Annotated in this window: 51 protein-coding genes and 1 tRNA gene (2 of these 52 cut by a window edge); 30 read left to right on the top strand and 22 right to left on the bottom strand. The window is 71.4% G+C overall.

Going from position 1 to position 56,265, the window contains the following annotated elements; all coding sequences use genetic code 11:
* Window positions 1-40, bottom strand: partial view of a cell division protein CrgA gene (gene crgA / locus ACLJWH_RS19835; RefSeq protein WP_052857306.1) — the beginning only. The gene continues 215 nt to the left of window position 1, outside the view; only the first 40 of its 255 coding nucleotides appear in the window; it begins with the start codon at window positions 38-40; the stop codon falls past the left edge of the window.
* A 144-nt stretch (window positions 41-184) separates the two neighbouring features.
* On the opposite strand from crgA, the gene ACLJWH_RS19830 reads away from it, so the two are divergent.
* The 6 genes from ACLJWH_RS19830 to ACLJWH_RS19805 all read left to right on the top strand — a co-directional run bounded on the left by ACLJWH_RS19830 (window position 185) and on the right by ACLJWH_RS19805 (window position 5,009).
* A complete protein-coding gene (locus tag ACLJWH_RS19830) occupies window positions 185-955 on the top strand; it encodes a DUF881 domain-containing protein (RefSeq protein WP_411143058.1) in 771 nt (256 codons plus the stop codon).
* A gap of 38 nt (window positions 956-993) precedes the next feature.
* Window positions 994-1,734 (top strand): class E sortase, encoded by a 741-nt coding sequence (locus tag ACLJWH_RS19825; RefSeq protein ID WP_411143057.1) that lies wholly within the window; start codon window positions 994-996, stop codon window positions 1,732-1,734.
* A gap of 80 nt (window positions 1,735-1,814) precedes the next feature.
* Window positions 1,815-1,991, top strand: a complete 177-nt coding sequence (locus ACLJWH_RS19820) for a hypothetical protein (protein WP_411143056.1) — start codon at window positions 1,815-1,817, stop codon at window positions 1,989-1,991.
* A complete protein-coding gene (locus ACLJWH_RS19815) occupies window positions 1,988-2,653 on the top strand; it encodes an aminodeoxychorismate/anthranilate synthase component II (protein ID WP_411143055.1) in 666 nt (221 codons plus the stop codon). The genes ACLJWH_RS19820 and ACLJWH_RS19815 overlap by 4 nt, the downstream gene beginning before the upstream one ends.
* Window positions 2,650-4,245 (top strand): class E sortase, encoded by a 1,596-nt coding sequence (locus tag ACLJWH_RS19810; RefSeq protein WP_411143054.1) that lies wholly within the window; start codon window positions 2,650-2,652, stop codon window positions 4,243-4,245. The genes ACLJWH_RS19815 and ACLJWH_RS19810 overlap by 4 nt, the downstream gene beginning before the upstream one ends.
* A 26-nt stretch (window positions 4,246-4,271) precedes the next feature.
* On the top strand, window positions 4,272-5,009 hold the full coding sequence (locus ACLJWH_RS19805) for a class E sortase (protein ID WP_411143053.1): 738 nt from the start codon (window positions 4,272-4,274) through the stop codon (window positions 5,007-5,009).
* 99 nt (window positions 5,010-5,108) lie between these two features.
* Here the strand turns inward: ACLJWH_RS19805 and pknB are convergent, their stop codons facing one another.
* The 6 genes from pknB to ACLJWH_RS19775 form a co-directional block, all read right to left on the bottom strand.
* Window positions 5,109-7,112: a Stk1 family PASTA domain-containing Ser/Thr kinase gene (gene pknB, locus ACLJWH_RS19800; protein ID WP_411143052.1), complete on the bottom strand. Its 2,004-nt coding sequence runs from the start codon at window positions 7,110-7,112 to the stop codon at window positions 5,109-5,111.
* Between the two features lie 146 nt (window positions 7,113-7,258).
* Window positions 7,259-8,728, bottom strand: coding sequence for a peptidoglycan D,D-transpeptidase FtsI family protein (locus tag ACLJWH_RS19795; protein ID WP_411143051.1), 1,470 nt, complete (start codon window positions 8,726-8,728; stop codon window positions 7,259-7,261).
* Complete coding sequence (locus ACLJWH_RS19790) at window positions 8,725-10,113, bottom strand: FtsW/RodA/SpoVE family cell cycle protein (protein WP_411143050.1); 1,389 nt, start codon at window positions 10,111-10,113, stop codon at window positions 8,725-8,727. The genes ACLJWH_RS19795 and ACLJWH_RS19790 overlap by 4 nt, the downstream gene beginning before the upstream one ends.
* Window positions 10,114-10,136: 23 nt before the next feature.
* Window positions 10,137-11,684: a PP2C family protein-serine/threonine phosphatase gene (locus ACLJWH_RS19785; RefSeq protein ID WP_411143049.1), complete on the bottom strand. Its 1,548-nt coding sequence runs from the start codon at window positions 11,682-11,684 to the stop codon at window positions 10,137-10,139.
* Window positions 11,685-11,804: 120 nt separating this feature from the next.
* Window positions 11,805-12,332 (bottom strand): FHA domain-containing protein, encoded by a 528-nt coding sequence (locus ACLJWH_RS19780; RefSeq protein ID WP_411143048.1) that lies wholly within the window; start codon window positions 12,330-12,332, stop codon window positions 11,805-11,807.
* A 10-nt stretch (window positions 12,333-12,342) separates the two neighbouring features.
* Complete coding sequence (locus ACLJWH_RS19775; protein WP_411143047.1) at window positions 12,343-13,179, bottom strand: FhaA domain-containing protein; 837 nt, start codon at window positions 13,177-13,179, stop codon at window positions 12,343-12,345.
* A gap of 504 nt (window positions 13,180-13,683) precedes the next feature.
* On the opposite strand from ACLJWH_RS19775, the gene ACLJWH_RS19770 reads away from it, so the two are divergent.
* Window positions 13,684-13,767: transfer RNA gene (locus ACLJWH_RS19770), tRNA-Leu, on the top strand.
* Between the two features lie 265 nt (window positions 13,768-14,032).
* Here the strand turns inward: ACLJWH_RS19770 and ACLJWH_RS19765 are convergent.
* Window positions 14,033-15,001, bottom strand: a complete 969-nt coding sequence (locus ACLJWH_RS19765; protein ID WP_411143046.1) for a LysR family transcriptional regulator — start codon at window positions 14,999-15,001, stop codon at window positions 14,033-14,035.
* A gap of 242 nt (window positions 15,002-15,243) precedes the next feature.
* Here ACLJWH_RS19765 and ACLJWH_RS19760 point away from each other — a divergent pair, with 242 nt between their 5' ends.
* Window positions 15,244-16,383, top strand: coding sequence for an MFS transporter (locus ACLJWH_RS19760; protein WP_411143045.1), 1,140 nt, complete (start codon window positions 15,244-15,246; stop codon window positions 16,381-16,383).
* 278 nt (window positions 16,384-16,661) lie between these two features.
* Here the strand turns inward: ACLJWH_RS19760 and ACLJWH_RS19755 are convergent, their stop codons facing one another.
* Window positions 16,662-17,312: an FMN-dependent NADH-azoreductase gene (locus tag ACLJWH_RS19755; RefSeq protein ID WP_411143044.1), complete on the bottom strand. Its 651-nt coding sequence runs from the start codon at window positions 17,310-17,312 to the stop codon at window positions 16,662-16,664.
* A gap of 125 nt (window positions 17,313-17,437) precedes the next feature.
* Between ACLJWH_RS19755 and ACLJWH_RS19750 the strand changes: the two genes are divergently transcribed.
* On the top strand, window positions 17,438-17,800 hold the full coding sequence (locus ACLJWH_RS19750) for a winged helix-turn-helix transcriptional regulator (protein WP_052857320.1): 363 nt from the start codon (window positions 17,438-17,440) through the stop codon (window positions 17,798-17,800).
* A 211-nt stretch (window positions 17,801-18,011) separates the two neighbouring features.
* Here ACLJWH_RS19750 and ACLJWH_RS19745 read toward each other — a convergent pair whose 3' ends face one another.
* A complete protein-coding gene (locus ACLJWH_RS19745) occupies window positions 18,012-18,446 on the bottom strand; it encodes a MarR family winged helix-turn-helix transcriptional regulator (protein ID WP_052857321.1) in 435 nt (144 codons plus the stop codon).
* 100 nt (window positions 18,447-18,546) lie between these two features.
* Here ACLJWH_RS19745 and ACLJWH_RS19740 point away from each other — a divergent pair, with 100 nt between their 5' ends.
* From ACLJWH_RS19740 to ACLJWH_RS19725, 4 genes are all read left to right on the top strand, one after another.
* Window positions 18,547-19,893, top strand: coding sequence for an ABC transporter permease (locus ACLJWH_RS19740; protein ID WP_411143043.1), 1,347 nt, complete (start codon window positions 18,547-18,549; stop codon window positions 19,891-19,893).
* Window positions 19,894-20,219: 326 nt separating this feature from the next.
* The gene (locus ACLJWH_RS19735; protein WP_411143042.1) at window positions 20,220-21,662 is read left to right on the top strand and encodes a DUF2252 domain-containing protein; all 1,443 of its coding nucleotides are present in this window, start codon (window positions 20,220-20,222) and stop codon (window positions 21,660-21,662) included.
* A gap of 114 nt (window positions 21,663-21,776) precedes the next feature.
* A complete protein-coding gene (locus ACLJWH_RS19730) occupies window positions 21,777-22,724 on the top strand; it encodes a hypothetical protein (RefSeq protein WP_411143041.1) in 948 nt (315 codons plus the stop codon).
* A 10-nt stretch (window positions 22,725-22,734) separates the two neighbouring features.
* Window positions 22,735-23,079 (top strand): rhodanese-like domain-containing protein, encoded by a 345-nt coding sequence (locus ACLJWH_RS19725; RefSeq protein WP_411143040.1) that lies wholly within the window; start codon window positions 22,735-22,737, stop codon window positions 23,077-23,079.
* Between the two features lie 367 nt (window positions 23,080-23,446).
* Here the strand turns inward: ACLJWH_RS19725 and ACLJWH_RS19720 are convergent, their stop codons facing one another.
* From ACLJWH_RS19720 to paaA, 6 genes are all read right to left on the bottom strand, one after another.
* Entirely contained in the window at window positions 23,447-24,580 is a 1,134-nt protein-coding gene (locus ACLJWH_RS19720) for an acyl-CoA dehydrogenase family protein (RefSeq protein ID WP_411143039.1), read from the bottom strand.
* Window positions 24,581-24,758: 178 nt separating this feature from the next.
* On the bottom strand, window positions 24,759-25,802 hold the full coding sequence (gene paaE, locus ACLJWH_RS19715) for a 1,2-phenylacetyl-CoA epoxidase subunit PaaE (RefSeq protein WP_411143038.1): 1,044 nt from the start codon (window positions 25,800-25,802) through the stop codon (window positions 24,759-24,761).
* Window positions 25,802-26,299, bottom strand: coding sequence for a 1,2-phenylacetyl-CoA epoxidase subunit PaaD (gene paaD, locus ACLJWH_RS19710; RefSeq protein WP_411143037.1), 498 nt, complete (start codon window positions 26,297-26,299; stop codon window positions 25,802-25,804). Before paaD ends, paaE begins: the two co-directional genes overlap by 1 nt.
* Window positions 26,293-27,006, bottom strand: coding sequence for a 1,2-phenylacetyl-CoA epoxidase subunit PaaC (gene paaC, locus ACLJWH_RS19705; RefSeq protein WP_411143036.1), 714 nt, complete (start codon window positions 27,004-27,006; stop codon window positions 26,293-26,295). The genes paaD and paaC overlap by 7 nt, the downstream gene beginning before the upstream one ends.
* Window positions 27,006-27,323, bottom strand: coding sequence for a 1,2-phenylacetyl-CoA epoxidase subunit PaaB (paaB, locus tag ACLJWH_RS19700; RefSeq protein WP_381676203.1), 318 nt, complete (start codon window positions 27,321-27,323; stop codon window positions 27,006-27,008). The genes paaC and paaB overlap by 1 nt, the downstream gene beginning before the upstream one ends.
* The gene (paaA, locus tag ACLJWH_RS19695) at window positions 27,320-28,270 is read right to left on the bottom strand and encodes a 1,2-phenylacetyl-CoA epoxidase subunit PaaA (RefSeq protein ID WP_411143035.1); all 951 of its coding nucleotides are present in this window, start codon (window positions 28,268-28,270) and stop codon (window positions 27,320-27,322) included. The genes paaB and paaA overlap by 4 nt, the downstream gene beginning before the upstream one ends.
* Window positions 28,271-28,438: 168 nt before the next feature.
* Between paaA and ACLJWH_RS19690 the strand changes: the two genes are divergently transcribed.
* The 3 genes from ACLJWH_RS19690 to ACLJWH_RS19680 all read left to right on the top strand — a co-directional run bounded on the left by ACLJWH_RS19690 (window position 28,439) and on the right by ACLJWH_RS19680 (window position 31,310).
* On the top strand, window positions 28,439-29,107 hold the full coding sequence (locus tag ACLJWH_RS19690; RefSeq protein WP_411143034.1) for a DUF5819 family protein: 669 nt from the start codon (window positions 28,439-28,441) through the stop codon (window positions 29,105-29,107).
* 143 nt (window positions 29,108-29,250) lie between these two features.
* The gene (locus ACLJWH_RS19685; protein ID WP_411143264.1) at window positions 29,251-30,576 is read left to right on the top strand and encodes an HTTM domain-containing protein; all 1,326 of its coding nucleotides are present in this window, start codon (window positions 29,251-29,253) and stop codon (window positions 30,574-30,576) included.
* Between the two features lie 50 nt (window positions 30,577-30,626).
* A complete protein-coding gene (locus tag ACLJWH_RS19680; protein ID WP_411143263.1) occupies window positions 30,627-31,310 on the top strand; it encodes a TrmH family RNA methyltransferase in 684 nt (227 codons plus the stop codon).
* 43 nt (window positions 31,311-31,353) lie between these two features.
* Here the strand turns inward: ACLJWH_RS19680 and paaN are convergent, their stop codons facing one another.
* Window positions 31,354-33,036, bottom strand: a complete 1,683-nt coding sequence (gene paaN / locus ACLJWH_RS19675; protein ID WP_411143033.1) for a phenylacetic acid degradation protein PaaN — start codon at window positions 33,034-33,036, stop codon at window positions 31,354-31,356.
* Window positions 33,037-33,235: 199 nt separating this feature from the next.
* On the opposite strand from paaN, the gene ACLJWH_RS19670 reads away from it, so the two are divergent.
* Both ACLJWH_RS19670 and ACLJWH_RS19665 read left to right on the top strand, forming a co-directional pair.
* Window positions 33,236-34,756, top strand: coding sequence for a 3-hydroxyacyl-CoA dehydrogenase (locus ACLJWH_RS19670; RefSeq protein ID WP_411143032.1), 1,521 nt, complete (start codon window positions 33,236-33,238; stop codon window positions 34,754-34,756).
* Window positions 34,757-34,758: 2 nt separating this feature from the next.
* Window positions 34,759-35,349, top strand: coding sequence for a TetR/AcrR family transcriptional regulator (locus ACLJWH_RS19665; RefSeq protein ID WP_411143031.1), 591 nt, complete (start codon window positions 34,759-34,761; stop codon window positions 35,347-35,349).
* 45 nt (window positions 35,350-35,394) lie between these two features.
* Here the strand turns inward: ACLJWH_RS19665 and ACLJWH_RS19660 are convergent, their stop codons facing one another.
* A complete protein-coding gene (locus ACLJWH_RS19660; protein WP_411143030.1) occupies window positions 35,395-35,940 on the bottom strand; it encodes an Lrp/AsnC family transcriptional regulator in 546 nt (181 codons plus the stop codon).
* 226 nt (window positions 35,941-36,166) lie between these two features.
* Between ACLJWH_RS19660 and pdhA (ACLJWH_RS19655) the strand changes: the two genes are divergently transcribed.
* The 9 genes from pdhA (ACLJWH_RS19655) to ACLJWH_RS19615 all read left to right on the top strand — a co-directional run bounded on the left by pdhA (ACLJWH_RS19655) (window position 36,167) and on the right by ACLJWH_RS19615 (window position 47,802).
* The gene (pdhA, locus tag ACLJWH_RS19655) at window positions 36,167-37,333 is read left to right on the top strand and encodes a pyruvate dehydrogenase (acetyl-transferring) E1 component subunit alpha (RefSeq protein WP_411143029.1); all 1,167 of its coding nucleotides are present in this window, start codon (window positions 36,167-36,169) and stop codon (window positions 37,331-37,333) included.
* Entirely contained in the window at window positions 37,330-38,367 is a 1,038-nt protein-coding gene (locus ACLJWH_RS19650; protein ID WP_411143028.1) for an alpha-ketoacid dehydrogenase subunit beta, read from the top strand. The genes pdhA (ACLJWH_RS19655) and ACLJWH_RS19650 overlap by 4 nt, the downstream gene beginning before the upstream one ends.
* Window positions 38,367-39,971: a dihydrolipoamide acetyltransferase family protein gene (locus tag ACLJWH_RS19645; protein ID WP_411143027.1), complete on the top strand. Its 1,605-nt coding sequence runs from the start codon at window positions 38,367-38,369 to the stop codon at window positions 39,969-39,971. The genes ACLJWH_RS19650 and ACLJWH_RS19645 overlap by 1 nt, the downstream gene beginning before the upstream one ends.
* Before the next feature lie 39 nt (window positions 39,972-40,010).
* Window positions 40,011-41,213 carry a DUF6457 domain-containing protein gene (locus tag ACLJWH_RS19640; protein WP_411143026.1) on the top strand — a complete coding sequence of 401 codons (1,203 nt, stop codon included), beginning with the start codon at window positions 40,011-40,013 and terminating at the stop codon, window positions 41,211-41,213.
* A gap of 149 nt (window positions 41,214-41,362) precedes the next feature.
* The gene (locus ACLJWH_RS19635; RefSeq protein WP_411143025.1) at window positions 41,363-43,492 is read left to right on the top strand and encodes a molybdopterin-binding protein; all 2,130 of its coding nucleotides are present in this window, start codon (window positions 41,363-41,365) and stop codon (window positions 43,490-43,492) included.
* Window positions 43,489-44,637, top strand: a complete 1,149-nt coding sequence (locus tag ACLJWH_RS19630; RefSeq protein ID WP_411143024.1) for a potassium channel family protein — start codon at window positions 43,489-43,491, stop codon at window positions 44,635-44,637. The genes ACLJWH_RS19635 and ACLJWH_RS19630 overlap by 4 nt, the downstream gene beginning before the upstream one ends.
* A 352-nt stretch (window positions 44,638-44,989) precedes the next feature.
* Window positions 44,990-45,967: an NAD(P)H-quinone oxidoreductase gene (locus ACLJWH_RS19625; RefSeq protein ID WP_411143023.1), complete on the top strand. Its 978-nt coding sequence runs from the start codon at window positions 44,990-44,992 to the stop codon at window positions 45,965-45,967.
* A gap of 133 nt (window positions 45,968-46,100) precedes the next feature.
* Window positions 46,101-46,985, top strand: a complete 885-nt coding sequence (locus ACLJWH_RS19620; protein ID WP_411143022.1) for a hypothetical protein — start codon at window positions 46,101-46,103, stop codon at window positions 46,983-46,985.
* Between the two features lie 262 nt (window positions 46,986-47,247).
* Window positions 47,248-47,802, top strand: coding sequence for a bacterial proteasome activator family protein (locus ACLJWH_RS19615; RefSeq protein WP_411143021.1), 555 nt, complete (start codon window positions 47,248-47,250; stop codon window positions 47,800-47,802).
* Window positions 47,803-47,933: 131 nt separating this feature from the next.
* Here the strand turns inward: ACLJWH_RS19615 and ACLJWH_RS19610 are convergent, their stop codons facing one another.
* A complete protein-coding gene (locus ACLJWH_RS19610; protein ID WP_411143020.1) occupies window positions 47,934-49,616 on the bottom strand; it encodes a protein kinase domain-containing protein in 1,683 nt (560 codons plus the stop codon).
* Between the two features lie 325 nt (window positions 49,617-49,941).
* On the opposite strand from ACLJWH_RS19610, the gene ACLJWH_RS19605 reads away from it, so the two are divergent.
* The gene (locus ACLJWH_RS19605) at window positions 49,942-51,615 is read left to right on the top strand and encodes a protein kinase domain-containing protein (protein ID WP_411143019.1); all 1,674 of its coding nucleotides are present in this window, start codon (window positions 49,942-49,944) and stop codon (window positions 51,613-51,615) included.
* A gap of 181 nt (window positions 51,616-51,796) precedes the next feature.
* Here ACLJWH_RS19605 and ACLJWH_RS19600 read toward each other — a convergent pair whose 3' ends face one another.
* The 3 genes from ACLJWH_RS19600 to ACLJWH_RS19590 all read right to left on the bottom strand — a co-directional run bounded on the left by ACLJWH_RS19600 (window position 51,797) and on the right by ACLJWH_RS19590 (window position 54,094).
* Window positions 51,797-52,840, bottom strand: a complete 1,044-nt coding sequence (locus ACLJWH_RS19600) for a phosphotransferase (protein WP_411143018.1) — start codon at window positions 52,838-52,840, stop codon at window positions 51,797-51,799.
* A gap of 24 nt (window positions 52,841-52,864) precedes the next feature.
* Window positions 52,865-53,281 (bottom strand): pyridoxamine 5'-phosphate oxidase family protein, encoded by a 417-nt coding sequence (locus ACLJWH_RS19595; protein WP_411143017.1) that lies wholly within the window; start codon window positions 53,279-53,281, stop codon window positions 52,865-52,867.
* A gap of 153 nt (window positions 53,282-53,434) precedes the next feature.
* The gene (locus ACLJWH_RS19590) at window positions 53,435-54,094 is read right to left on the bottom strand and encodes a response regulator (RefSeq protein WP_052857347.1); all 660 of its coding nucleotides are present in this window, start codon (window positions 54,092-54,094) and stop codon (window positions 53,435-53,437) included.
* Between the two features lie 328 nt (window positions 54,095-54,422).
* Between ACLJWH_RS19590 and pdhA (ACLJWH_RS19585) the strand changes: the two genes are divergently transcribed.
* Both pdhA (ACLJWH_RS19585) and ACLJWH_RS19580 read left to right on the top strand, forming a co-directional pair.
* Entirely contained in the window at window positions 54,423-55,625 is a 1,203-nt protein-coding gene (gene pdhA / locus ACLJWH_RS19585) for a pyruvate dehydrogenase (acetyl-transferring) E1 component subunit alpha (RefSeq protein ID WP_411143016.1), read from the top strand.
* A 2-nt stretch (window positions 55,626-55,627) separates the two neighbouring features.
* Window positions 55,628-56,265: the 5' portion of an alpha-ketoacid dehydrogenase subunit beta gene (locus ACLJWH_RS19580; RefSeq protein ID WP_411143015.1), read on the top strand. 346 nt of this gene lie beyond the right edge of the window; the window shows 638 of its 984 coding nt (coding positions 1-638); it begins with the start codon at window positions 55,628-55,630; its stop codon lies off the right edge, out of view.

Here is a 56,265-nt window from a genome sequence, read left to right as displayed (position 1 = left end):
GCGTGAAGTCGTCCTTCTTGCGGATCCGTGACTTCGGCACGAGGAACTCTCCTGTCGATGCGCTGCGTGACCGCGCGGGGCCGTACGGGATGGGAGCCGGGTGAGGAAGCGGCGGGGAGCGATTTCTCGCCCGGGGCGTCCGTTAGCGTAGTGCTTCCGCGGCGTCGTAAGGAGTAAGGGTACGTTGAGCAGTTCCGCCGACTCCCCTGGCCGCCCCGCCCGCCGCCGTCTGCGGCCCGTGCGGATTCTCACCCTCGCCGTCTTCGCGCTCGCCGGCCTGATGTTCTGGCTGAGTTTCGACACCGCGCGGGGCACGAACCTCCGCTCGGACGATTCGATGCTGCGGCTCTCCGACCTCATCCAGGAACGCAGCAACAAGAACGGCACCCAGGACGACCGGAACGCCACCCTGCGCGCGGACGTCGACGGCCTCGCACAGCGTGACAACGGCAGTACCAAGGCCGCGGACGCCAAGCTCAGGGCGTTGGAGAAGGACGCCGGCAGCAAACCGGTGGCAGGCCAGGGGGTGAGCGTCACGCTCACCGACGCCCCGCCGAACGCCACCGCCAAGATCCCCGGAGTGCCCGACCCGCAGCCCAACGACCTGGTCATCCACCAGCAGGATCTGCAAGCCGTCGTCAACGCCCTGTGGCAGGGCGGGGCCAAGGGCATCAGGGTCATGGACCAGCGGCTGATCTCCACCAGTGCGGTGCGCTGCGTCGGCAACACCCTGATCCTCCAGGGCCGCGTCTACTCGCCGCCCTACAAGGTCACCGCCGTAGGCGACCGCGATGCGCTGAAAAAGGCGCTGAACGCCGCCCCCGCCATCCAGAACTACCTCCAGTACGTGAACGCCTACGGACTGGGCTGGAAAGTCGACCAGCACGACACGGTGACTCTGTCCGGCTACTCCGGCACAGTGGATCTGCACTACGCACAGCCTGTGAAGCCGTAACCCGCGCGCCGCGGGGCGGCGGGAGGGGCGGGGCCGGTATGACGACGCGGTGGATCGTACGGACGGTCAGCGAAATCCTCGTCACCCTCGGTACCTTGATCGTCCTCTTCGTCGTCTACGTGCTCTTCTGGACCGGCGTACGGGCCGACAGCGCGATGGACGGCGAGCTCGGCGCCTTGCAGCAGCGCTGGTCGGCGGGGCCGGCGGCCGGCGGCGGGAGCGGCGGCACGGGCTCCGCGGGCGGTACCGGAACCACGGCCGGACCGTCGGGCGGTGCCACCGGGGAGCCACCCCGACAGCCCGCGTACGCGGACGGCACGTCCTTCGCCGTCATGTACATCCCGCGCTTCGGCGCCGACTGGGCCAAGCCCGTCCTCCAGGGCACCGCCACCGACACCCTCAAGCGCGGCCTCGGCCACTACGAGCGGACCGCGCGGCTCGGCGCGACCGGCAACTTCGCGGTAGCCGGGCACCGCAGGACCTACGGCGACCCCTTCAAGGACTTCCCGCAGCTGCGACCCGGCGACGCCGTGGTGCTGACCGATGGCACGACCTGGTTCACCTACCGCATCGACAAGCGGCCCTATACGACGCTGCCCAGCGACATCGGGGTGATCGATCCGGTGCCGCGGAAGTCCGGCTACGACGGCCCCGGGCGCTATCTCACGCTGACGACCTGTGAACCGGAGTGGGGTCACAGCCACCGGCTGATCGTCTGGGCACACCTCGACGCCACCCAACCCGTGGGACGAGGAAGGCCATCGGCTTTGACCGGCTGACCCCCCTGCTCGACCCTCTCCCTTTACTCTGGTGGGGCAATCGACATCGTCATCGGCATCGGCAAGGGGACAGCGACAGCATGTACGGCTGGATCTGGCGGCATCTGCCGGGCAACGCATGGGTGAAGGCGCTCATCTCACTCCTGCTGGTGCTGGCGGTCGTCTTCGTGCTTTTCCAGTACGTCTTTCCGTGGGCGGAGCCGATGCTCCCCTTCAATGACGTCACGGTCGACCGAGGGATGGCAGCCGTCCGATGACCGCACGGATTCTCGTTGTCGACAACTACGACAGCTTCGTCTTCAACCTCGTTCAGTACCTCTACCAACTGGGTGCCGAATGCGAGGTGCTGCGCAATGACGAGGTCGCGCCGAGCCACGTCCAGGACGGCTTCGACGGCGTACTGCTGTCACCGGGGCCCGGCACGCCCGAGCAGGCCGGCGTCTGCGTCGACATGGTCCGGCACTGCGCGGACACCGGCGTCCCGGTCTTCGGCGTCTGCCTGGGCATGCAGTCGATGGCGGTCGCCTACGGCGGTGTGGTCGACCGGGCGCCCGAACTGCTGCACGGCAAGACCTCGCTCGTCTCCCACGAGGGCTCCGGTGTCTTCACCGGTCTGCCCTCCCCCTTCACCGCCACCCGCTACCACTCCCTCGCCGTCGAGTGGGACACCGTCCCGGACGAGCTGACCGTCACGGCCTGGACGGAGACCGGAGGCGCCCCGGGTGCTGCGGCGGGGCGGATCGCGATGGGGCTGCGGCACCGAGAGCTTCCGGTGGAGGGCGTGCAGTTCCACCCGGAGTCGGTGCTGACCGAGTGGGGGCACCGGATGCTGGCCAACTGGCTGGTGGAGTGCGGCGACAAGGGAGCCGTGGAGCGCTCGACGGGGCTGGCCCCGGTGGTCGGCAAGGCCGGCGCGTGACCGCCCTGCGCCCCGAGCGTGAAGGGAGAGCACACGAGCCGCACGAACCACCGCAGCAGCCCTATGAGCCGCAGGATCCGTACGGGCACCGCGATCCGTTCGAGACGGACGACGCGTTCGAGGCGGCGGTCGGGCAGCTCAACGACCCGCTGAACGATCCGCTCCCGGGCCGGCCCGCACCGGCCCCGGCGCCCGCACCGTACGGGCAGCACAGCCGGCCCGCCCCCGCCGCGCAGCCGGCGCCGCCCGCCGCGTCCCCCAGGACCGGCGGGCGCCATGCCAACAGGACCCAGGACAGTGGGCAGGGCGCTCCGCAGGTCACACAAGGGGCCGGGCGGCAGGGCTCACCGTGGTTCCGGCCGCATCAGCCGCCGGAGCCGCCGGTCCGGTCGCAGCCGCCCGACCGACCGCAGCAGCCGTATCAGCCGCCGCCACCGCCGTCCTACGAGGCCGTGTCGCCGCCGCAGCCCTACGCGCCCGAGTCCGCCGGGCCCGGCCAGGGCTATGGCCCCGGATACGCGTCCGCACCCACGCCGTCCGAACCGATATCCGCGTCCTACGCCGCACCGCAGGCCCCGGCGCCGCCGCCGTCCGGCGGACCGCGGCAAGACGACGAGACCATGGCGCTGCGTCAGGCCGAGGCGCCCGGTGCGACGCGCTTCGATGGGCACGCGCCGGACCGTGAAGCGGACGCTGTTTCACGTGAAACAGCGGATTCACGTGAAACAGCGACGGTGCCGTCGCCCGGCGGCCGTGCCGCGCGGCGTAAGGCCGCGCAGGAGGCCGCCAAGCGGGGCGGTAAGCGCGGCCGCCATGGTGGTCCGGCCGCCGCCGGTGCTTCCGCCGCCCCGGACGCCGAACCGGCGCCGGCACCGACCTCCCGGCTGGCGGCGCGGCGTGCCGAGCGGGCCGCCAAGGACAGCCCCAGCCTGATCCTCAGCCGCGCGGTGGGCGAAGTGTTCATCACCCTCGGCGTGCTGATGCTGCTGTTCGTCACCTACCAGCTGTGGTGGACGAATGTGCTGGCCCAGCAGCAGGCCGGCGGTGCCGCCAATACGCTCCAGAACGAATGGAGCAGCGGCGCCGGGGAGAAGAAGAACCTCGCGGCCGGTGAGCGTTTCGCGATCATGTATATCCCGAAGCTGGATGTGAAGGTCCCGATCGCCGAGGGAATCGACAAGCACAGCGTGCTGGACCACGGCATGGTCGGCCATTACGACGAGCGCAGCGGGATCAAGACGGCGATGCCCTGGGATGCGAAGGGCAACTTCGCGGTGGCGGGCCACCGCAACACCCATGGCGAGCCGTTCCGCTATATCAACAAGCTCACCAAGGGCGACAAGATCGTCGTCGAGACGCAGGGCGCCTACTACACCTTCGAGATGGAGAGCATCCTCCCGCAGACCTCACCGAAGAACGTGAGCGTCATCCAACCGGTGCCGCAGGGCTCGGGGTTCAGCGGTCCGGGCCGCTACATCACTCTGACGACCTGTACTCCGGAATTCACCAGTACCTACCGGATGATCGTCTGGGGCAAGATGGTCGACGAGCGACCGCGGAGCAAGGGCAAGCCGGATGCGCTCGACAGCTGAGCGAACGTAAAAAGGGGTACTACGCGGTGACTGCCACCGGATACGACGAGGACACCGACCGGTCGCCGTCCCCCGCGCCGCGCCGCGCACGGGGGATCATCGCCTCCATCGTCAGCGTCATCGGCGAGCTGCTGATCACGGCCGGGGTGATCCTGGCCCTGTTCGTCGCCTACTCGCTGTGGTGGACCAACGTCCTCGCCGACCGTGAGGCGAACAAGCAGGGCGACCAGGTGCGCAAGCACTGGGCGACCAGCGGTCCCAAGGGGCCGGGTGCGCTGGACACCAAGGACGGCATCGGCTTTCTCCATGTACCGGCGATGAGCGGCGGCGAGGTGCTGGTCAAGAAGGGCACCGACTCCGAGATCCTCAACGAGGGGGTGGCCGGCTACTACACCGAGCCGGTCAAGTCGGGGCTGCCGCAGGACAAGAAGGGCAACTTCACGCTCGCCGCCCACCGCGACGGACACGGCGCGAAGTTCCACAACATCGACAAGCTCAAGGACGGCGACCCGATCGTCTTCGAGTCCAAGGACACCTGGTACATCTACAAGGTCTACGCGACGCTGGAGGAGACCTCGAAGTACAACGTGGATGTCCTCGACGCCGTCCCGAAGGAGTCCGGTAAGCGTCAGGCCGGCCGCTACATCACGCTCACGACCTGCACCCCGGTCTACACCTCGAACTACCGCTACATCGTGTGGGGCGAGCTGGAGCGCACGGAGAAGGTCGATGCGGACCGTACGCGTCCCAAGGAACTGCGCTGAGTCGCAGCACCGGACGGGTTCCGCCCGCCCCCTCATACAGGACAGAGCCCCGGTCGCCGTCAAGGCGGCCGGGGCTCCGTTCATGCGTGGTGCGGTCCGTTAGTGATGGCGGCCCCATGGACCGCCGAAGAGGCCGCCGCCGTCGCTCTCGTCTCCGCTGTTGTCGTCCCCGCCGATACCGATGGTGGTCAGCTTCACGGTGGTGGACTTGGGGTCGGCGGGCGTTCCCGGCGCCGGGTCCTGGGCCGTCACCTGGGCCTTGTTGTCCTGTGGACTGCCGTCGGCGAACTGGATGTTCGTGTACCCGGCCTGCTGTAGCGCCTTCTTGGCGTCCTTCACGGACTGGCCGACCACGCCCGGAACCGGCGTCTGCGCCGCCGCCTTGCCGACCGTCAGGGTGACGGTCGAGTTGTTCTCGACCTGGGAGTTGGCCCCGGGGTTCATCGCCGTGACCTTGCCGATCTGCGAGGGATCGGAGACTTCCTGCTCCTGCTTGTTCACCTGGAGACCGAGATCCGTCAGCTGCTTCGACGCCGCGTTGAAGTCCTGGCCCATGACGCTCGGGACGGTGGTCTTCTTGGGTGCCTTGGCGATGGACAGCGTGATCTTGGTGTTCTTGGTCTTCTTGGCGCCGGCCTGCGGGTCCTGCTCGGCGACGGTGCCGGGGTCGCGTTCGGACACCGTCTCGTGGGACTCGACGTTGGTGAAGCCCTTGGCCTCCAGCTCCGACCGCGCGTCGGCCAGGGTCAGGCCCTTCACGTTGGGGACCGAGATCTGCTCGGGCCCGCTGCACATCGTGACGGTGACCGTGCCGTCTTTCTCGATCTTCGTGCCGGAGGCCGGTTCCTGCTTCGTGATCTGGTTCTTCTTGACGTTGTCGCAGGCCGTGCTGGAGCCCTCGGCAACCTTGAAGTTGCCGTTCAGCCCGGCGTCCTTGGCCTGGGCCAGTGTCTTGCCGACGAGGTTCGACACCGACACCTTGCCGCTGTCGGTCTTGCCGCTGAACATCGCCTTGCCGATGAAGATCGCACCGACCAGCACGAGGACGCCCGCGGTCACCAGCAGAACCGTCGAGGTACGGCTCTTCTTCTGGCCGCCGCCCCGGCGCCGGTCGGGCCGATCGTCGTAGCCGTAGCCCCCGTCGTCCGGGTTCATCGGCGGCAGCATCGCCGTCTGGCCCGCCGGGTCCTGCGCCCGCAGCATGGTGGTCGGCCGGTCCTGCTCGTAACCCGCCGCGCCGAGGCCGGCAGCGGCGGCGACCGGCTGGCCGTCCAGCGCCGCCTCGATGTCGGCCCGCATCTCATCGGCCGACTGATAGCGGTAGTCCGGATCCTTGACCAGCGCCTTGAGGACGATGGCGTCCATCGCGGGCGTGATCTCGGGGTCGAAGTTGCTCGGCTTCTGCGGCTCCTCGCGGACGTGCTGGTAGGCCACCGCGACCGGTGAGTCACCGATGAACGGCGGCCGCACCGTGAGGAGTTCGTAGAGCAGACAGCCGGTGGAGTACAGGTCGGAACGGGCGTCGACCTGCTCACCCTTGGCCTGCTCGGGCGAGAGGTACTGCGCCGTGCCGATGACCGCCGCGGTCTGCGTCATCGTCATACCGGCATCGCCCATGGCGCGGGCGATGCCGAAGTCCATGACCTTGACCTGGCCGGTGCGCGTCAGCATGACGTTGGCCGGCTTGATGTCACGGTGGACGATGCCGGCCCGGTGCGAGTACTCCAGCGCCTGGAGGACACCGGTGGTCATCTCCAGGGAGCGCTCGGGCAGCAGCTTGCGACCGGAGTGCAGGAGCTCGCGCAACGTGGAACCGTCGACGTACTCCATGACGATGTACGGGATCGAGACCCCGTCGACATAGTCCTCGCCGGTGTCGTAGACCGCGACGATCGACGGATGGTTCAGCGAGGCGGCCGACTGGGCCTCCCGGCGGAACCGGGCCTGGAACGACGGATCGCGGGCGAGGTCCACCCGCAGCGTCTTCACAGCTACGGTGCGGCCCAGGCGGCTGTCATGCGCGAGGTAGACCTCCGCCATGCCACCGCGGCCGAGCACCGAGCCCAGCTCGTACCGGCCGCCGAGGCGACGCGGCTCTTCCATAAGCTTCTCCAGCCCTCTCCGTCAGTCCCGACCGCACCGGTGTGTGGTCCGGCGGTGTGCTGTTCGGCCATACGGTACCCGGCACGCCGCGCCCTTCCAGGCCCTGGCCGTCACCTGATATCCGACCGGTATTGGCATGACCTGGGTCACTTCTTGCCTTGCAGAACCGCCTCCATGACGCTCTTCGCGATGGGGGCGGACAGCTTGCCGCCCGCGATGTCGTCGCGGAGGGTGTCAGAGCTTTCGATGACGACGGCGACGGCGACCGGTGTGCCCTTGTCGGTCTTCGCGTACGAGATGAACCAGGCGTACGGGTTGTCCTTGTTGTTCGCGCCGTGCTGCGCGGTACCGGTCTTGCCGCCGACCGTGACGCCGTCGATCTGCGCGTTGGTTCCCGTGCCTTCCTTGACCACGGTCTCCATCATCTGCTGGATCTTCTGCGCGTTCTCCGACTTGAGCGGCTGGCTCATCTCCTGCGGAGTGTGCTGCTGGATGACGCTGAGGTTCGGCGCGACCAGCTGCTCGACCATGTACGGCTTCATCAGCTTGCCGCCGTTGGCGATCGCCGCGGTGACCATGGCCATCTGAAGCGGCGTGCTGCGGTTGGACGCCTGCCCGATGCCGGCCATCGCGTTCTGAGGCCGGTTGTCCTTCGGGTAGACGCTCTCCGAGGCGCGGACCGGGGTGTCGACCTTGCCGTCGTTGAAGCCGAACTTCTCCGCCTCGGCCTTCATCGTCTTGTTGCCGAGGTCGGCGCTGATCTTGCCGAAGACGGTGTTGCAGGACCAGCGCAGCGCTTCCCTGAGGCTGGCGTTCTCGCAGGGGATGTTGCCCTCGTTGTTCAGCGGCAGGCCGGCAGTGTCCGGCAGCGTGTAGGGCAGCGGCGAGTTCGTCTTGGCGTCGATGTTGGTGTAGAGCCCGTTCTCCAGCGCCGCCGCGGCCGTGACGACCTTGAAGGTGGAGCCGGGTGGGTAGGTCTGGCGCAGCGCCCGGTTGAGCATCGGCTCGCTGGGGTCGTTCTTCTTCAGGAGCGCGTTGTACGCCTTGGAGTCCGCGTCGGTCATCCCGGCGAAGGTGGACGGGTCGTACGACGGGGTGCTGGCCAGCGCCAGGATCGCGCCGGTCTCCGGGTTGAGCGCGACGACCGCGCCCTTCTTGTCGCCGAGTCCGTCGAAGGCGGCCTTCTGGGCCTTGGCGTCGAGGGTGGTCACCACATCGCCGCCCTTCTTCTTGCCGCCGGTGAACATGTCGACGGTGCGGCTGAAGAAGAGCTTGTCGTCGGTGCCGCTGAGGATGCCGTCGTTCAGCTTCTCCAGCTGGTTGGAGTCGAACGCCTGCGAGGCATAGCCGGTGACCGGCGCCCACATCTTGCCGTCTTTGTATGTGCGCTTGTACTTGAAGTCGCCGCTGTCGGTGACCGTCGAGCCGGTGATGGCCTTGCCGTCGACGATGATGTTGCCGCGCGGCGTGCTGTAGCGCTCGATCGCGACGCGGCGGTTGTTGGTGTCGTGCTTGAGCTCGTCGGCCTGGACGAACTGGACCCAGTTGACGCGGACCAGCAGAGCCAGGACGAGCAGGCCGCAGAAGATCGCGACCCGGCGCAGGGGCTTGTTCACGGGCGGACCACCTGGGTCATCTCGGCGTCGGTGGAAGGTGCGGGAGCCGGCGCGGGCCGGCGCGCGGTGTCGCTGATACGCAGCAGGATCGCGACGAGTGCCCAGTTGGCGATCACGGATGAACCACCCTGGGCGAGGAACGGCATCGTCATACCGGTGAGCGGGATGAGACCGGTGACGCCGCCGGCGACGACGAAGACCTGCAATGCGAAGGCGCCGGTCAGACCGACCGCCAGCAGCTTGCCGAACGGGTCACGCGCGGCCAGCGCCGTACGCAGACCGCGCTCGATCAGCAGGCCGTACAGCAGCAGCGTGGCCATCAGTCCGGCCAGGCCGATCTCCTCGCCGACCGTGGCGAGGATGTAGTCGCTCTTCGGCGCGATGCCGAGGATGAGCCGGGAGTAGCCCTGGCCGAGGCCGGAGCCGAGGATGCCGCCGGAGCCGAAGGAGTACATGGCCTGGGCGGTTTCCGTGACACCGCCGTTGGAGGCCAGCGCCAGCGGGTTGAGCCAGTTCTCGATACGGGTCTGGACGTGCGATTCGAAGGTGGCCACCGCGACCGCGCCGCCCGCGCTGAGCAGCAGACCGAAGACGATCCAGCTGGTGCGCTCGGTGGCGACGTACAGCATGACGACGAAGAGGCCGAAGAAGAGCAGCGAGGTGCCCAGGTCGGTCTCGAAGACGAGGATCATCAGGCTCAGTGCCCAGATGACGAGGATCGGTCCGAGGTCGCGGCCCCGCGGGAGGTAGAGGCCCATGAAGCGGCGGCTGGCCAGGGCCAGGGCATCGCGTTTGACCATCAGATAGCCGGCGAAGAAGATCGCGATGATGATCTTCGCGAACTCGCCGGGCTGGAGCGAGCCGAGACCGGGAATCGTGATCCAGATCTTGGCGCCGTTCACACCGGGGAAGAAGACCGGGGCGACCAGCAGGACCAGAGCGACGACCATCGAGATGTAGGTGTAGCGCTGAAGGACGCGGTGGTCCTTCAGGAAGACCAGGATGGCGAGGAAGAGCGCGACGCCGAAGGTGGACCACATCAGCTGGTTGGGCGCCATCGCCTTGCCGAGCGAGGGCTCCTGGTCGAGCCGCCAGATGAAGATCAGGCCCATGCCGTTGAGCAGGGTGGCGATCGGCAGCATCAACGGGTCGGCGTACGGCGCCCACTTGCGGACGACGAGGTGGGCGATGCCCGCCAGCAGACCGAGCCCGAGGCTGTAGCCCAGGACGCCGGCCGGGACCGAACCGTCCTTGGCCAGGCCGACGTTGACGTACGCGAACACCGGGACCAGCACGGCGAAGACGAGCATCGCCAGCTCGGTGTTGCGGCGGCTCGGGGCTCCGATCGTGCCGATGGTGGTGGTGTTGGTGGTGGTACTGCTCATGAGTTGTACGGCCCCCTACGCCCTCACTGCTGGGTGCTGCAATTTTTTTCCAGCTTCTGCTGCTCCTCGGCGGAGGGGGCCTGGCCGGCCGCGGAAGAGGGAGTGGCGGACGGGTTCGCGGCCAGTGTGCCGGGCACACCGGTACCGCCGCTGGTCTTGCCTGTTCTGTCGCCGGACGAACCGTTCTTGCCGGGGGTTCCGCCGGTCTGGCTCCCGCCCTTGGCGTGAGCCGCCTCGCGCTCGGCGGTCTCCCGCTGCTCCTTGACGCGGCAGGCGTTGGCCTGCTTGCCGAGGTCGGAGACCCTCTCGCGCGCGTCGTTGCGGTTGTCGGCCGGAATATTGCCCTTGACCAGGTTGCGCTGGTACAGCGGCAGGTACTTGAGTTCGATCTCGGGGTGGTCCTCGTCGACCTTGTTCAGCGTCATCCACGCCAGGTTCTGGCTGATGCCCTGGTAGACCGCGACGTGGTCGTCCTTGGCGCCGACGAAGTACTGGGTCTGCGTCCAGCGGTAGCCGGCGTAGAGCCCGCCGCCGATGACGCCCAGCACCAGGGCGGTGAACAGCGACCGCTTGAGCCACTTCCCGCGCCGCGCGGGCTTGAGGTACTCCTCGTCGGTGAACGCGCCGAACGAGCCCTGCGGCGCCCCCCCGGCCTCCGGGTCGCCGCTGCCGGGCGGGCCGAAGGCGCCGCCGTGGTCCTGCGGCGGTACGTCCCGGCGGCCGAGCTCGGCGGCGCGGGCGGCCGGCGTCTGCAAGGTGCTCGGGTCGCTGAGCTGGTGCTGGTTCTCGGCTACGGCGCCCACGATGACGGGAGTGTCGTTGAGCTGGGCGGTCATCGTTTCATTGCCGTCCACGTCCAGGACGTCGGCGACGATGCAGGTGATGTTGTCCGGTCCGCCGCCGCGCAGGGCGAGCTGGATCAGCTCCTGAATGGTCTCGTGCGGCCCGTGGTAGCCGGCGAGCGTCTCTTCCAGCGTCTGGTGGCTGACGACTCCGGACAGTCCGTCCGAGCAGATCAGATACCGGTCGCCGGCCCGCACCTCGCGGATCGAGAGGTCCGGCTCGACGTGGTCACCGCTGCCCAGGGCCCGCATCAGCAGCGAGCGCTGCGGGTGCGTGGTGGCCTCTTCCTCGGTGATACGGCCCTCGTCGACGAGCCGCTGCACCCAGGTGTGGTCCTGGGTGATCTGCGTCAGCAGACCGTCGCGCAGCAGGTAGGCGCGCGAGTCGCCGACGTGCACGAGACCGAGCCGCTGACCGGTCCACAGCAGGGCGGTCAGGGTCGTGCCCATGCCCTCCAGCTGGGGGTCTTCCTCGACCATCACCCGCAGCTGGTCGTTGGCACGCTGTACGGCGGTGCCCAGCGAGGTGAGGATGTCCGAACCCGGGACGTCGTCGTCGAGCTGGACGAGAGTGGAGATCACCTCGGAGGAGGCGACTTCGCCGGCGGCCTGACCGCCCATGCCGTCGGCGATGGCGAGCAGTCGCGGACCGGCGTAGCCGGAGTCCTCGTTGCCCTCCCGGATCATGCCCTTGTGCGATCCGGCGGCGAAGCGCAGTGACAGACTCATGCGCACCTCACCCGTCGGTTCGGGGTACATCCGCACGGTGCCCACCCTCCGGTCGGGAGCACGCTCGGGTCCGCCGAGTGGACCGCCGCGGCTCGCTCGCTCCGCTCGCTCATTGTCGTACTACTTCCGCAGCTCGATGACGGTCTTGCCGATGCGGATCGGGGCTCCCAGCGGGATCGGTGTCGGCGTCGTCAGCCGGTTCCGGTCCAGATACGTGCCATTGGTGGACCCGAGGTCCTCGACGATCCACTGGCCGTCACGGTCCGGGTAGATCCTGGCATGCCTGCTGGACGCGTAGTCGTCGTCCAGCACGATCGTCGAGTCGTGCGCGCGGCCCAGCGAGATGGTCTGCCCCTGGAGGGCGACGGTGGTACCCGTCAGCGTGCCCTCCGAGACGACCAGCTTGGTGGGCGCGCCTCGGCGCTGACGGTTGTTGCCGCGGCCGCCTTCCTGGCGGCGCTGCTGTGGTGGCGGCGCGGCGGGCTGGCGCTGCGTACGCGCTTCCGGCCCACCTCGCCGGGCGGCGCCACGCTGTGTGACGCGCGTGCCGAACAGATCGCTGCGGATGACCTGAACGGCCACGATGACGAACAGCCACAGTACGGCGAGGAAACCCAACCGCATGACCGTGAGGGTCAGCTCTGACATTGCCCCCGCTTCACCCTTCGGCTTGCCGGTAAACGATGGTGGTACTGCCCACGACAATCCGCGAGCCGTCGCGGAGATTAGCGCGAGTGGTGTGCTGCCCGTCTACCACGATGCCGTTCGTGGAGCCCAGATCCTGGATCGTGGGGGGCGTTCCGACCCGGATCTCACAGTGCCGCCGAGACACCCCCGGATCGTCGATCCGTACGTCGGCGTCGGTGGAGCGGCCCATGACGAGCGTGGGGCGCGAGATCTGGTGGCGGGTGCCGTTGATCTCGATCCAGCGCCTGGTCTGCGCATACGGCTGCGCTCCCGTACCGGGCGGTGCCGGACGGGGCATGGGCTGTGCGCCACCGGGAGGCGGGGACGAGGGCATCGGGGGCGGACCCACGTGACCTCCGCCGGGCTGGCCGCCACGGGGCGCCGTGGTGGTGCGCTGGGCGGCGGCCGCCTGACCTGGCTGCTCCTGGGACGAGCTGGACGCAAGGGTGCGGCTGCGGACGCGGTACAGGCCGGTGTCGAGATCGTCGGCCTTCTCCAGATGGACCTTGATCGTGCCCATGAAGGTGTACCGCTGCTGCTTGGCGTAGTCGCGGACCATGCCGGAGAGCTCTTCGCCGAGCTGCCCGCTGTAGGGGCTCAGGCGCTCGTAGTCGGGGGTGCTCAGTTCGACGATGAAGTCGTTGGGGACGACTGTGCGGTCGCGGTTCCAGATGGTGGCGTTGTTGTCGCACTCGCGCTGGAGCGCGCCGGCGATCTCAACGGGCTGCACCTCGGACTTGAACACCTTGGCGAAGGTGCCGTTGACGAGACCTTCGAGACGCTGTTCAAAACGCTTCAGTACTCCCATGGAGCACCTCCTTCCTCAGTCTTCGTCGGGGTCGTCCTGATACTGCTTACTGATCGTATCCACGCGTCGGGAAATCGGCTGGTTCCCCTCTCCCGCCTGGAGGACGAGTGTCGCCCCTCACAGGGTTGCCCGGTGTTTGCCTTCTCCTTGCCCACTGCTTGTGCACTGCGATCGTAGATGTGCCCTGAAGACAGTGTCCCGCAACCGGCGACGTTCCTGACCGGGCGGGTGCCCCGGTTCTTCTCAGGGTCGGGCCCCCGGTGCGGGCGGCTGGCCCCCTGGTGGCGGACACCGCGAGTGTGAACCCTGTCGGGGCCGCCCGGCGAGCGGCCGGTGCCGCGGAGGACGGCCGGCCTCGGCCCGCTGCGCTGCGGGGACCGGGGAAAAAGGGGTGTGAAGGCACCCGCGACACCGTGCTAATCTTCTGGATGTCGGCAGGCGCTCGCACAAGACACCGGACCAAACGGCCCGGATCGCGTGAGAGAATCAATCGGCAGCACCCATGCGCGGGTGGCGGAATAGGCAGACGCGCTGGATTCAGGTTCCAGTGCCCGAAAGGGCGTGGGGGTTCAACTCCCCCCTCGCGCACAGATGAGACCCCTGGTCTCCGGAGAAATCCGGCGGCCAGGGGTTTTTGTTTTGTCTGGTGGCGTCAGTGGGTCGGGTAGGTCGGAGGTTCACGGAGCTCGTCGGAATCGAGGGGATCGATGGGTTTGGTGTGTTCGACGGGTTGGTCGGGTTCAGCGGCTCTATCGGGATCGCCGGTTCTGTGAGTTCGCTGGGGCGTTGGGGTTTGCCGGGTGTGGTGTCCGGTGTGGTGGCGGTGGCGGTTCGGGGGCGTCGGGGCTGAGGGCTACGTCACATCCGGTGCGGTGGTCGCGTGCGTCAGGTGGGTCACGTGTGTCGTGGCCGTCACGTGTGCCACCGCTGCGCTGAAGGCGCGGATGCGGGCGGTTTCGCGGGCGGGGTGGTGGAGGAGGCCCAGGACGGAGTCCGGGAGGCCGGTGACGGGGACGAAGGCGATGTCGCGGCGGCCGTGGTAGTCGGCGGTGGGGCGGCAGAGGAGCATGGCACCGCGACCGGCGGCGGTGAGGGTGATGCCCTCTTGCAGGGTGCTGACGGCGGGGCCGGCCGGGACGGGGCGTCCTTCGGGGGTCACGGTGGGGGCGTGCGCTTCGCGCCAGTAGGCGGGTGCGGGGCCGTCCGCGGAGATCAGGGGGACGGCGGTCAGTTCCTCGGCGGTGAGGGTGGTGCGGGACGCCAGCGGGTGCCGTACGGATATGGCGAGGGTCTGCGGCTGGGCGGAGAAGACCGGGCCGAGGGTGAGATCGGGCTCGGCCACCGGGAGCAGGGTGACGGCGACGTCGACCGCACCGCTGCGGAGCGCCCCGAAGGGGTCGCAGAACGGGATCTCGACGATCTCCGTGTCGCAGCCCGGGTGGCGGGCCTGGAAGGCGTCGATGGCGCGCATGATGCGGTCGTCCGCGGTGCCCTGGAAACCGATGGTCAGCCGGCCCTCGATGCCGCGGGCGGCGGTGCGGGTGGTCTCCACGGTGGCGCGCAGGGCGTCGTAGGCGGGCCGCAGGGAGGTGCGGAAGTCCTGGCCGAGGGGAGTGAGGCGTACGCGTCGGCTGGTGCGGTCCACGAGGCGGGCGCCGATGCGGGACTCCAGGGCGCGCAGGAGCTGGCTGACGCGGCTCTGTGAGACGTACAGGCGCTCGCCGGTGCGCCCGAAGTGCAGTTCTTCGGAGAGGACGAGGAAGCATTCCAGCTCGCGGAGATCCAGGCTGCTGGCGCCGGGGGGTTCGGGTGGACCGGGCATGGCGGGCTTTCGGTGCGGGTCGGCGGTCGGCGGTGGTGGCAGGCGGTCGGTGGTGGTCGGTCTATGAGTCCTGCTTATTGAAGGGTGAGGACTTCGGCGTTGTTCCCCGGTGGGCGCGGGCGTTGGCTGGGGGCATGACGGAGATCGATGGCGGGCGACCGGTGGGCGACGCGGAACCGGCGGATCAACTTGCGGCGCAGAACGGTGGGTTGAGGCGGGTTAGGACCGGTGGGTGGCCCGCTGTGGGAGCGCTGGCGGCGGGGACGTTCACGGTGGTGACGTCGGAGATGCTGCCGGTGGGGCTGCTGACGCCGATCGGAGGTGACCTGGGGGTCTCGGACGGGACGGCGGGGCTGACGCTGACCGTCACCGGTCTGGTCGCGGCGGTGGCGGCGCCGTTGCTGACGTTGCTGGTAGGGCGGATGGACCGGCGAGTGGTGCTGGTCGCCTTGATGGGGATGCTGGCGGTGGCGAATCTGCTGGCCGCGAATGCGTCGAATGTCGTGGTGCTGCTGGTGGCCCGGGTGCTGGTGGGCCTGGGAATGGGCGGGGTGTGGGCGCTCGCGGCGGGGCTCGCGGTGCGGTTGGTGCCCGGTAGGCGGGTGGCGGTGGCGACGTCCCTGATCTTCAGCGGGGTCGCGGCGGCGTCGGTTCTGGGGGTGCCGGCCGGTGCGTTCGTGGGCGAACTCGGGGGCTGGCGAGCGGCGTTCGTGGCGATGGCGGTGGTCTGCGCGGTGGTGGCGGTCGCGCTGGCCGCCCTGCTGCCGCCGCTCCCGTCGGCCGGTGCGGTGCGGCTGAGCGGGGTGCTGGGGCTGTTCCGCAGCGCGTCGGTACGGACCGGGCTGCTGCTGGTCGCGCTGTTGGTGACGGGGCATTTCGCGGCGTACACGTATGCGCGGCCGGTGCTGGAGGAGGTGGCCGGGGCGGGCGCGGGGCAGATCGGCACGCTGCTGCTGGCCTTCGGCGTCGCGGGTCTCGCGGGGAATTTCGCGGCCGGTACGGGGGCGGCCCGCTCGCCGCGCGCGACGGCGCTGGTGATCTGCGGGGTGCTGGCGGGTGCCGTGCTGCTGGTGCCGGTGCTGGGGCGCGGTGCGGGCGTACCGGTGGCGGCGGTGCTGCTGGCCGTATGGGGGCTGGCCTACGGGGGCGTGTCGGTCAGTACGCAGACCTGGCTGATGGCGGCGGCGCCGGGTGCGCGCGAGGCAGCCTCGGCGCTCTTCGTGGGCGTGTTCAACGGGGCCATCGCGCTGGGGGCCTTTGCCGGTGGCCGGGCCGCAGACGGCTGGGGCACCACTGGGGTGATGTGGCTGGGCGGCGCGCTCGCGGTGGGGGCGCTGGTGACGGTGGGGGTGGGGCGGGCACCGGAGGGAGGCGAGGGGTGAGGTGAGCGGGGGGAGGTGATGGTGGGGGAGGTTCGGGTGGGGCGTGAGCCCGGGGGCGTTGGGCACGGGGTTGGTGGCCTCGTGGCCGGGGGCGCCCCCGGGCGGCGCGGGGTGGTGCGTGGCAGCGCCGGGCGGTGCGGGTGGAGCGGCTCCGGGGGTGGCGGCCTCCGGCCGGAGGCGGATCCGTAGCGTCGGGTGGGGGACGCGGCCGGATGCGTGGAACCGGGTGCGGTGGGCCGGAGTTGGGACGCCCGGGGTCTGGCGCCGGGGCGTGCGTGTCAGGCGGTGAAGCGGTTGGCGAGGGATTTGGCCTTGGTCATGGCGTTCGAGTGCGCCTTCTCGCGGGAAGCCTCGTACAGCGGTACGAGCTCGGCCATCGCCGGGTTGGAGGGCGCCATGGTCAGCTCGGGGACGATGAACTCGACGTCGAGGCCGAGCATCTCGCCCAGGACGGCCTGGAGGTAGTTCTGGACGTACTCGAAGCCCTCGCGGGGGGTGCCCGGCGCGTACGACCCGCCGCGGCTGGCGACGACGACGGCCGGGGTGCCCTTGGCGGACGGCTCGGCACCGGCCGTACGGCCCGGGATGATCACCTGGTCGAGCCATGCCTTGAGCGTCGAGGGGATCGTGAAGTTGTACATCGGGGCGGCTATGACGATCGCGTCGGCCTGCTCCAACTCCTCGGCGAGCCGGGCGCGGAGCGCGAAGGCGGTCTGCTGCTCGGGGGTGCGCGCCGCGGGATCGGCGAAGCCCGCGGCGGCGCCGGTGCCGTCCAGGTGCGGCAGCGGGTCGGCGGCCAGGTCGCGGTGGACGACCGTGCCGTCGGGGTGCTGCTCCTCCCAGGTCTTGCGGAAGGCCGAGGTCACCGAGCGGGAGGCGGAGCGGCCCTCGGGGAAGACGGAGGTGTCGAGAAGCAGAAGCGTGGCCATGGGGATCGGTCCTTCGGTTCGCAGCCGGACGGTGCGGCTCGCCAGTTGGATTCCGTGCGTAACTATTAATAGCATAGTGGCTTACTTTTCCGCAGCAGCATACGGGAAGGCGGTATCCTGGGTGCATGGCGGACCACGACGAGGCGATGTGCAGGCAGGTCGACGGCGGGGTGACGCGCGTCTTCGAGGTGTTCGGGAAGCGCTGGACGGGTCTGATCGTCGCCACCCTGATGCCGGGGCCGGTGCACTTCGCCGACCTGCGACGGGCGATTCCCGGGATCAGTGAGCGCATGCTGTCGGACCGCCTCATGGAGCTGGCGGTGACCGGCCTGGTCGTGCGCGAGGTGGACGCCGGTCCGCCGCTGCGCGTCGCCTACCGGCTGACCGAGGCCGGGCGGGCCATGGAACCCTCGCTCAAGGAGCTGTCGCGCTGGGCCGAGACGTACCTCGCCGAGGGCGGGCAGTGTCCGGAGCGGTTCCGGAAGTAGCCGGCGGCGGTCGGAGACGACTGGAAACGGCCCGAAAGTGGCCGGAGTGCTGCGGTCGGGGGTGTGCGGCGTGAGGTGGGCCGCCGTCGCCGACTGCCGTGCTTGCGGAGCTTGTGGTGTGGAAGTGTCCACCGGGCCGGGTGGGTGGCGCGGGCCAGGGCGGGGCCCGGTGAGCTGCGTGAATGCGTCAGTGCGTCAGTGCGTCAGTGCGTCAGCCGAGTCTCTCCTGGGCGGCGTTGTAGCGCAGCAGGTATGACGCGAAGCGGTCGAGGTCGGCCTCGTCCCAGTCGGCCAGTCGCTCGTGGAACGCCTGGCGGCGGCTCGCGGTGACGTTGGCGAGTACCTGGGCGCCCTTCTGTGTGGGGTGCAGCACCTGGACGCGGTGGTCGTCGGGGTCGACGCGGCGCTCGACGAAGCCGAGTTTCTCCAGGGCGGCGATCTGCCGGCTGACCGTGGACTTGTCCAGGAAATAGTGCGCCGCGAGGTCTGTGGCCCGGCATCCGTTCTGGTCGTCGAGGTGCGCGAGCAGGGTGTACGAGACGAGCGACAGCTCGGGATGCATACGGGCGGCGGTGGCGCGGGCCCGGCGGGCGAACGCGGTCATCTCCTGCTGGATGGTCTCGACGGAGTCGTCGCGGTGGGCCACGGGGTTGCCTTTCGGTGGAGTAGTTGTATAGTACAACGTGATTGAGAGTTGTATTAGCCAACCATCGACGCTGAGTCGACTAGCTGAGAAGGCATTCCCCATGAGTCCGGTCCGACGTCCCGAGCACGGAATCGACCAGGGAAGGGGGCGCGGAACCGGTCATCGCCCCGGCGACGGAGGCGGCCGACGGAGCGGCCACCGGGCCGGTCACTCCGCTGGGCTGCGCCACGTCCTGGCACACCTGGTCACCCCGCTGCTGATGTGTATCGGGATGGGGCTGGCCTACCTGGGCGCGTTCGCGAATCCGGCGCCGCACCACCTGCCGGTCGCGGTCGTGGGACCGGACCGGAGCGCGCAGTTGCTCGCCCAGTCGATCAACGACAAGGCGGGCGGCGACCTGGAGGTACGGACGGTCGCCGACCGGGCCACCGCGATCGAGCAGCTCAGGCACCAGGACATCTTCGGCGCGTATGTGCTGCCGGGGCAGGCAACGGGGCAGGGGCAGGGAACGACGGGTGGGGCGAAGGCGGTGCCGGAGCTGGTGGTGGCGTCGGCCGGTTCCGACACCAGCGCGTCGGTGGTGCAGAAGATCTTCACGCCGGTCGCGGCGCAGCAGGGCGCTCCGCTGAAGGTCACGGACGTGGCGCCGACCGCCGAGGACGACCCGACGGGGCAGGGCATCTTCTTCCTGCTGGTCGCGATCAGCATCGGTTCGTACGCCTCGGTCGCGGTGATCGGCGGCGCCGGGGCCGTGCTGCCGATCCGGCTGCGGGGCATGCTGGCGATCGGCACGTCCTTCGTCGTCGGCGTCATCGGGGCGCTGTTCGCCGGGCCGGTCTTCCACCTCGTCGACCACGGGCTGTGGGGGCTGTGGGGCATGGCCTGGCTGTACTCCGCGGGCATCCTGCTGATCGGCACCGGCCTGCACACCTTCCTCAAGCGCTGGACCACGCTCGGTGTGATGGCCTTGTTCGTGATGCTCAACTTCACGTCCTCGGGCGGGATTTTCCGGCCCGAGATGCAGAACGGCTTCTTCGCCGCGCTGCACGCCTTCTGGAACGGCGCGGGCTTCGTGGAGGGCACCCGCAGCCATGTCTACTTCGACGGCTACGGCCTGGCCGGGCACGTGTGGACGCTGGTGCTGTGGCTGGTCGTCGGCGTGCTGACGGTCGGGGTGGCGGCCCTGGCCGAGAAGCGGCGGCGGGCGGCGGAGGCGGCTGCGGCGGCCAATGCCGCGGCGGTGGCGGCGGCCGCGGTGGCGGCTACGGTCCCGGAGCGCGCGCTGGGGGCCGGTCCTGAGAGCGGGTGTGACTCCGCGGGCGGGAGTGAGCGTGAGGGGCGGCGTGGGGCTGCGAGTGGTGGTGTGAGTGGGGCGGTTGCGGCCGAGGATGCCGCCGGGGACGCCGGGGATGCTGAGGAAGAGATGGAGGAGGCCGTGGGGGTGTAGGCGGGGCGGGGCAGTGACAAGGGCCGTGGCAGGGCGGTGGCCGCTTCGGCTTGTCGGCTTTCCGGCCCCAGCCTCTCCCAGTCCCTCCCGGCTCCAGCCCTTCGTGCCTCCCCGTCCCCCCGCCGAGTCCGCGCCTTCGCACCTTCCGTTCCCTCTCTCTTCATAAGCCTCTGACCTCGGACTTCGCCGGTGTCGTCCCGCCTCTGCGGGGAGTTGTCCACAGGCCCTGCGGGACGGTGCGGCCGGTCGGTAACGTCATGGCAGGCGAGTCGGGACGGGCCGGCGGACCGGTGGGGTGCAGGTCTCGAAGGGGGAGGTGGCCCGCGATGTCGCGTGTGCCGTACGTACCGGGGTTTGCGAGGGCTGAGCGGCAGGGCGCGTCGCCCAAGGCCGTCGGCCGGGCGCTGCGGGAGCGGATTTCCCGCTCGGCGCAGGCCGCGCTGTCGATCACGGCCGGTCGGCCGGACGCGGTCGCGGCGGTCGAGAGGTCCAACGCCGGGCGGCTGCCCGAGCTCACGCCGATACGGGTGGGCAGGATGGCCGCGAGCCCGTTCGCCTTTCTGCGCGGTTCCGCGGGGCTGATGGCGTACGACCTGGCGGGCGGCCCGGTGACGGGTATCGGCGCGCAGATATGCGGGGATGCCCACGCCGCCAACTTCGGCCTCTACGGTGACGCCCGCGGCGGCCTCGTCATCGATCTCAACGACTTCGACGAGACCCTGCACGGGCCGTGGGAGTGGGATGTGAAGCGGCTCGCGACGTCGCTGGTGCTGGCAGGCCGGGAGGCGGGCGCCGGTGAGCAGGAGTGCCGGGCGGCGGCGTGGGACGCGGCGGGCGCGTACCGGCGCACGATGCGGCTGCTGGCGAAGCTGCCGGTGACCGAGGCGTGGAACGCCGTCGCCGACGAGGAGTTGGTCTCGCGGACCGATGCCCGGGATCTGCTGGGGACGCTGGAGCGGGTCGCCGCGAAGGCGCGCGGGAACACCAGCGCCCGGTTCGCGGCGAAGTCGACGGAGCGGGCGCCGGACGGCGGACGCCGGTTCGTGGACGCGCCGCCGGTGCTGCGGCGGGTACCGGACGAGGAAGCGGCGGCGGTGGCCGCCTCGCTCGCCGGCTATCTGGAGACGCTCCCGGAGGACCGGCTTCCGCTGCTGGCCAGGTACGCGGTGCACGATGTGGCGTTCCGGGTGGTGGGGACCGGCAGCGTGGGACTGCGCTCGTATGTGGTGCTGCTGCAAGACCACCGGGGCGAGCCGTTGGTGCTCCAGGTGAAGGAGGCGCGCGGTTCGGTGGTGGCGCCGTATGCGGCGCGGGCCGGGTTCACGGTGCCACCGGTGGCGCACGAGGGACGCCGGGTGGTGCTCGGGCAGCGGCGGATGCAGGTCGTCAGCGACACCCTGCTGGGCTGGACGACGGTGCGGAACCGGTCATCGTCCGGCGGCCGAGCCGTCGGCGCGACGCACGAGAAGGGTGAGGGATTTCCGTACCAGGTACGGCAGTTCAGGAACCGTAAGGGCAGTGTGGATCCGGCGAGGCTGTCCGGCGGTCAGTTGGACGACTACGCGCGGATGACCGGTGCGCTCCTGGCGCGGGCGCATGCGCACAGCGCCGATCCCCGGCTGGTGGCCGGCTACTGCGGCAAGGGGGAGGAGCTGGACGAGGCGATGGCCGGGTTCGCGGTGGCCTGTGCGGACCGTACGGAAGCGGATCACGCGGATCTGGTCGCGGCGGTGCGCGGCGGCCGGATCGCCGCGGAGACGGGGGTGTGAGCGGGGCGAGTGGGGCGGCATGCGGGGCGAGGCGTGGGGGCGGTGGCGAGGGTGCTCACGGGCGGCTGAGCGGCCGCGGCGGGCCGCGGTGAGGGAGGGCCGTACGCTGGCCGGGTGACGAACTCGCACGCGGAGAACGCGCAGGACGGCAGGGCCGGTGGCACGGCCGGCCAGGACGCCGGGCCGGGGACGGACGGGCACGATGCCGGCACGGACGGCCGGACTGCCGGTACGGCCGGTCACGGCGGCCCATCGGCCGGGGACGCTGCCGCTGATCAGGCGGACCGGGACGCGGCGACGCGGCGGCTGGCGAAGGCCGTGCTGGCCGCGGAGCAGGCGCTGATCGAGTTCGAGATCGCGGTGGAGACCTTCCGGGTGGAGGTGGAGAACTTCTCCCGCCTGCACCACCAGCGGCTCGGCCCGATGTACGCGCGGCTGGAGGAGCTGGACGCGCAGATCGCCGAGGCCGTGGCGGCGCGCACGGGTGCGCCCGAGGACATCCGCAAGGCCCAGGAGGCGCGGGCGTCGGTGTTGCCGATGCCGGACGTGGAGGAGCTCTTCCACGGCTGGATGGGGTCGGACGGGCTGTTCCCCGAGGCGCAGGCGATGCTCACCGGGCAGTCGGTGCGGCCGCCGCAGAAGGTGCGGCCCAGCGAGGAGGCCCGCAAGGTCTACCGCGACCTGGTGCGCCAGGCCCACCCGGACCTGGCACGGGACGACGCGGAGCGGGAGCGGCGGGACGCGTTCATCGCCCGGGTCAACGCGGCGTACGCGGTGGGTGACGAGGCGGCGCTGCGGCAGCTGACTCAGGAGTGGGAGGCCGGTCCCGCGCCCGCGGAGGAGCGGCTCAGCGCGAGCGAGGAGCTCTACGCCCGGCTGGAGTGGCTGGCCGAGCGCAAGGAACTGCTCGCGGCCGTCGCGGCCGAGCTGGAGGAGAGCGCGATCGGCGCGATGATCAAGATGGCGCCGCAGGACCCGGACGCGCTGCTCGACGAGATCGCCGAGAAGCTGCTGGCCGATGTCGCGGAACGCGAGGCGTATCTGGCGCAGCTGGTCGGGTAGCGTCGGTGCCATGCATTTTGGTTCTCTGCCCACGGTCGGTGCCGACGCTCTCACGTCCGAGGACTTCCTCTTGGACGTACGCGAGGACGATGAGTGGGAAGCCGGGCACGCCGAGGGTGCGCTGCACATTCCGATGAGTGAATTCGTCGCCCGATACGGGGAGTTGACCGAGGCGGTCCCCGAGGGCGGCAAGGTCTATGTGCTCTGCCGGGTCGGCGGCCGTTCGGCGCAGGTGGCGCAGTATCTGATCCAGCAGGGCATCGACGCGGTGAACGTCGACGGCGGTATGCAGGCATGGGAGGCCGCCGGCCGTCCTGTGTCGGACGGCAAGGGCGGCTCGGGCACGGTCATCTAGCGGGGAGGGCCGTCCGAGCCCGTACGCGCAATGGGTACGGGCTGCCGGCGCGCGAGCCGGTGCGGGTGGGCCGCGTGGGAAAGCCGGTGCGGAGGGTCTGCGCGGGAGGCCCGGCAGCGGACCCTGTGGCCGGCGCCTGTAGCCGGACCCCACGGCTGGGCCTCATGGCCGAATCTTGTGGTCGGGGCCCCGTGGCCGCTTGGTACGCAGGCCCGGTGACCCGCCTCGGACGGGGGCGAGCGGCAGATCGCTCAGGACCGGCAGCCGGGCGCCGCACGTCCCGCGCGCCCCATGGGCTCCGGCCCCTGACCGGCGGCCTCCTCCCCCTCTCCCCTCCGGATCTCCCCCGCCGGGTCCTCGCCGCTGCTCAGTCGAGTGGGTATGCCGCGAGCAGATCGCCGAGGGCTTCCTCGTGGGCGGCGGCGGGGCCGAGGGAGAGTTCGAGGTGTTTGGCCCAGGCGTGGTACCGGTGCAGTGGGTAGTCGGTGTCGGCGCCGAAGCCGCCGTGCAGGTGCTGGGCGGTCTGGACGATGCGGCGTACGCCCTCGGCGGCCCAGATCTTGGCGACCGCGACATCCCCCGCGGGCGGTAGTGCGCCGGACGCGCCGGTGGCGAGGCGCCAGGCGGCCTGCCAGAGCGTGGCCTCCATGGCGCGCAGGTCGATGAAGCGGTCGGCGGCCTGGACCGCGACGGCCTGGAAGGTGGCCACGGGAAACCCGAACTGTTCGCGTTTGCCGGTGTAGTCGCTGGTCATGGCGAGGACGCGCTCGCCGAGGCCGAGCGCGAGCGCGCAGGTGCCGGTGGCAAGGAGATCACGTAGCGATGGCCAGGCGGCGGGGTCGGTGAGCGTTTCCCGGGCGCTGACGCGTACGGAGTCCAGGCGGACCTCGGCGAGGCGCTCGCCGTTCGTGGATACCTGGTCGTCGAGAGTGACGCCGTCACGGGTGTGCGGGACCAGGGCGAGGACGGGGTGGCCGTCGGTGGTGTGGGCGGGCAGCAGGATCCGGTCGGCGGCCTGGGCCCAGGGGACGGCGGTCTGGACACCGTCGAGGATCCAGTCGGTGCCCTCCTGGCGGGCGTCCACGGCGAGTTCGGCCGGCTCGTGCCCGGTGCGTCCGCCGGCGGCGACGGTCACGACGAGGTCGCCGGTGGCGATACGGGGCAGCAGCTCGGCCCGTAGCCCGGCGGTCGCGTAGGTCTGGAGGGTGAGCGCGGCGGCGCCGGACTCCAGCAGCGGGACCCGGGCCAGGACTTTGGCTGATTCGCGCAGCACGAGGCAGAGCGCGATCGGGTCCAGGCCCGCGCCGCCGTGTTCGGGCGCGATCGGCAGGCTCAGCAGATCGGCGTCGGCGAGCTTGCGCCACAGCGCGCGGTCGAAGTCGTCGGCGACGGCTCCTGAGGTGAGCGCCGGGCTGGGCACGCTGTCGGGGGCGACTCCCGAGAAGACGGCCTCCGCCGCTTCGACGGCGGCCTGTTGCTCCTCGGTGAAGGTGAAGTCCACTGGTCTGTCCTCCCACGCGGCGCGTCGATCTGACGGAGCGTCAAGGTAGAACAGGTTCCAGGAATTGGGAATGGCGCCCGCGGTGGGAGTTGACGGCAGCAGTCGGGAGGAGGGGAGGGAAGGAACGGGGGGATGAGGGCGAGCGGGACGGCGAGGGGAGGACGGTGGACGGGCGGGGTCAGCGGTCGAAGTCCAGCTCGACCTTTTCGGTGACCGGATGCGACTGGCAGGCCAGCACATACCCGGCGTCGACCTCCTCGGCCTCCAGCGCGAAGTTGCGGTCCATGCGTATCTCGCCGGAGACCAGGAAGGCCCGGCAGGTGCCGCACACCCCGCCCTTGCAGGCGTACGGCGCGTCCGCGCGGTTGCGCAGCACCGCCTCCAGCAGCGATTCACCGTCCCGTACCGGCCAGTTGCCGGACCGGCCGTCGAGGGTGGCGGTCACCGTGCTGTGCGCGGGGGCGGGGACGGCCGGCGCCGTGCCGGCGCCGTTGTCGACGTGGAAGATCTCTTCGTGGATGCGGCCGCGGGGAACCTTCAGGGCGCGCAGCGCCCGCTCGGCGCCCTGGACGAGACCGTAGGGGCCGCAGAGGAACCAGCCGTCCACGGACTCGACCGTCAGCAGCGCGGGCAGCAGGGAGCGCAGCCGCTCCTCGTCCAGCCGCCCGGACGGCAGACCGGCCTGCTGCTCCTCGCGGGAGAGGGCGTGGACCAGCTGGAAGCGCTGCGGATAGCGGTCCTTGAGGTCGGCCACTTCCTCCAGGAACATCGTCGAGGCCGCCGTGCGGTCGCTGCGGATCAGGCAGAAGCGGGCGTCCGGCTGCCGGGCGAGCAGGGTGGCGGCCATGGAGAGCACCGGGGTGATCCCGCTGCCGCCGACGATCGCCACGAAATGGCCGGGGCGCGGTTCCAGCGTGAACCGTCCGGCGGGCTCCATGACCTCGACGGTGTCGCCGGCCCTCAGCTCCTTGAGCGCGTAGGCCGAGAAGGCACCGTCCTCGACCAGGCGGATGCCCACCCGCAGCAGCGGCTCGTCGGTGGCCGGGGTGCAGATCGAGTACGTCCGGCGGATCTCCTGGCCGTCGACGGATCTGCGCAGCGCGATGTGCTGCCCGGGGGTGTGCCGGAAGGCCGGGCGCAGCTCGGGCGGTACGTCGAAGGTGACGGCCACCGCGTCGTCCGTGAGCCGCTCGATCTCCCGGACCCGCAGTGGGTGGAACATCACAACTCCTTGAAGTGGTCGAAGGGTTCGCGGCAGGACTCGCAGCGGCGCAGTGCCTTGCAGGCGGTGGAGGAGAACCGGCTCAGCAGGGTGGTGTCGGTCGAGCCGCAGTGCGGGCAGCGGATCGCGAGGTCGACCGCGACCGGTCCGCCGGCCGGGCCGGTCGGGCGCGGTGGGGCGATACCGAACTCGGCCAGCTTGCGGCGGCCCTCGGCGGTGATGTCGTCCGTGGTCCACGGTGGGCTCAGGACCGTACGGACCTCGACCTCGGGTATGCCGTGGTCGTGCAGCACGCGCTCGATGTCGGCCGACATCGCCTCCACGGCGGGGCAGCCGGTGTAGGTGGGGGTGAGCTCCACCTCGACGTGGTCCGGTGCGGTCAGCCGCACCTCGCGCACCACGCCGAGCTCGGCGAGGGTGAGCACCGGCAGCTCGGGGTCGGGCACGGCGCCGGCCAGTGCGCGCAGCTCCGCTTCGAGGGCGGTGGGGGTCACCATGTCGCCCCCGGGTGGCTGCGGTGGAGGTGCTGCATCTCGGCGAGCATCCGTCCGAACGGCTCGGTGTGCAGGCCCTGCCGTCCGGCGCCCGCGGTCCAGGCGCCGCTCCGCGGGCCCTCGGGGACGGCGAGGGTGGCGCGCCGCAGGAGGCCGCCGATGCGCGTCGCCCAGGTGTCGTGCAGGGCGGACCAGGGGACGTCCAGACCGTCCACCGGCTCGAAGAGTTCGCCGGTGAACCGCCACAGCGCGTCCAGGCCGTGCTGCATCCGGCGGTGGCTCTCTTCGGTGCCGTCGCCCAGGCGCAGGGTCCACTGCTGGGCGTGGTCGCGGTGGTAGGCGACCTCCTTGACGGCCTTCGCGGCCAGCGGCGCCAACTCGCTCCCGCCGGCGGCGAGGTGGTCGTACAGCAGCTCTTGGTAGGTGGAGAAGTAGAGCTGCCGGGCGATGGTGTGCGCGAAGTCGCCGTTGGGCTGTTCGACGAGCTGGAGGTTGCGGAACTGCCGCTCCTCGCGCAGATAGGCCAGTTCGTCCTCGTCACCGGCGAGGCTGAGCAGGACGCGGGCCTGGCCGAGCAGGTCCAGCGCGATGTTGGCCAGCGCGACCTCCTCCTCCAGGACGGGTGCGTGGCCGATCCACTCGCCCAGGCGGTGGGAGAGGATCAGGGCGTCGTCACCGAGGGCCAGTGCCGGGGCGACCGTGACGTTCATCAAAGGTGCTGCACCCCGTCCGGGATTTCGTAGAAGGTCGGGTGGCGGTAGGGCTTGTCGCCGGACGGTTCGAAGAAAGCGTCCTTCTCGTCCGGCGAGGAGGCGGTGACCTGGGCGGAGGGCACCACCCAGATGGAGACGCCCTCCGAGCGGCGGGTGTAGAGATCGCGGGCGTTGCGCAGCGCCATCTCGGCGTCCGGGGCGTGCAGGCTGCCGGCGTGGGTGTGCGAGAGGCCGCGCCGGCTGCGGACGAAGACCTCCCACAGCGGCCAGTCGGCGGGCCGCGCGGTCGTCTCGGCGGGTTGTGCTGTCGTCATCGGGTGGCCTCCCCCTGTTTGGCCGCGTGCGCGGCGGCTGCCTCGCGCACCCAGGCGCCGTCCTCATGGGCCTGGCGCCGGCGGCTGATGCGCTCTTCGTTGCAGGGGCCGTTGCCCTTGAGCACCTCGCGGAACTCGGCCCAGTCGATCGGCCCGAAGTCCCAGTGGCCGCGTTCGTCGTTCCACACCAGGTCGGGGTCGGGGAGGGTGAGGCCGAGGGCTTCGGCCTGCGGGACGCAGATGTCCACGAAGCGCTGGCGCAGCTCGTCGTTGGAGTGCCGCTTGATCTTCCAGGCCATGGACTGCGCGGAGTGCGCCGATTCGTCGTCCGGCGGGCCGAACATCATGAGCGACGGCCACCACCAGCGGTCCACCGCGTCCTGTGCCATGGCGCGCTGGGCCTCGGTCCCGCGGCTGAGCGTCAGCAGGAGTTCGTAGCCCTGGCGCTGGTGGAAGGACTCCTCCTTGCAGACGCGGACCATGGCGCGGGCGTACGGGCCGTAGGAGCACCGGCAGAGCGGGACCTGGTTGGTGATCGCGGCACCGTCCACCAGCCAGCCGATGGCGCCGGCGTCGGCCCAGGTCAGGGTGGGGTAGTTGAAGATCGAGGAGTACTTCTGGCGGCCGGAGTGCAGCATGTCGAGCAGCTCGTCGCGGCCGGCGCCGAGGGTTTCGGCGGCGCTGTAGAGATAGAGGCCGTGGCCCGCCTCGTCCTGCACCTTGGCCATCAGGATCGCCTTGCGGCGCAGTGAGGGTGCGCGGGTGATCCAGTTGGCCTCCGGCTGCATGCCGATGATCTCGGAGTGGGCGTGCTGCGCTATCTGCCGCACCAGCGAGGCGCGGTAGGCGTCCGGCATCCAGTCGCGCGGTTCGATCCGCTCGTCCGCCGCCACGGTGGCGTCGAAAACGGCCTCCAGAGCCGTCTCATCCGGCGCGATCGTCGTCATGTGGTGCCCCCTCGCTCCCTACCGACCGATCGTTCGGTTCAATGGTGAGTGGGCGGGCGGCGGGTGTCAAGCCTGTGGATAACTCAGGGGAGGGTGTGCCGGGCCTGGCCGCGTAGGTACGGTTCCGTGGCGTAGTCAGCCCGACGGGACGCTGGGAACGGGGCAGGAATGCAGTCATACGGGGACGAACCGCGGCCGTTGGCCGCGCTCTCGCTACCCTCGCGGATCGTCATAGGCGTAGCGGCCTGCGCCGTGGCCGTGGTCGTGGCGATACATCTGGCCATGATGTTCTTGCACGTCGCACCGTCGAACACGCTCAGCAAACAGCAGAGCGAAGTGATCGGTGAGTACGTCTATCCGGAGTACGAGCAGAACTGGAAGCTGTTCGCGCCCAATCCGCTCCAGCAGAACATCGCGATCCAGGTCCGCGCGCAGCTGCGCGGCGCGGACGGCACGGCGCGGACCACCGGCTGGACCGATCTGAGCGCCCACGACGGCCGGGCCATCCTGCACAACCCGATCCCCAGCCACACCCAGCAGAACCAGCTGCGCCGCGGCTGGGAGTTCTACCTCAACTCGCACACCGCGCAGGACCGCCCCAACGGCCTGCGCGGCGAGCTGTCCGAGCGCTACCTACGGCGCATCGTGATGGCGCGGCATGACGCGGAGTGGGCCGCGGACGGCCGGGTCGAGCGGATGCAGATCCGGTCGATGACGACGGCAGTCGGCCCGCCGCCGTGGAGCGCAGAGAAGATCAGCGACAAGCCCGTGTACCGCGAGCTGCCCTGGTGGCAGGTCACCGCAGCCGACCTGCCCGAGGGGGCGAAGAACCAGTGACCACCCCATCGGCGCCGCAGCAGCCACCGCACTCACCGCAGCCGACGGACCAGCCGTCGCAGCCGCACCGGTCACCACAGCTGCCGCAGCAGTCGCCCGCGCCGCAGACCGCACAGCCGGACCCGGGGCACCAGGGGCCCGCGGTGCCCCCTGAGACGCCGCGGCCGTCCGGGCCCGCCGCACCGTCCGCCCCTCTGGAGGAGACCCGTATCGAGCGCGCCATCGGCCGCGGCTTCGCGCGCGTCACCGGCCGGGCACTGGCCCCGTACCAGACCGCCGTCATACGGATCGGCTTCGCCGCGACCTGGCTGTTCTACCTGCTGAGGGAGTGGCCCCACCGCCATATGCTCTACGGGCCCGACGGCCCCTGGAGCCTGGGGATGGCGCGCCGGCTGCTGGCCGACAACCACGCCTTCTCCGTGCTGCCGTGGTCCGACGGCCGCGGCTGGTTCGAATTCGTCTACCTGCTCGCCATCGTGTCGGCCGCGCTGCTGATGCTCGGCTGGCGCACCCGCACCATGTCGGTGCTCTTCATGGTCGGCGTGCTCTCGTTGCAGAACCGCAGCGTCTTCATAGGGGACGGTGGCGACAACGTCATCCACCTGATGTCGATGTATCTCGTGCTGACCCGGTGCGGGCAGGTGTGGTCGCTGGACGCGCGCCGTGCGAAGCGGGCCGCCGCCGCGTCCGGTCCGGAGCACGACCCCCTCGGCGAACCCGGCCGCGACCTGACCGGTGTCGTGCTGTGGGCCGTGCTCGGCCTCGCCCTGGCCGTCGCCCAGCTGAGCGGCTGCTACGGGCTCAGCTGGTTCGGGAACGGGCCGTTCCCGCATCTCGGCTGGGCGCTGGTGTTCTGGGGCCTGTGGGCGGTGCACGGCCTGTGGTGGGCGGTGCGGCGGTACGCGCCGGGGGAGCCGCGGACCGTCCTGGACACCCTCGCCAAGCTCGCGCACAACGGCGCACTGCTGGTGATCATGGTCGAGGTCTGTCTGATCTACGCCACCGCGGGCTGGTACAAGATCCAGGGTTCGCGCTGGCAGGACGGCACCGCGGTCTTCTACCCGATGCACCTGGACTACTTCTCCCCCTGGCCGGCGCTGTCCCAGGCGCTCAGCGACAACGGGCTGATGATCATGCTGATCACCTACGGCACGGTGATCGTGCAGGTCGCCTTCCCGTTCACGCTCTTCAACCGCCGTCTGAAGAACGTGCTGCTGGTCGTGATGATCTGCGAGCACCTCTCGATCGCGTTCCTGCTCGGGCTGCCGTTCTTCTCGCTGGCGATGATCACGGCCGACGCGGTCTTCCTGCCGACGGTCTTCCTGGTCTGGTCCGGCGCCCGGCTGTCGGGGCTGCGCGGGCGGCTGTTCTCGCGCGGCGCCTCTCCCGAGCCGGCCGGCGGGTCCGGTGGCGGCGGACCGGAAGCCCGTACGCACGGTGCCGACGGGGGCCATACGCTCGTGGGGTGAGCAGCGAACAAACCGCCCAGCGCGATGAGCGGCCCCAGCCGACCGACGAGATCCCCGCACCCGGTGGCGAGCGCACCGCCCCCGGCGAGCCGGTTCAGTACGACGAGGGGTACGGCCCCAAGGTCGGCGTCGGCCCGCACCCCGAGCCCTGGCCGCGGGGTGACCGCTACGACCCCGAGCTGCTGGCGCACGGCGACCGCCGCAATGTGGTCGACCACTACCGGTACTGGACGCGCGAGGCGATCGTCGCCGACCTCGACACCCGGCGCCACGATTTCCATGTGGCCGTCGAGAACTGGGGCCACGACTTCAACATCGGCTCGGTCGTACGCACCGCGAACGCGTTCCTGGCCAAGGAGATCCATATCGTCGGGCAGCGCCGCTGGAACCGGCGCGGTGCGATGGTGACCGACCGCTACCAGCACGTCCGCCACCACCCGGACACCGCGGACCTGACCTCCTGGGCCGCCGCCGAAGAGCTGCCGATCATCGGGATCGACAACCTTCCCGGCGCCGTGCCGCTGGAGACGACCGAGCTGCCGCGCCGCTGTGTGCTGCTCTTCGGCCAGGAGGGGCCGGGGCTGACCGAGGACGCGCGCCGGCACGCCTCCCTGGTCTGCTCGATCGCGCAGTTCGGCTCCACCCGGTCGATCAACGCGGGTGCGGCGGCCGCCATCGCGATGCACGCCTGGATCGGCCGCCATGCCCGTATCGAGGCGCCGGGCGCGTCCTGACGGCCCTCCGGGCGCGCCCCGGCAGGGCGCGCCCGACCGCCGTTCACGCCTGGCGCCGCACCTCCACCGTCCGGAAGCGGTTCGCCACGAACGCGCCGTCGCACAGCGCCGCGTTGGCCGCCGGATTGCCGCCGGAGCCGTGGAAATCGGAGAACGCCGCGGTCTGGTTCACATAGACGCCGCCGGTCAGGTTCAGCGACAGCTGCGCGCACTCCTCCAGGCAGGCGTCCTCGACCAGCCGCTCCACCTCGGCGGAGGTGGTGTACGCGCCGACCGTCATGGCGCCCTTCTCGCGGACCGTGCGCCGCAGCAGCTCCACGGCCTCGGCCGCCGAGCCGACGGCGACCGCGAAGGACACCGGCCCGAAGTGCTCCGTCAGGCAGGCCGCCTCGGCGTCCGGCGCGGTGCCGTCCAGCTTGACGATCACCGGCGTACGGACGGTGGCCCCGGGGAACTCGGGGTTGGCCACCGCGCGGGAGGCCAGGGCCACCTCGCCGAGCCCCGGCGCGGCCTCGATGCGCTCCGTGACCTGCGGGTTGACGATCGCGCCGAGCAGTGCGTTGGCCCGCGCGTCATCGCCCAGCAGCTTGCTCACCGCGTCGGCGAGATCGCTGACCACCTCGTCATACGACTTCGGTCCGGCGTCCGTGCCGATGCCGTCGCGCGGGATCAGCAGATTCTGCGGGGTGGTGCACATCTGGCCGCTGTAGAGGGACAGGGAGAAGGCGAGGTTGCCGAGCATGCCCTTGTAGTCGTCGGTCGAGTCGATGACGACGGTGTTGACACCGGCCTTCTCCGTGAAGACCTGGGCCTGCCGGGCGTGCGTCTCCAGCCAGTCGCCGAAGGCGGTCGAGCCGGTGTAGTCGATGACGCGGATCTCGGGGCGGACGGCCAGCGTCTTGGCGAGCCCTTCGCCGGGCCGGTCGACGGCCAGGCACACCAGGTCCGCGGGGAAACCGGCCTCGGTGAGCACCTCACGGGCCACCCGGACGGTCAGCGCCAGCGGCAGCACCGCGCGCGGATGCGGCTTGACCAGTACCGGATTGCCGGTGGCCAGCGAGGCGAAGAGGCCGGGATAGCCGTTCCACGTCGGGAAGGTGTTGCAGCCGATGAGCAGCGAGACCCCGCGCGGTACGGCGGTGAAGGACTTGGACAGCTCCAGCGGATCGCGCTTGCCCTGCGGCTTGGACCAGGGCGCCCGCTCCGGGGTGCGGACCTGCTCGGCGTACGCGTACGCCACCGCTTCCAGCCCTCGGTCCTGGGCGTGCGGGCCGCCCGCCTGGAAGGCCATCATGAACGCCTGTCCACTGGTGTGCATCACGGCCTGCGCGAACTCATGGGTGCGCGCGCTGATCCGGGCCAGGATCTCCAGGCACACCGCCGCGCGCACCTCGGCACCCGCGTCCCGCCAGGCGGGGATCGCGGCGCGCATGGCCGGCAGCAGCACGTCCGCGTCCGGGTGCGGGTAGGTGATGCCCAACTCCGGGCCGTACGGCGAGACTTCCTCGCCGGCCCAGTCGTCCGTGCCGGGCTGGTCGAGCTCGAAGCGCTTACCGCGCAGCGCCTCGAAGGCGGCCAGGCCGTCGGGCGCGGCGCTCTCGCCGTACGCCTTGGGGTGCTCGGGATGCGGGGACCAGTACGCGCGGGTGCGGATCGCCTCCAGCGTCCGGTCGAGAGTCGGGCGGTGCTTCTCGATCAACTGCGCTGCGGTCGTTTCGGCCGCCATCGGTGATCAACTCCTCGTCGAGCTGGGCGGAGAGCGAATGGGAAAGAGAGCGGAAGAGCGGAGCGGGGCGGGAATTCGGAGAGTGCAGGAGCGTGACTGGGGCGGACAGGCCGACGGAGTTAGAGTAACCGAACGATCGGTCGGGGCAAGAGGGTCCGGCGAACCTGTGGACAACGCGGTCGGGGAGGATGCAGTCGTCATGACGGCAATGGACACCAGCAGCACCGTGGCAGTGGTGGGCACGGGCACCATGGGGCAGGGAATCGCGCAGGTGGCGCTCGTCGCGGGACACCGCGTGCGGCTCCACGACGCCGTGCCCGAGCGGGCCGGGCAGGCCGCCGCGGCCATCGTGCGGCGGCTGGACCGCCTCGTCGAAAAGGGCCGGATCCCGGCGCACGAACGGGACGCCGCCCGCGACCGCCTCTCCCCCGCCACCGGCCTCGCCGACCTGGCCGACGCCGCGCTGGTCATCGAGGCGATCGTGGAACAACTCCCCGTCAAGCAGGAGCTGTTCACCGCCCTGGAGGAGATCGTCCCGGCGGACTGCCTGCTGGCCACCAACACCTCCTCCCTCTCCGTGACCGCCGTCGCGGGCGCGCTGCGCCACCCCGGCCGCTGCGTGGGCCTGCACTTCTTCAACCCCGCGCCGCTGCTCCCCCTGGTCGAGGTCGTCAGCGGCGCCGCCACCGACGAGACGGCCGCCACCGCCGCGTACGAGACCGTCGCGGCCTGGGGCAAGAAGCCGGTGCGCTGCGCGGACACCCCCGGTTTCCTCGTCAACCGCATCGCCCGCCCCTTCTACGCCGAGCCGCTGCGCGTCCATGAGGAGCGGGCCGCCGATCCCGCGACCATCGACGCCGTCCTGCGGGAGGGCGCCGGTTTCCGGATGGGCCCCTTCGAGCTGACCGACCTCATCGGCCAGGATGTGAACGAAGCCGTCACCCACTCCGTGTGGACCGCCTTCTTCCAGGATCCGAAGTTCACGCCCTCACTGGCGCAGCGGCGGCTGGTGGAGGCCGGGCGGTACGGCCGTAAATCCGGGCGCGGCTGGTTCGACCACACCGAGGGCGCGCGCCGGCCCGAACCGCGGACCGCCGCGTCCGGCCCGGCGCCCGGGGCGGTCGTCGTGCATGCCGAGCTGCCCGGTCCCGCCGCGGTGCTGCCCGAGCTGATGGCCGAGGCGGGCATCGACGTCACCCACGAGGACGCGCCGGGGGCGCCCGAAGGCTTCCTCCGGCTGCCCGGCGGCGCCCGCCTGGCCCTGACCAGCGGCCATCCGGCGACGGGCCGCGCGCACGGCGGCCACATCCGGTTCGACCTCTCGCTGGACTACCGGGCCGCGACCCGGATCGCCCTCGCCGCCCCGGAGGGCGCGGCCGAGGCGGACGTCGCGGAGGCCGTCGGGCTCTTCCAGGCGCTCGGCAAACAGGTCAGCGTGATCAATGACACACCCGGCATGATCGTGGCCCGTACGGTCGCGATGATCGTGGATTTCGCGGTGGACGCCGCCGCCCGCGGGGTCGCGACCCCGGAGGACATCGACACGGCGATGCGCCTGGGCGTGAACTACCCCGGCGGCCCGCTGGAATGGGCACAGCGGCTCGGCACCCCCTGGATCCGGGATCTGCTGGACACCCTGCACCACTACTGCCCCACCGGGCGCTACGCACCGTCCTGGGCCCTGCGGCGCCGTGCGGACCTCGACGGACGGATGCTCTAATCATGACCATGGCCAAGCGCGACACCTATACGCCCGATTCGCTGCTCGCGGTCGCCGTCGCGGTGTTCAACGAGCGCGGGTACGACGGCACCTCCATGGAGCACCTCTCCAAGGCGGCCGGCATCTCCAAATCCTCGATCTACCACCATGTGCGCAGCAAGGAAGAGCTGCTGCGCCGGGCCATAAGCCGGGCCCTGGACGGATTGTTCGGCGTCCTGGAGGAGCCGGGCGCCGTCACGGGGCGGGCGATCGACCGGCTGGAGTACGTCACCCGGCGCGAGGCCGAGGTGCTGATGGACGAACTGCCCTATGTGACGCTGCTGTTGCGGGTGCGCGGAAACACGGACACCGAGCGGTGGGCCATGGAGCGCCGCCGCGATTTCGACCAGAAGGTCGCGGACCTTCTGGAGCAGGCCGGCGCCGACGGCGATCTGCGGGCCGATGTCGACAGCCGGCTCGCGACCCGGCTGCTCTTCGGCATGATCAACTCGATTGTGGAGTGGTACCGGCCGGGGCGCGGCGGCGCGGCGAGCCGCGACGAGGTCGCCGAGGCCGTGGTGCGGACGGCGTTCGCGGGTCTGCGCACGTCCTGAGGCCCCCGCCCGGCCCGCGTACGGCGGCTGCCGCCCGCCCGGCGGTCACCCCTGCTCCGGCTCCAGGTCGGTCTCCTCGAAAACCAGCAGGGTGCGGGTGCTGAGCACCTCCGGGATCGACTGGATACGGGTCAGGACCAGCTCCCGCAGCTCGCGGTTGTCCTTGGTGTGGACCAGCAGCAGTACGTCGAAGTCGCCGCTGACCAGCGCGATATGGGCCGCTCCGGGCAGCGCGGTGAGCTGTGCGCGCACCGTCCGCCAGGTGTTCTGCACGATCTTCAGCGTGATGTACGCGGAGGCGCCCTGGCCTGCCCTTTCCTGGTCGACGCGGGCGCTGAAACCGCGGATCACACCGTCGTCGATCAGCCGGTTTATCCGGGCGTAGGCGTTGGCCCGCGAGACGTGCACGCGCTCGGCGACGGAGCGGATCGATGCCCGGCCGTCGGTCTGGAGCATGCGCAGGATCGACCGGTCGATGGTGTCCAGCGGGCGCGCGGGCGGCGCGGCCGGGGCGGGCGCCACAAGGGGTGCGGCCGGGGCGGGCGCCGACGCCGGCGGTGCGCAGGAATTGGCCATCTGTTCGTCCGGCATATGGTCCCGCCTCCCCGTGATGGACGCCCTGTCTTCATCTCAGGCTGTGGAGAACCGTTTGTCCACAGGCTGACCGCGACTGTAGCCAAAATGCATTATCGACCGAACAATCGGTAGGGAAGGGCTTGCCGCGGCCCCGGTCTTCTTCATCCTGCCCGCCCGTCGCCCGCCCCCACCCCATACGAGGCGCTCCGCGCCACCCCTTCCCTTCGAGGAGGTGCTCGTCATGACGGTCCTTGAGCAGCCCGGCAGCAGTGGGAACAAGGGCACGCTGCCCGGTCCGCCGCCCGCTTGGCGGCCGCACGTCGATCCGGCGCCTCTCCTGCCCGACGCGACGCCGTACCGCGTACTGGGGACGGACGCCGCGGCCCGGCTCGACCCCGGTCTGCTGACGAGTCTGTACGTCCATCTGGTGCGCGGCCGCCGGTTCAACGCCCAGGCCACCGCACTGACCCGGCAGGGCCGGCTGGCGGTCTATCCGTCCTCCACCGGTCAGGAGGCGTGCGAAGTCGCCGCCGCGCTGGCACTCGAAGACCGGGACTGGCTCTTTCCCAGCTACCGCGACACCCTCGCCACCGTGGCCCGCGGCCTCGACCCCGTACAGGCGCTGACCCTCCTGCGGGGCGACTGGCACACCGGATACGACCCGCGCGAGCACCGCATCGCCCCCCTGAGCACCCCGCTCGCCACCCAGCTCCCGCACGCGGTGGGCCTGGCGCACGCCGCCCGCCTCAAGGGCGACGACGTGGTGGCGCTCGCGATGGTCGGCGACGGCGGCACCAGCGAGGGCGACTTCCACGAGGCGCTGAATTTCGCGGCGGTCTGGCAGGCACCGGTCGTCTTCCTCGTGCAGAACAACGGCTTCGCGATCTCCGTACCGCTCGCCAAGCAGACGGCCGCGCCGTCCCTGGCCCACAAGGGGGTCGGCTACGGCATGCCGGGCCGGCTGGTGGACGGCAATGACGCGCCCGCGATGCACGAGGTCCTCACCGAGGCCGTCCGGCGGGCCCGCGAGGGCGGCGGCCCCACCCTGGTCGAGGCCGTCACCTACCGCCTGGAGGCGCACACCAACGCCGACGACGCCACCCGCTACCGCGCCGCCGACGAGGTCGAGACCTGGCGGGCGCACGACCCGATAGCCCTTCTGGAGCGTGAGCTGGACGCCCGCGGCCTGCTGCCCGGGGAATTCGTGACCGCCACCCGGGACGGCGCCGAGGAGATGGCCGCCCGCCTCCGGGACCGGATGAACGCGGACCCGGAGCTGGACCCGATGGACCTCTTCCGGCACGTCTACGGCGAGCGGACCAGCCAACTGGCCGAGCAGGCGGAGCAGTTGCGCGCCGAACTGGCCGCCGAGGCCGCCGATCAGTCCGTCCAGGAGGCCCGCCCATGACGACGACCACCGCTCCGACCACCGCGCGCAAGCCCGCCGCCATGGCGCAGGCGCTGAACCGGGCGCTGCGCGACGCCATGGCCGCGGACCCGTCCGTCCATGTCATGGGTGAGGACGTGGGCACCCTGGGCGGTGTCTTCCGCGTCACCGACGGGCTGGCCAAGGAGTTCGGTGACGACCGCTGCACCGACACCCCGCTCGCCGAGGCCGGCATCCTGGGCGCGGCCGTCGGTATGGCCATGTACGGGCTGCGGCCGGTCGTCGAGATGCAGTTCGACGCGTTCGCCTACCCGGCGTTCGAGCAACTGGTCAGCCATGTCGCGAAGATGCGCAACCGCACCCGCGGCGCCCTGCCGATGCCGCTGACCATCCGGATCCCGTACGGCGGCGGGATCGGCGGGGTCGAGCACCACAGCGACTCCTCCGAGGCGTACTACCTCGCCACCCCCGGCCTTCAGGTCGTCACCCCGGCGACCGTCGGTGACGCCTACGGGCTGCTGCGCGCCGCCATCGCCTCCGACGACCCCGTCGTCTTCCTCGAACCGAAGCGGCTGTACTGGTCCAGGGCCGACTGGTCACCCGACGCCCCCGAGCCGGTCGCCCCGATAGGCCGCGCCGTGATCCGGCGGCCCGGCACCGACGCGACGCTGATCACCTACGGCCCGTCGCTGCCGGTCTGCCTGGAGGCCGCCGAGGAGGCCCGAGCGGAGGGCTGGGATCTGGAGGTCATCGATCTGCGCTCGCTGATGCCGTTCGACGACGAGACCGTCACCGCGTCGGTACGCCGCACCGGGCGGGCCGTCGTCGTCCACGAGTCCAACGGATTCGGCGGCCCTGGCGGCGAGATCGCCGCGCGCATCACGGAGCGCTGCTTCCACCATTTGGAGGCTCCGGTGCTGCGTGTCGCCGGATTCGACATTCCGTACCCGCCGCCGATGCTGGAACGGCATCATCTGCCGGGGGTGGACCGGATTCTGGACACCGTCGCCCGGCTCCAGTGGGAGTCGGACTGCACCGAGGGACGTGGTGACTGATGGCCGTGGTCCGAGAATTCACCCTGCCCGACCTGGGGGAGGGCCTCACCGAGGCGACGATCGTGCACTGGCTGGTCGAGATCGGCGAGGTGGTGGCCGTCGACCAGCCGGTGGTCGAGGTCGAGACGGCCAAGGCGATGGTGGAGGTGCCGTGTCCCTACGGGGGCGTGGTGACCGCCCGGTTCGGCGCGGAGGGCACCGAGGTCCCGGTGGGCGCACCGTTGGTGACGGTCGCGGTCGGGGCTGCGCCGGATGGTCCGACGACGGGAGGGGCGGCGCCGGCTGGGACGGCCGCGGGGGATGCGACGGGTGCTTCCGGCGTTTCGGCTGGTGCTGGTGCTGGTGCTGGTGCTGGTGCTGGTGCGGCTGCGGCTGCGGCGGACTCCGGGTCGGGGAATGTGCTCGTCGGGTACGGCACGAGTGCGCCGACGGGGCGGCGGCGCCGGGTACGGCCGGGGGGACCGGCCGGGGCCGGTTCGGGAGCGGTACGGGGGGCGGCGCGGCCGCCTGTGGTCGGTGGTGCGGCCGGGGCCGCGGCTGCGGATGTGCATCCGCGGACCGGTGTCGCGGGGCCCGCGTACGGGGCGGGCCCCGAGGCCGGGCCGGGGGCAGCGGCTTCCGGTGGGCGCGCGGTGGCTGTCATCTCGCCGCTGGTGCGCCGGATGGCGCGCGAGAACGGTCTGGATCTGCGGGAGTTGACGGGTTCCGGGCGAGACGGGCTGATTCTCCGATCGGACGTCGAGCGAGCGATCCGGATACGCGAGACGGTCGGTGTGCGGCCGGGTGCGACCGGGGTGGCCGGTGCCGGTGTGGCGGGCACGGTGGGGGCCGCGACGGCCGCCGGGGCCGGGTCCTCCGCCGTGCCGGCGGCTGCCTCCGGCACTACCTCCGGGAGCCGTTCCGGGGCGCCGGCGGGCGCCGAGCGCATACCGCTCCGGGGGATGCGGGGGGCCGCCGCCGAGAAGTTCACCCGCAGCCGCCGGGAGATCCCGGACGCGACCTGCTGGGTGGACGCCGACGCCACCGAGCTGCTCGCCGCCCGTAAGGCGATGAATGTGCCGGGCACCCCCAAGGTGTCGCTGCTCGCGCTGCTGGCCCGGGTCTGCACGGTCGCGCTCGCGCGGTTCCCCGAGCTGAACGCCACGGTCGACACCGCGACCCAGGAGATCGTCCGGCTGCCCGCCGTCCATCTGGGCTTCGCGGCGCAGACCGACCGTGGCCTGGTGGTCCCGGTGGTGCGGGACGCGCAGGCCCGTACGGTCGAGGGCCTGTCCGCGGAGATCGTCCGGCTCACCGAGACCGCCCGCACCGGCGGTCTGTCCCTCGCCGAACTGACACACGGCACCTTCACCCTCAACAACTACGGCGTCTTCGGGGTCGACGGCTCCACGCCGATCATCAACCACCCCGAGGCCGCGATGCTCGGTGTGGGCCGAATAGCGGCCAAACCCTGGGTGCACAACGGCGAGTTGGCCGTCCGGCAGGTCGTCCAGCTCTCGTTCACCTTCGACCACCGGGTGTGCGACGGCGGTACGGCGGGCGGCTTCCTGCGGTTCGTCGCCGACTGTGTGGAGCAGCCCGCGCTGTTGCTTCGCGCGCTGTGACACCGGCGTGATCGCCGCGCCCCCGGCGATACTCAAGGGGTGAGCGACCACACCGACTACGACGCCATCGTGCTGGCCGGAGGCGCGGCCCGCCGACTCGGCGGGGCGGACAAACCCGCCCTGTCCGTCGGCGGCCGCCCCCTCCTGGACCGGGTGCTCGCGGCCTGCCCCGACGCGGCGGTCACCGTCGTGGTCGGCCCCGGACGTCCGACCCGGCGCGCCGTCGTCCCGGCCCTCGAAGATCCGCCCGGTGGCGGTCCGCTCGCCGCGCTGGACGCCGGCCTGCGGCACACCACCGCCCCGACCGTCCTGGTGCTCTCCGCCGATCTGCCCTTCCTGACCCGTGCGGCGGTACGGGCCCTCCTGGAGGCGGCGACCACCACTCCGGCGGCGGAGGGCGCCGCGGCACGCCGAGAAGCCGCGGCAACCCATGAAGCCGAGGCACCCCACGAAGCCGCGGTGGCGCCCCATGATGCTGAGGCGTCATCCGGCCCCGCTGCTCCTGGCCCCGCTGCTCCTGGCCCTGCCGTGTCCCCCGGCCCTGCGGCCTCTCGTAGCGGCGATGCGGCCTCGTCCCGTGATGCCGCCACGCCTCGTCACGGTGACGTGCCCCCGTGCGCCGCCCCGCCCGGCGAGGCTGCCGTGGCTCGCGACGCGGCCGTGTCCCGTGAGGGTGCGGTGCTGCGGGACGGGGAGGGGCGGGACCAGCCGCTGGTGGCCGCCTATCGGGTCGAGCCGCTCCGCCGTGAGCTGGCCCGGTTGCGCGCCGCACACGGCACGCTCGCCGGACTGCCGCTGCGCGCCCTGCTCGCCGGGCTGGCGCTCGTACGGGTCCAGGACGCCACGGCCACGGCGTCCTTCGACTGCGACACCTGGGCAGACATTGGCGCGGCACGCGCCCGTATCAGGGAGCATGGAAACGTGTTGGATGAATGGATCACCGCAGTCAAGGCCGAGCTGGGCATCGAACTCGATGTCGACACGGCGGCACTCCTCGATCTCGCGCGCGACGCCGCGCACGGTGTGGCCCGCCCGGCCGCGCCACTGACGACGTTCCTGATCGGATACGCGGCGGGCCGGCAGGGCGCCGATGTGGCGGAACTCGCCCAGAAGGCCGCCGCGCTGGCCAACCGCTGGGCCGCCGAGAACGCGGACGGCGGGGACGGCGCGGGCGGCGCGAAGACGGACGGTGCGGCCGGGGCCGGTGGCGGCACAGGTGCCGAAGCGAAGCCGGCGGAATGACCGACGGGGCGTTCGAGGATGCGTTTGACGACGCGCTCGCGCTGTTCAACGACGCCGTGGCGGCGCCGCGCCCCGACGCCCGAACCACCCCGGGCACGCGGGACAGCGGTGTGAGCGGTCGCGTGAAGCCGGCCGGGCAGGAGGTGCGCATGCCTGATATGCACATGCCGGATGTGCACGTGGCGACCGCGAACATGCCGGACACCCACCGGATGGACACCCGCCGGATGGACACGCACCGGATGGATACGCACCGGATGGACACGCACCCTCTGGACGCGCGCACCCCGGATGGGTGCGGGCCGGATACGTACGCGCCGGACGCCCACGGGCCGGATACGTACAGGTCGGACGTGTACGGGCCGGACGCAGGCGTACCGCATCCGGCCGCTGCGGACATCCCCGCGGGCTCAGCCCCCCTCACGGCCCCGTCCTCGTCCGTACCCGCGTCCGTGTCCCCGTCGCTGGCGGCGTCCTCGTCCCCGGAGCCGAGCCCCGGATCAGGGCCGGCCCCGGGCGCCGGGCGCGGCCGCCCCGACGCCGCCGGCGGTCCGGCCGGCACTCCCGATCCCGCCCCGGACGGCGCACCCGGCTCGAACCGCCCCGCCGGCCCCGACCGCCCTTCCGGGCACGGCTCCCCTTCCGGTCCCCACGGACCCGACGCCCCCCATGGCACTTCCGGCCCTGACCGCCCCTCCCGCAGCACCGAACCCGGCCACCACCCAGAGGTCAACCAGGCCACCCAGGCCGCTCAGACCCCTGGCACCTCCGGTCCCACATCCAGCAGTCCCGCACCCAGCCCCACCACCCCCGGCCGTAGCCGTAAGCGGCACCCCGCGCCCTCCTCCTGGCAGGTGGCCCGTGGCGTGGCCGCGCGGGCGGTGCGTGGCCCCCGGGCGCCTGAGACGTCCGCATTCGATGACGCCCTGGGCCGCACCCTCGCCGCACCGCTCACCGCCCTCACCGATCTGCCGTCCTTCGACACGTCCGCGATGGACGGCTGGGCGGTCTCCGGCCCCGGCCCCTGGCACCTCGACCGCGCCACCCCGGCCGACGGGGGCCCGCACCCCGAAACCTCCCACCCCGAAACCTCGCAGCCCACGTCCGCCCCCGCCGCGCCCGCTCCCCCCGCGGCCCCCGACCCCGGCATCCTGGCCGGTCACGCTCCCACCCGGCCGCTCCCCGACGGGCACGCGGTCCGCATCGCCACCGGGGCGCGCGTCCCGGCCGGCGCCACCGCCGTGCTGCGCAGTGAGCACGGCGAGGTCCGGGACCTGGGCGACGGGCGGGCGCGGCTGCACGCGCCCGCGCCCGCGACGCTCGGCCAGGACATCCGCCCGCGTGGCCAGGAGTGCGGCCGTGGCGACCAACTGCTGCCCGCCGGCGCCCTGGTGACACCCGCCGTCCTCGGCCTGGCCGCGGCGGCCGGTTACGACGAACTCGCCACGTACCCCCGGCCGCGGGTCGAAGTCCTCGTCCTGGGCGATGAGTTGCTGCGGCACGGGCTGCCGCAGGAGGGCCGGATCCGGGACGCGCTCGGCCCGATGCTCGCTCCCTGGCTGCGGGCGCTGGGCGCGGTGGCGCCCCCGCCGCGCCATCTCGCCGACGACGCCGACGCGCTGTACGCCGCCATCGAGGGCTCCACCGCCGATGTGGTCATCACCACCGGCGGCACGGCGTCCGGGCCCGTCGACCATGTGCACCCCACCCTGCGCAGGCTGGGCGCCGAGATACTGGTGGACGGCGTCGCGGTACGCCCCGGACACCCCATGCTGCTCGCCCGGCTCACCCCGGAACGCCACCTCGTCGGCCTCCCGGGCAACCCCCTCGCCGCCGTCTCCGGCCTGCTCACCCTCGCCGAGCCACTGCTCCGTACGCTCGCCGCCCGCCCCACCGCCCCCGCGTACCGCGCGCCGCTGGCCGCCGCGGTCCCTGGTCATCCCCGCGACACCCGGCTCGTCCCGGTGGCCTGCCGCGACGACGACCGCTACGGCCGGACGGTGGCGCCGCTGCACTTCACCGGCCCGGCCATGCTGCGGGGGATCGCGGTCGCCGACGCGCTGGCCGTCATCCCGCCCGGTGGCCAAGACCGTGGCGCCGCCGTCGAACTCCTGGAACTCCCGTGGTCGGCGGGCCGGCCGGCTGACGGCCCAGGCGACGACGGTCCGTACGACCCCGGAGCGGGCCCCGACCCCACCGGTGCCGCCGGCCGCGCACATCCCGTGACCGATCCCCACCGCTCCCCACCCCCCGCACCGCCCGCCGGAGGCTCTGCGTGAAGCTCCCGTCCCACGACGCCGCGGCGCGCGAGATCCCCGAGGACCACTCCCGCCGGGTGCTGCTGCCGCGCCGTACCCCCAAGGCGCCGCTGCGGCAGGTCGCCCGCCGGCTGCTGATGGCGCTGCTCGTGCTCGTCGCGACGGCCTTCATCGTCTGGATCGACCGCGACCAGTACCACGACAACGCCGGTGGCGAGGTCGATCTCCTCGGCTGCTTCTACTACGCGACCGTCACGCTCTCCACCACGGGATACGGCGACATCGTCCCGTACGGGGACACCGCGCGGCTGCTGAACATTCTGCTCATCACGCCGCTGCGGGTGCTGTTCCTGATCATCCTGGTCGGTACCACACTGGAAGTGCTGACCGAGCGCACCCGCGAGCAGTGGCAACTGAAACGCTGGAGAAACGCCTTGCGCGACCACACCGTCATCGTCGGCTTCGGTACCAAGGGCCGTTCCGCCGTCCAGACCCTCTGTGCCACGGGCCTGACCCGCGACCGCATCGTCATCGTCGACCCGAGCCCGAAGGTCATCGAATCGGCGGTGGCCGAAGGGTTCGCCGGGGTGGTCGGCGACGCGACCCGCAGCGATGTGCTGCTGCGTGCCGAGATCCAGCGGGCCCGCCAGGTCGTCATCGCCACCCAGCGCGACGACACCGCCGTCCTGGTCTCGTTGACCGCCCGTCAGCTCAACAAGAAGGCCAACATCGTCGCGGCGGTACGGGAGGAGGAGAACGCTCCGCTGCTGCGGCAGTCCGGCGCCGACGCCGTGATCACGTCGGCCAGCGCGGCCGGCCGGCTGCTGGGACTCTCCGTGCACAGCCCGAGCGCGGGCGCTGTCATGGAGGACCTCATCCAGCAGGGCAGCGGGCTCGACCTGGTCGAACGGCCGGTGGTGAAGGTCGAGGTCGGCAGGTCCGTCCGGGAGACCGGCGATCTGGTCGTCTCGGTCCTGCGCGGCCACCGTCTGATCGGCTACGACGATCCGGCGGCCAGTCCCCTTCAGTCCACGGACCGGCTGATCACGATCGTCCGCGCGGCCACGCCGGAGGAGCCCGACGCCGCCGGCAAGGCCGGTGGCCGGCCGGCCCGTCCGAAGCTTCCCGGCGGTGGGATCTCCCCGATGCGCCGGGTGGACGAGTAGCCGGGCGGACGGACAACGCCTCCGGCACCGGGTGGCCGGGAGCCGGACGGACGGGTGGCCGGGTCACGCCTCCGGCGTATGGGCGAGCGGCACCTCCGGCGCCAGGCATCCTGCGGCACCGGCCCCGGAGACCGATGGGGCGCACCGGCCCGGGGAACCGGTGGGCGGCCCCCGCCCGGAAGACCGGCGTGGCGGTTCGTGATCCGCCACTTGGGTGCGGCCCCGGGCACCGGCACCCGGGGCACCGGCCCCCGGTACGGCCCCGTACTCGCACCGGCCGTTCCCGGCCCGGCCGTTGTCGCCCCCGACCGACCTGTCGCCCCGTGCGGTATCGGCGAGTAGCCTCGCGCTCATGCGAGCGATCACTATCCCTGAGCCCGGTGGCCCCGAAGCCCTCGTCTGGGCGGACGTGCCGGACCCGCTGCCCGCCGAGGGCGAGGTCCTGATCGAGGTCGTGGCGAGCGCCGTGAACCGCGCCGACCTGTTGCAGCGTCAGGGCTTCTACGACCCGCCGCCCGGCTCCTCCCCGTACCCGGGTCTGGAGTGCGCCGGCCGGATCGCCGCGCTCGGCCCCGGTGTGCACGGCTGGGCCGTCGGCGACGAGGTGTGCGCGCTGCTGGCGGGCGGCGGTTACGCCGAGAAGGTCGCCGTCCCGGCCGGACAGGTACTGCCGCTGCCGACGGGCCTGGACCTCGTGTCGGCCGCGGCGCTCCCCGAAGTGGCCTGCACGGTCTGGTCGAACGTCTTCATGATCGCGCACCTGCGGCCCGGCGAGACGCTGCTGGTGCACGGCGGTGCCAGTGGCATCGGCACGATGGCGATCCAGCTCGCCAAGGCGGTCGGCGCCCGGGTCGCGGTCACCGCGGGCGGCCCCGAGAAGCTGGCCCGCTGTGCCGAACTCGGCGCGGACATCCTCATCGACTACCGCGAGCAGGACTTCGTCCAGGAGATCCGCAAGGCCACCGACGGCAAGGGCGCGGACGTCATCCTCGACATCATCGGCGCGAAGTACCTGCAACGGAACGTCAAGACGCTGGCGGTCAACGGGCGGCTCGCGATCATCGGGATGCAGGGCGGGGTGAAGGCCGAGCTGAACCTCGCCGCGCTGCTCTCCAAGCGTGCCGCGATCACCGGGACCGGGCTGCGCGCCCGCCCGCTCAGCGAGAAGGCGGCCATCGTCGCGGCCGTGCGGGAACACGTCTGGCCGCTGATCGGCAACGGCCGGGTCCGGCCGATCGTGGACCGTACGATCCCGATGGCGGACGCCGCCGAGGCGCACCGGGTCGTCGACGCGAGCAGCCATGTCGGCAAGGTCGTGCTGACCGTCTGAGCAGTCCCGCCCGCCCGGTGATCCGGGCCCCTCCCGCCCCGTAACCCGGTCGACCTGTCCAAGATGCCGGGGTTACGGCCCCGTGTGACGCTGAACTTGTCACTCGACGGCTCGGCACGGGAGGGGCACGGTTGTGGCTCCAGGATTCCGTTCGCGCATCGCCACCGGTCTGTTGCTGGCCACCGTCGTCCTGCCCGTCCCCGTGGTGGCCACCACCGCGGCGGCCCCCCCTCCCGAACGGGCCACCCCGGCCGACCGTCCGCCGGGCCTCGCCCACGCCGACGGACCGCCCGGCGGCGGCATGATCGCGCCCCCGCCCGCGGGCGGGAACACGCGGGTCAGCTGGGGGCATCACGGCCGCCCGGACTGGCTGCCGCGGTTCCCCGAGATGGCCGCCGTCCCCGAGCTGCCGGAGTACCTCCCCGGTCTGCCCTACGTCGTCCCGGACCTGTCGGACAGCATTCCGGGGTTCCCGGACCGACCGCCGTACTTTCCCGGCGCGCCGCCCGTGGACCGCCCGGAGCTCCAGCGCCCGAAGGCCCCGGACCGGCCCGTCCCGGACTCCGTCGCGCCGTCCGCACCTGCCCCCGCTGCCCGCCCCTCGGACGCCTCGGACCCGGTGCGTCCACGGCCCGCCGCCCCGGCGAGTCCGGCAGCCGGCGGTGGTACGAAGGCCAGGCCGAGCCCCGTCGCGCCGCATCGAACGGACCATGCCCCCGCGCCCGCGGCCTCCCCGCCCGGTGCGGCTCCTCCGTGGCGGTCCCCCGCGCGCCGCCCCGGCGCCGCCGGACAGCTCGCCCAGCGCCCGTACCAGTCGCTGCGGCCGACGCCCACCGCGCCTGCGGGACCGCCCAGTGCCACACCGGAGACCACCGACGGCGAACAGCCCGCCACGACCGGTCCCGCCGCCCTCGAAGACCCGGCGGCCCGCGTCGAACGGGTCCTCCCGATGGGCGCCGGTCTCGCCCTCACCGGCCTTGGCCTCGCCTTTTTCGGCCTGCGCCTCCGCCGCCGATGATCTTTTCCGGACGGATCATGGTCTCTTCCGGACAGCTGCCAAGGCTCGTCGCCGTGCTGTTTCACGTGAAACAGCACACAGAGCGGAGCCGAGCGGCGGCGGAAAAAAGGAACGAACGTGACGAGGCGACGAGGGGTCGCGCGGCCTGCGGGGAGCGGGCGGTCACCCGGCCCGGGAGGTCCCCGGGCCCTCCCGGGGTCGTAGATCCCCGGACTCCCGGGGCTACCACTGTGCGGATACGTCGATACGAGAGAATGGCGGCATGGAGATGCCGATGAACGAACGGTCGCAGGAGAGTCCGCACGTCCTGGTTGTCGGTCCGGATGGCATGTCGCTCGGGACCGGTGGCGGGGACGGTGGCGACGAGTCCCGCGAGATTCCGGTGACGGACATGGTCGAGCAGCCCGCGAAGGTCATGCGCATCGGCAGCATGATCAAGCAGCTGCTGGAGGAGGTGAAGGCCGCTCCGCTGGACGAGGCGAGCCGGGTCCGGCTCAAGGAGATCCACTCCAGCTCGGTCAAGGAGCTGGAGGACGGGCTGGCGCCCGAGCTGGTGGAGGAGCTGGAGCGGCTCTCGCTGCCGTTCACCGAGGAATCGGTGCCGACGGAGGCGGAACTGCGTATCGCCCAGGCGCAGCTGGTGGGCTGGCTGGAGGGCCTGTTCCACGGCATCCAGACCGCGCTGTTCGCCCAGCAGATGGCGGCCCGTGCGCAGCTGGAATCGATGCGCCGTGCCCTGCCGCCCGGCGCGGTCGCGCCGGAGGGCGACGAGGAACACCCCGGTCACGGCGGCGCCCGCTCGGGCCCGTACCTGTAGGCGCGCTCGGCGGAAAGGCAGCGGGGCCGGCACACGACGCGTGTGCCGGCCCCGCCTTCATGTCCTCGCGGATATCCGGTGTCCGGTGCCCGTGCCCGTCGGCACCGCTCCGGTCGGCAGCCAGTGGCCGGTCAGCCGCTGCGGCCGGTCGAGACGGTCAGCTGGATCGTCTCGGTGGTGCTCGGGTACCACCAGCTGATGGCCGCCGGAGTCTGTTCCGTGACCATGTTCTTGCCCCAGATCGCGCTGTCCTGCTCGGTGACCTTGTACTTCCAACCCGCCGCGTCCAGGCACGCCTTCACCGAGTCCAGGTTCTTGAACCGGAACGACGGGAAAAGGATCTTGTTCTTGTCGCCGTAGCTCTTGGCCGGGTTGGTGCACTCGGTCGACAGGATCGTCGCCGTCTTGTCCTCGGGCCGGACGCTGGCGGTGGGCGCCGGCGAGTAGGTGTACGGGGTGTACGTGGACGTCGGCTTGTCGCCGGCCTTGTTCTCGTCGGAGCCGCCGCTCAGCCCGATGCCGATCGCGATCGCGGTGACCACGACCACGCCGACCACCGCCGAGACGACGATCACGGGGGTGTTGTTCTTCCGGGCCGGGGGGACCGGAGCCATCGGCATCGAGGCCGTCACGGGCTGCGGGGCGTACGGGGGCGGGGCCTGGAAGCCGCCCCCGTGGAACGGGGCGGGCGTCGGGGCCGACACCGGGGGCGGGTAGGCGTTGTTCGGCGGCGGGGGCGTCGAGGGCCCGAAGGCGGCGGCCTGCGTCGGCTGGTACGGCTGCTGCACGTTCGGCGGCACGGGGGTGTGCGGGGTGCCGGTGGCGGCGGGGAACACCGTGGAGGAGACCGACGAGCCGCTGGTGCGCGCCCGCGGGCCCTCGCTGATGATCAGCGGCGTCGCCCCGGACTGCGCGGACCCCGCGATGCGCAGGCACTCCTCCCGCATCGCCTCGGCGGTCGGGAACCGTTCATTGGGGTTCTTCTTCAGCGCGCGGGCCACCAGCGCGTCCACGGCGGGCGGCACCGAGCGGTTGATGCCCGACGGGACCGGCGGCTCTTCCTGGACATGGGCGTACGCGATGGCGAGCGGGGAGTCCGCGTCGAACGGCAGCTGTCCGGTCAGCAGCTCGAAGAGCATGATGCCGACGGAGTAGAGGTCGGAGCGGGCGTCCACGCCGCGGCCCAGCGCCTGCTCGGGCGACAGGTACTGCGGAGTGCCGACGACCATGCCGGTCTGCGTCATGGACGTCACGCCGGACTGCATGGCGCGGGCGATGCCGAAGTCCATGACCTTGACGACATTGCGCTTGGTCATCATGACGTTGCCCGGCTTGATGTCCCGGTGGACCAGGCCCATCTCATGGCTCGCCTCCAGGGCGGCGAGCACATCCGCGGTGATCTTCAGCGCCTTCTCGGTCGGCATCGCGCCGTGCCGGGCGACGTCGCTGTCGAGTTCCGAGCGCAGCGGCTGCCCGGCGACGTACTCCATGATGATGTACGGCACCATGCCGCCGTCGCCCGCGCCGGGGGCGCTGTCGGACAGCGTGTCCTCGCCGGAGTCGAAGACCGAGACGATATTGGGGTGCGTGAGTTTCGCCACGGACTGCGCTTCGCGGCGGAAGCGTTCGCGGAATGCCGGTTCGCGGCCGAGCTCGGTGTGGAGCGTCTTGATCGCGACCTCGCGGTCCAGCACGCTGTCGTACGCGAGGTGCACGGATGCCATTCCGCCGGCCCCGAGAAGCTCACGAAGCTGGTAACGTCCGCCGCCGACCGAACGGCCCTCGAAGTGTTCCTGAGCGCCGTCCTGGCTCATGATTCAGCGTCCCCCTAGGCGCACTGCCTGTACGTATGGAGATACGTACGGCGATCAACTACCGGAATTCCGCTGCCAAGTCTGCCCCAGGCCCCCGGCACGTCAAGCTGTGTGCCCGTTCCGTGACCAGATGTGCAAGATCCCATCACGACGGTGAGTTCTCTCCGGGCTCCGCTCACCCCTGGTGAACTTGCGACACACGGAGTCAGGGAGGTTTGATGGCCGGTCAACGACGGACCGGAGGGTGCCGCGGAGCCTGTAGCGTGCTCTAGCGAAGACCGAGACCTTACCGCTGTAACGCGGATCGATTCGACGGCGAGGACCGATGGCACCGACGCAGAGCCCGCAGGGCCCGTCCGATCCTGACGCCACCGGCTCCAATATCCCCGATGGACCGGAGATGTGGGGCAATGGAGGGCTGGTCGGCGATGGCCGCTACCGGCTCACGCACCGGCTCGGCCGGGGCGGTATGGCGGAGGTGTTCGCGGCCGAGGACGTACGTCTGGGCCGGACAGTCGCAGTGAAGCTGCTCCGCGCCGACCTCGCAGAGGATCCGGTGTCCAAGGCCCGCTTCACCCGCGAGGCACAGTCCGTGGCCGGGCTGAACCACCACGCGGTCGTCGCTGTCTACGACTCCGGCGAGGACTACGTCGGCGGCAACACCGTGCCGTACATCGTGATGGAGCTGGTCGAGGGCCACACCATCCGTGATCTGCTGCTGAACGCCGACGCCCCGCCGCCGGACCAGGCGCTGATCATCGTCTCCGGTGTTCTGGAGGCGCTGGCCTACAGCCACCAGCACGGCATCGTGCACCGTGACATCAAGCCCGCGAACGTGATCATCACGCACAGCGGCGCCGTGAAGGTCATGGACTTCGGCATCGCCCGAGCCCTGCACGGCGCGGCGTCCACCATGACCCAGACCGGCATGGTCATGGGCACCCCGCAGTACCTCTCCCCGGAGCAGGCGCTCGGCAAGACCGTCGACACCCGCTCCGACCTGTACGCCACCGGCTGCCTGCTGTACGAACTGCTCGCGCTGCGGCCGCCGTTCACCGGTGAGACTCCGCTGTCGGTTGTCTACCAGCACGTTCAGGACATGCCGGTGCCGCCCTCCCAGGTCGCCGGCGCGGTGCCGCCGGAGCTGGACGGCCTGGTCATGCGGTCGCTCGCCAAGGACCCCGACGACCGTTTCCAGACCGCGGAGGAGATGCGCGGCCTGGTCCAGTACTCGTTGCAGATGCTGCACGAGCAGGGCGGGCACACCGGCACCTGGAACACCGGCCCGGTCGCCATGCACGAGGGCGGCCACACCCCGGCCATGGGCGTCGCCGCCACTACGGCGATGCCGCACCCCGACGCGGGGCAGACCGCGGTGAACCCGATACTGCCGCCCGGTATGCGGGCGGACGACGGCGGTTTCGACGGCGGGCCGCGGCCGGCCGGCAGTGGCCGCGGCAAGATCTTGCTGATCGCGGTGCTCGCGCTGATCGCCATCGCGGCGGGCGTGGCCTTCGCACTCCACGGCGGCGGCGACAAGGCTCCATCCGCGCCGGACACCTCCAAGTCCCCTTCGCCGTCGGCCTCGGTGAACGACGAGACCAGCGAATCGCCGTCGGACGAGCCGTCCACACCGCAGACCCAGCAGGGCAGTACGGGCAGCGACTCGGGCGGCTACACGCGGCGCCCGAACCGGCACACCTCCACGCCGCCGCCGTCCTCGCCGCCCAGCTCGGAGCCGCCGCCGTCCGTGCCGCCCACTCACGGCACCAATGGCGGGAACGGCACCGGCGGGGCCGCCAACGGTGGCAACGCCAACGGCGGTAACGCCAACGGCGGCAATGGAACCCCGACCAACGGTGGAGCCGATAACGGTGGGGCCGCCAACGGCGGGGCGGCCAACGGCGGCGCCGGCAATGGTGGGGCCGGCAATGGCGGGGCCGGCTCCACGACCAACGGCACCGCGGACGGCGGCGCGCAGAACGGTACGACCGGCTGAGACCGGCCGACGGACCGATACGGCGGGCCGGGCACCAGGAACCCCTGGCGCCCGGCCCGCCGTCTGCGTTCCGCACCCGCACCGGCCGGTTCAGCCGGTCCACAGAGGCCGCGGTCCCCCAGGAACAGCAGGCCGGAACGGGCCCGCCCGGACCCGCCACCCGCCGCCCGTACCGCCCGGTTCAGCCGGTGAACGCGTCCCGGACCGCGGTGTATTCGCGGGTCCACCAGACCGCCAGCGCGGCCGCCGCCGGGAACTGCGGGTCGGTGCGGAGATCGCCCAGGCGGTAGCGCCAGGTGAGCATCCAGAAGTCGTTGAGCCGCTCCCACCACACCCGGTGCACCGCCGCCGCCAGCTCACCGGCCCCCGCGCCGCAGGCGCTGCGGTAGGCGTCCGCGTACGCCGCCACCTTCGCCAGGTCCAGCGTGCCGCAGGGGCGGACGAAGAAGATCGCGGCGGCGCGGACCGCCTCCTCGGCGCGTGGTGCGACGGCCAGCCGGTCCCAGTCGACGATCGCGGCCGGTTCGGTGCCGCGGTAGAGCACGTTCAGCGGGTGGAAGTCGCCGTGCACCCAGCCCGCGGCGGGTTCGGCACCCGGGGCCGGGCGCCGGTGGGCCTGCCGCGCCAGCAGGGCCCGGCGCTCCAGCAGCCGGTGCTCGGCCAGTTCGTCGAAGCTGGTGCGCGGGCGGGCGCCGCGGGCCAGCACCAGCAGCTCGTCGATCAGCTCGAAGGTGCGGGCCGGGTCCGCGCCGAGGTCCGCGTACGGCGGCCGGGGCGGGCGCGGTTCGGCCGTCATGACCTGCGCGAGGCCGGTGTGCACCAGTCCGAGGAGGGCGCCGAGCCGGCGGGACTGGCCGCGGGAGAGCGCGGCGCCGCCCAGGTGCCGGCCCTCGACCCAGGGGTGCAGGGCGTAGCAGCGGCCGTCCAGGACGGTGACCGTACGGCCGGCCGTGTCGGCGACCGGCGGGGCGACCGGCAGCCCGAGCGCGCCGAGCCGCCGGGTGGCGCGGTGCTGGTGGGCGATGGCGGTGCGGTCGCCGTCGAGGTGGTGCTTGAGGAAGTAGCGGCCGCGGGTGGTGGCGAGGAAATAGCCGTGGTTGAGCAGGCCCTCGGCCACCGGTTCGCACGACAGCGGCTCCCCGGCGCCGTCGTAGCGGCGCAGCAGGGAGCCGAGGGTGTGCCGGTCGGGCGTCGCCGCCGTCCGGCCTACAGATGAGCGCAGCACGCGCCAGATGTTAGATCAACTGTGTCATGCCTGGTGGGCATACCGGAGGACCGGTACGTCCGAGAGGCGGTGCAGCGTCACGAATTCCGGCTCGATGCACAGGAAGACCGGCTCGAAGGGCTCTCCGTCGGCCAGCCGCGGGGTGCGGCCGAAGAGGGCGCGTTCGGCGGGGGTGGGTTCGAAGATCTTCGCGGTGCCGGTGAACTGGACGGACCAGGTGTCGCGCTCGTGGCTGTTGACGTTGTCGGCCTCGTACGCGACGACGCTGCCGTCCAGGGCGTGGTGGTAGTTGTACCCGCGGTGCAGTCGCAGGACCAGCCGGCCGTCGATGACGAGATGCCGGGTGACGGTGGTGAAGGGCAGTGCGCGCATGCTGGCCGACACCCGCCCGTAGGGGGTGCGGCTCAGCAGCTCGACAGCGCGCGAGTCATCGGTGGGCATGTACTCCACCATGCCCTCGGGACGGGGCCGGAGGTAGAGGCAACAGCCCCGAGATGGGGGGACATTGGTCCCGATCACCCGGTCGGCGGCGCCCGCCGGCCCGCGGTGCCCGCAGGGCCGTCCGTGCCCGCGCAGTACCCGTTCCGTGTCCGGTCAGCGTCGTTCGGCCTGCATACGGGCGACGTATGCGGCGGCCTGGGAGCGGCGCTCCATGCCGAGCTTGGAGAGCAGGCTGGAGACGTAGTTCTTGATCGTCTTCTCGGCGAGGTGGAGCCGTTCGCCGATGGCACGGTTGGTCATGCCCTCGCCGATCAGGTCGAGGATCTTGCGTTCCTGCTCGGTGAGATTGGCCAGCCGGTCGTCGCCCTTGGCGTTGTTGCCGTCACGCAGTCGTTCCAGGACGCGGGCGGTGGCCACCGGGTCGAGCAGCGACTTGCCGGCCGCCACATCGCGCACCGCGGACAGCAGCTCATTGCCGCGGATGGCCTTCAGGACATATCCGGCCGCACCGGCCATGATCGCATCGAAAAGGGCCTCGTCGTCGGCGAACGAGGTGAGCATCAGGCATTTGATGTTCTCGTCCTGGGAACGGATCTCGCGACAGACCTCGACGCCGCTGCCGTCCGGCAGCCGGACATCGAGAACCGCTACGTCGGGACGGGTCGCAGGGATCCTGACCAGGGCATCTGCGGCGGTGCCGGCCTCGCCGACCACCTCGATATCCTCTTCCACCGAGAGCATTTCGTGGACGCCCCGCCGGACGACTTCGTGGTCATCGAGCAGGAATACCGTGATTTTTCCTTCTTCGCGCACGCCTCCAGTCTCACACACGAAGTCTTCCCGTGCTCCAGTTCACCGATATAACGTGCCGTTGTCCCGGCGGCCTGCAACGCTGTGACCTGGAGTTGTTCCCGAGCGTGCGCGATTTACTTGGAAATCCAAGCAAAATCGCAGGTCAGGGCTGTTTCCGCTTAGGCTTTGACAATGGGTAACGTGCGACGGGCAGGCCACTTCCGGGGCGCTTTGTTCCACCCGGATCCGGCCGCGTTCGCACCCACCCCGTGCGCCGTATCGGATACCGGGTGAGCCGCAAAACGGCCACCGGCGGACCCCGGGGGCCGGACAGACGGAGGAGCAGCACGTGACCGTGGAGAGCACTGCCCAGCGGAAAACCGCCCGCGGCGGCAGCAAGCGGACCACCGCCAAGAAGGCGTCGTCGGCCAAGGCCAAGACCGCCGACAACGCCGTTGACCAGGTGGAACAGGATCAGCTCGTACAACTGCTGACCCCGGAGGGGCAGCGGGTCGAGCACCCGGACTACGCCATCGACCTCACCCCCGAGGAGCTGCGCGGGCTCTACCGCGACATGGTGCTGACGCGGAAGTTCGACGCCGAGGCGACCACTCTCCAGCGCCAGGGCGAGCTGGGCCTGTGGGCCTCGCTGCTGGGCCAGGAGGCCGCCCAGATCGGCTCCGGCCGGGCGCTGCGCGATGACGACTACGTCTTCCCGACCTACCGCGAGCACGGTGTGGCCTGGTGCCGTGGCGTGGACCCGACGAACCTGCTGGGCATGTTCCGCGGGGTCAACAACGGCGGCTGGGATCCCAACAGCAACAACTTCCACCTCTACACGATCGTCATCGGCTCGCAGGCGCTGCACGCGACCGGTTACGCGATGGGCGTGCAGAAGGACGGCGCGGACTCCGCGGTGATCGCGTACTTCGGGGACGGCGCCTCCAGCCAGGGCGATGTCGCCGAAGCCTTCACCTTCTCCGCGGTCTACAACAGCCCGGTCGTGTTCTTCTGCCAGAACAACCAGTGGGCGATCTCCGAGCCCACCGAGAAGCAGACCCGCGTCCCGCTCTACCAGCGCGCCCGCGGCTACGGCTTCCCGGGCGTACGGGTCGACGGCAACGACGTACTGGCCTGCCTGGCGGTGACCAGGGCGGCGCTGGAGCGGGCCCGCACCGGACAGGGCCCGATGCTCATCGAGGCGTTCACGTACCGGATGGGCGCGCACACCACCTCCGACGATCCGACGAAGTACCGGGCCGACGAGGAGACGCGGGCCTGGGAGGCCAAGGACCCGATCCTGCGGCTGCGGACGTATCTGGTGGCCGAGGGCTTCGTCGACGACGCGTATCTCGCCGCGGTCGAGGCGGAGAGCGAGGCGCTGGGCAAGCGGGTGCGCGAGACCGTGCGGGCGATGCCCGACCCCGATTCCATGGCGATCTTCGAGAACATCTATGCCGACGGGCACGCGCTCGTCGATGAGGAGCGCGCGCAGTTCGCCGCGTACCAGGCGTCGTTCGCCGACGCCGATGCCGTCGCGGAGGAGAACTGACGATGACCGTCTTCGAGAAGATCACGCTGTCCAAGGCGATCAACGCGTCGCTGCGCGCCTCCATGGAGGCCGACCCCAAGGTCCTCGTGATGGGGGAGGACGTCGGCAAGCTCGGCGGCGTCTTCCGGGTCACCGACGGCCTCCAGAAGGACTTCGGCGAGGAGCGGGTGATCGACACCCCGCTCGCCGAGTCCGGCATCGTCGGCACCGCGATCGGCCTGGCGCTGCGTGGCTACCGGCCCGTCGTGGAGATCCAGTTCGACGGTTTCGTCTTCCCCGCCTACGACCAGATCGTCACCCAGCTCGCGAAGATGCACGCGCGGGCGCTGGGCAAGGTCAAGGTGCCGGTCGTCATCCGGATCCCGTACGCGGGCGGCATCGGCGCGGTCGAGCACCACTCCGAGTCCCCCGAGGCGCTGTTCGCGCACGTCGCGGGCCTCAAGTGTGTCTCCCCCTCGAACTCCTCGGACGCCTACTGGATGCTTCAGCAGGCCATCGCGGGCGACGACCCGGTCATCTACTTCGAGCCCAAGCGCCGCTACCACGACAAGTCGCGCCTGGACACCGAGGCGATCCCGTACCCGCTGCACAAGGCCCGGGTCGCACAGCCCGGTTCGGACCTGACGCTGGCCGCCTACGG

Source organism: Streptomyces sp. x-80 (assembly GCF_046549095.1).
GTDB classification, from domain to species: Bacteria; Actinomycetota; Actinomycetes; order Streptomycetales; family Streptomycetaceae; genus Streptomyces; species Streptomyces celluloflavus.
The sequence above is the reverse complement of the archived record's forward strand: the minus strand, read 5'-3'. Positions and strand labels throughout refer to the sequence as shown.

Bases quoted from the DNA above. Each gene is read 5' to 3' on its own strand.
- pdhA (WP_411143029.1), top strand. From the start codon at position 36,167: ATGACGGTCCTTGAGCAGCCCGGCAGCAGTGGGAACAAGGGCACGCTG.
- ACLJWH_RS19625 (WP_411143023.1), top strand. From the start codon at position 44,990: ATGCGAGCGATCACTATCCCTGAGCCCGGTGGCCCCGAAGCCCTCGTC.
- paaA (WP_411143035.1), bottom strand. From the start codon at position 28,270: ATGACGACGATCGCGCCGGATGAGACGGCTCTGGAGGCCGTTTTCGAC.
- ACLJWH_RS19735 (WP_411143042.1), top strand. From the start codon at position 20,220: ATGTCGCGTGTGCCGTACGTACCGGGGTTTGCGAGGGCTGAGCGGCAG.
- ACLJWH_RS19790 (WP_411143050.1), bottom strand. From the start codon at position 10,113: ATGAGCAGTACCACCACCAACACCACCACCATCGGCACGATCGGAGCC.
- ACLJWH_RS19725 (WP_411143040.1), top strand. From the start codon at position 22,735: ATGCATTTTGGTTCTCTGCCCACGGTCGGTGCCGACGCTCTCACGTCC.
- ACLJWH_RS19740 (WP_411143043.1), top strand. From the start codon at position 18,547: ATGAGTCCGGTCCGACGTCCCGAGCACGGAATCGACCAGGGAAGGGGG.
- ACLJWH_RS19815 (WP_411143055.1), top strand. From the start codon at position 1,988: ATGACCGCACGGATTCTCGTTGTCGACAACTACGACAGCTTCGTCTTC.
- pknB (WP_411143052.1), bottom strand. From the start codon at position 7,112: ATGGAAGAGCCGCGTCGCCTCGGCGGCCGGTACGAGCTGGGCTCGGTG.
- ACLJWH_RS19610 (WP_411143020.1), bottom strand. From the start codon at position 49,616: ATGAGCCAGGACGGCGCTCAGGAACACTTCGAGGGCCGTTCGGTCGGC.
- paaD (WP_411143037.1), bottom strand. From the start codon at position 26,299: ATGGTGACCCCCACCGCCCTCGAAGCGGAGCTGCGCGCACTGGCCGGC.
- ACLJWH_RS19820 (WP_411143056.1), top strand. From the start codon at position 1,815: ATGTACGGCTGGATCTGGCGGCATCTGCCGGGCAACGCATGGGTGAAG.
- ACLJWH_RS19690 (WP_411143034.1), top strand. From the start codon at position 28,439: ATGCAGTCATACGGGGACGAACCGCGGCCGTTGGCCGCGCTCTCGCTA.
- paaB (WP_381676203.1), bottom strand. From the start codon at position 27,323: ATGACGACAGCACAACCCGCCGAGACGACCGCGCGGCCCGCCGACTGG.
- ACLJWH_RS19785 (WP_411143049.1), bottom strand. From the start codon at position 11,684: ATGAGTCTGTCACTGCGCTTCGCCGCCGGATCGCACAAGGGCATGATC.
- ACLJWH_RS19775 (WP_411143047.1), bottom strand. From the start codon at position 13,179: ATGGGAGTACTGAAGCGTTTTGAACAGCGTCTCGAAGGTCTCGTCAAC.
- ACLJWH_RS19635 (WP_411143025.1), top strand. From the start codon at position 41,363: ATGCCTGATATGCACATGCCGGATGTGCACGTGGCGACCGCGAACATG.
- ACLJWH_RS19825 (WP_411143057.1), top strand. From the start codon at position 994: ATGACGACGCGGTGGATCGTACGGACGGTCAGCGAAATCCTCGTCACC.
- ACLJWH_RS19645 (WP_411143027.1), top strand. From the start codon at position 38,367: ATGGCCGTGGTCCGAGAATTCACCCTGCCCGACCTGGGGGAGGGCCTC.
- paaN (WP_411143033.1), bottom strand. From the start codon at position 33,036: ATGGCGGCCGAAACGACCGCAGCGCAGTTGATCGAGAAGCACCGCCCG.
- ACLJWH_RS19615 (WP_411143021.1), top strand. From the start codon at position 47,248: ATGGAGATGCCGATGAACGAACGGTCGCAGGAGAGTCCGCACGTCCTG.
- ACLJWH_RS19755 (WP_411143044.1), bottom strand. From the start codon at position 17,312: ATGGCCACGCTTCTGCTTCTCGACACCTCCGTCTTCCCCGAGGGCCGC.
- ACLJWH_RS19670 (WP_411143032.1), top strand. From the start codon at position 33,236: ATGACGGCAATGGACACCAGCAGCACCGTGGCAGTGGTGGGCACGGGC.
- ACLJWH_RS19660 (WP_411143030.1), bottom strand. From the start codon at position 35,940: ATGCCGGACGAACAGATGGCCAATTCCTGCGCACCGCCGGCGTCGGCG.
- ACLJWH_RS19650 (WP_411143028.1), top strand. From the start codon at position 37,330: ATGACGACGACCACCGCTCCGACCACCGCGCGCAAGCCCGCCGCCATG.
- paaE (WP_411143038.1), bottom strand. From the start codon at position 25,802: ATGTTCCACCCACTGCGGGTCCGGGAGATCGAGCGGCTCACGGACGAC.
- ACLJWH_RS19595 (WP_411143017.1), bottom strand. From the start codon at position 53,281: ATGCCCACCGATGACTCGCGCGCTGTCGAGCTGCTGAGCCGCACCCCC.
- ACLJWH_RS19605 (WP_411143019.1), top strand. From the start codon at position 49,942: ATGGCACCGACGCAGAGCCCGCAGGGCCCGTCCGATCCTGACGCCACC.
- ACLJWH_RS19780 (WP_411143048.1), bottom strand. From the start codon at position 12,332: ATGTCAGAGCTGACCCTCACGGTCATGCGGTTGGGTTTCCTCGCCGTA.
- ACLJWH_RS19750 (WP_052857320.1), top strand. From the start codon at position 17,438: ATGGCGGACCACGACGAGGCGATGTGCAGGCAGGTCGACGGCGGGGTG.
- ACLJWH_RS19665 (WP_411143031.1), top strand. From the start codon at position 34,759: ATGACCATGGCCAAGCGCGACACCTATACGCCCGATTCGCTGCTCGCG.
- ACLJWH_RS19765 (WP_411143046.1), bottom strand. From the start codon at position 15,001: ATGCCCGGTCCACCCGAACCCCCCGGCGCCAGCAGCCTGGATCTCCGC.
- paaC (WP_411143036.1), bottom strand. From the start codon at position 27,006: ATGAACGTCACGGTCGCCCCGGCACTGGCCCTCGGTGACGACGCCCTG.